This window comes from Pseudoxanthomonas mexicana (assembly GCF_014397415.1).
GTDB classification, from domain to species: Bacteria; Pseudomonadota; Gammaproteobacteria; order Xanthomonadales; family Xanthomonadaceae; genus Pseudoxanthomonas_A; species Pseudoxanthomonas_A mexicana.
Window position 1 is genome coordinate 2,570,536 of the sequence record NZ_CP060731.1, and the last position, 57,671, is coordinate 2,628,206.

At 68.1% G+C, this 57,671-nt stretch carries 45 protein-coding genes and 1 other RNA gene (2 of these 46 only partly in view); 33 read left to right on the forward strand and 13 right to left on the reverse strand.

What is annotated here, in order from left to right:
• The 9 genes from rpsF to IAE60_RS12140 form a co-directional block, all read left to right on the forward strand.
• Window positions 1–402: the 3' portion of a 30S ribosomal protein S6 gene (rpsF, locus tag IAE60_RS12100; RefSeq protein ID WP_185896030.1), read on the forward strand. Its footprint begins 27 nt before the window's first position; only the last 402 of its 429 coding nucleotides appear in the window; the start codon falls outside the window, past its left edge; its stop codon occupies window positions 400–402.
• Window positions 403–413: 11 nt separating this feature from the next.
• The gene (rpsR, locus tag IAE60_RS12105) at window positions 414–644 is read left to right on the forward strand and encodes a 30S ribosomal protein S18 (protein WP_055942998.1); all 231 of its coding nucleotides are present in this window, start codon (window positions 414–416) and stop codon (window positions 642–644) included.
• 160 nt (window positions 645–804) lie between these two features.
• The gene (rplI, locus tag IAE60_RS12110) at window positions 805–1,254 is read left to right on the forward strand and encodes a 50S ribosomal protein L9 (protein WP_162108855.1); all 450 of its coding nucleotides are present in this window, start codon (window positions 805–807) and stop codon (window positions 1,252–1,254) included.
• A gap of 202 nt (window positions 1,255–1,456) precedes the next feature.
• Window positions 1,457–2,857, forward strand: a complete 1,401-nt coding sequence (locus tag IAE60_RS12115) for a replicative DNA helicase (RefSeq protein ID WP_162108856.1) — start codon at window positions 1,457–1,459, stop codon at window positions 2,855–2,857.
• Between the two features lie 167 nt (window positions 2,858–3,024).
• Window positions 3,025–6,078 carry a sensor histidine kinase gene (locus tag IAE60_RS12120; protein WP_187572440.1) on the forward strand — a complete coding sequence of 1,018 codons (3,054 nt, stop codon included), beginning with the start codon at window positions 3,025–3,027 and terminating at the stop codon, window positions 6,076–6,078.
• 84 nt (window positions 6,079–6,162) lie between these two features.
• Entirely contained in the window at window positions 6,163–7,350 is a 1,188-nt protein-coding gene (gene alr, locus IAE60_RS12125) for an alanine racemase (RefSeq protein WP_187572441.1), read from the forward strand.
• Between the two features lie 28 nt (window positions 7,351–7,378).
• On the forward strand, window positions 7,379–8,797 hold the full coding sequence (locus tag IAE60_RS12130; RefSeq protein ID WP_187572442.1) for a cryptochrome/photolyase family protein: 1,419 nt from the start codon (window positions 7,379–7,381) through the stop codon (window positions 8,795–8,797).
• A gap of 59 nt (window positions 8,798–8,856) precedes the next feature.
• Complete coding sequence (locus tag IAE60_RS12135; RefSeq protein WP_185896034.1) at window positions 8,857–10,317, forward strand: WS/DGAT/MGAT family O-acyltransferase; 1,461 nt, start codon at window positions 8,857–8,859, stop codon at window positions 10,315–10,317.
• A 108-nt stretch (window positions 10,318–10,425) separates the two neighbouring features.
• Window positions 10,426–11,100, forward strand: coding sequence for a YiaD family glycine zipper/OmpA-like lipoprotein (locus IAE60_RS12140; protein WP_162108861.1), 675 nt, complete (start codon window positions 10,426–10,428; stop codon window positions 11,098–11,100).
• A gap of 54 nt (window positions 11,101–11,154) precedes the next feature.
• On the opposite strand, the gene pip is transcribed toward IAE60_RS12140, so the two are convergent.
• Window positions 11,155–12,099 carry a prolyl aminopeptidase gene (gene pip / locus IAE60_RS12145; RefSeq protein WP_187572443.1) on the reverse strand — a complete coding sequence of 315 codons (945 nt, stop codon included), beginning with the start codon at window positions 12,097–12,099 and terminating at the stop codon, window positions 11,155–11,157.
• A 153-nt stretch (window positions 12,100–12,252) separates the two neighbouring features.
• Here pip and IAE60_RS12150 point away from each other — a divergent pair, with 153 nt between their 5' ends.
• Window positions 12,253–14,616 (forward strand): Tex family protein, encoded by a 2,364-nt coding sequence (locus IAE60_RS12150; RefSeq protein ID WP_187572444.1) that lies wholly within the window; start codon window positions 12,253–12,255, stop codon window positions 14,614–14,616.
• A gap of 145 nt (window positions 14,617–14,761) precedes the next feature.
• Here IAE60_RS12150 and IAE60_RS12155 read toward each other — a convergent pair whose 3' ends face one another.
• Entirely contained in the window at window positions 14,762–16,822 is a 2,061-nt protein-coding gene (locus IAE60_RS12155; RefSeq protein WP_187572445.1) for a hypothetical protein, read from the reverse strand.
• 147 nt (window positions 16,823–16,969) lie between these two features.
• Here IAE60_RS12155 and IAE60_RS12160 point away from each other — a divergent pair, with 147 nt between their 5' ends.
• Complete coding sequence (locus IAE60_RS12160; protein ID WP_187572446.1) at window positions 16,970–18,244, forward strand: exo-beta-N-acetylmuramidase NamZ family protein; 1,275 nt, start codon at window positions 16,970–16,972, stop codon at window positions 18,242–18,244.
• A gap of 382 nt (window positions 18,245–18,626) precedes the next feature.
• Here IAE60_RS12160 and IAE60_RS12165 read toward each other — a convergent pair whose 3' ends face one another.
• The 7 genes from IAE60_RS12165 to smpB form a co-directional block, all read right to left on the reverse strand.
• A complete protein-coding gene (locus IAE60_RS12165; protein ID WP_187572447.1) occupies window positions 18,627–19,241 on the reverse strand; it encodes a DUF2894 domain-containing protein in 615 nt (204 codons plus the stop codon).
• Complete coding sequence (locus IAE60_RS12170) at window positions 19,231–19,878, reverse strand: OmpA family protein (RefSeq protein WP_187572448.1); 648 nt, start codon at window positions 19,876–19,878, stop codon at window positions 19,231–19,233. Before IAE60_RS12170 ends, IAE60_RS12165 begins: the two co-directional genes overlap by 11 nt.
• Window positions 19,875–21,950, reverse strand: coding sequence for a DUF802 domain-containing protein (locus IAE60_RS12175; RefSeq protein WP_187572449.1), 2,076 nt, complete (start codon window positions 21,948–21,950; stop codon window positions 19,875–19,877). The genes IAE60_RS12170 and IAE60_RS12175 overlap by 4 nt, the downstream gene beginning before the upstream one ends.
• A 16-nt stretch (window positions 21,951–21,966) precedes the next feature.
• Window positions 21,967–22,617 (reverse strand): DUF3348 family protein, encoded by a 651-nt coding sequence (locus tag IAE60_RS12180; protein WP_187572450.1) that lies wholly within the window; start codon window positions 22,615–22,617, stop codon window positions 21,967–21,969.
• 266 nt (window positions 22,618–22,883) lie between these two features.
• Complete coding sequence (locus tag IAE60_RS12185) at window positions 22,884–23,753, reverse strand: RES domain-containing protein (protein WP_187572451.1); 870 nt, start codon at window positions 23,751–23,753, stop codon at window positions 22,884–22,886.
• Between the two features lie 313 nt (window positions 23,754–24,066).
• Window positions 24,067–24,420: a transfer-messenger RNA gene (gene ssrA, locus IAE60_RS12190) on the reverse strand.
• Window positions 24,421–24,645: 225 nt separating this feature from the next.
• On the reverse strand, window positions 24,646–25,134 hold the full coding sequence (gene smpB, locus IAE60_RS12195) for an SsrA-binding protein SmpB (RefSeq protein WP_162109288.1): 489 nt from the start codon (window positions 25,132–25,134) through the stop codon (window positions 24,646–24,648).
• Between the two features lie 41 nt (window positions 25,135–25,175).
• Between smpB and IAE60_RS12200 the strand changes: the two genes are divergently transcribed.
• Both IAE60_RS12200 and IAE60_RS12205 read left to right on the forward strand, forming a co-directional pair.
• A complete protein-coding gene (locus tag IAE60_RS12200; RefSeq protein WP_185896045.1) occupies window positions 25,176–25,604 on the forward strand; it encodes a type II toxin-antitoxin system RatA family toxin in 429 nt (142 codons plus the stop codon).
• A 1-nt stretch (window position 25,605) separates the two neighbouring features.
• The gene (locus tag IAE60_RS12205; protein WP_187572452.1) at window positions 25,606–25,854 is read left to right on the forward strand and encodes an RnfH family protein; all 249 of its coding nucleotides are present in this window, start codon (window positions 25,606–25,608) and stop codon (window positions 25,852–25,854) included.
• A 15-nt stretch (window positions 25,855–25,869) separates the two neighbouring features.
• Here the strand turns inward: IAE60_RS12205 and IAE60_RS12210 are convergent, their stop codons facing one another.
• A complete protein-coding gene (locus IAE60_RS12210) occupies window positions 25,870–26,262 on the reverse strand; it encodes an outer membrane protein assembly factor BamE (protein WP_162109291.1) in 393 nt (130 codons plus the stop codon).
• A 103-nt stretch (window positions 26,263–26,365) separates the two neighbouring features.
• Here IAE60_RS12210 and fur point away from each other — a divergent pair, with 103 nt between their 5' ends.
• Window positions 26,366–26,770: a ferric iron uptake transcriptional regulator gene (fur, locus tag IAE60_RS12215; protein WP_187572453.1), complete on the forward strand. Its 405-nt coding sequence runs from the start codon at window positions 26,366–26,368 to the stop codon at window positions 26,768–26,770.
• A gap of 106 nt (window positions 26,771–26,876) precedes the next feature.
• Here fur and recN read toward each other — a convergent pair whose 3' ends face one another.
• The gene (gene recN / locus IAE60_RS12220) at window positions 26,877–28,544 is read right to left on the reverse strand and encodes a DNA repair protein RecN (protein WP_187572454.1); all 1,668 of its coding nucleotides are present in this window, start codon (window positions 28,542–28,544) and stop codon (window positions 26,877–26,879) included.
• Window positions 28,545–28,631: 87 nt separating this feature from the next.
• Between recN and hrcA the strand changes: the two genes are divergently transcribed.
• The 15 genes from hrcA to recJ all read left to right on the forward strand — a co-directional run bounded on the left by hrcA (window position 28,632) and on the right by recJ (window position 49,265).
• Entirely contained in the window at window positions 28,632–29,681 is a 1,050-nt protein-coding gene (hrcA, locus tag IAE60_RS12225; protein WP_187572455.1) for a heat-inducible transcriptional repressor HrcA, read from the forward strand.
• 41 nt (window positions 29,682–29,722) lie between these two features.
• Entirely contained in the window at window positions 29,723–30,244 is a 522-nt protein-coding gene (grpE, locus tag IAE60_RS12230; protein WP_187572456.1) for a nucleotide exchange factor GrpE, read from the forward strand.
• A gap of 110 nt (window positions 30,245–30,354) precedes the next feature.
• Window positions 30,355–32,274 (forward strand): molecular chaperone DnaK, encoded by a 1,920-nt coding sequence (gene dnaK / locus IAE60_RS12235; protein ID WP_162109296.1) that lies wholly within the window; start codon window positions 30,355–30,357, stop codon window positions 32,272–32,274.
• A 94-nt stretch (window positions 32,275–32,368) separates the two neighbouring features.
• Window positions 32,369–33,487, forward strand: coding sequence for a molecular chaperone DnaJ (gene dnaJ / locus IAE60_RS12240; RefSeq protein ID WP_162109297.1), 1,119 nt, complete (start codon window positions 32,369–32,371; stop codon window positions 33,485–33,487).
• Between the two features lie 116 nt (window positions 33,488–33,603).
• The gene (locus IAE60_RS12245) at window positions 33,604–35,484 is read left to right on the forward strand and encodes a DUF3857 domain-containing protein (protein ID WP_187572457.1); all 1,881 of its coding nucleotides are present in this window, start codon (window positions 33,604–33,606) and stop codon (window positions 35,482–35,484) included.
• A gap of 19 nt (window positions 35,485–35,503) precedes the next feature.
• Complete coding sequence (locus tag IAE60_RS12250) at window positions 35,504–36,619, forward strand: prephenate dehydrogenase (protein ID WP_187572458.1); 1,116 nt, start codon at window positions 35,504–35,506, stop codon at window positions 36,617–36,619.
• Window positions 36,616–37,326, forward strand: a complete 711-nt coding sequence (locus tag IAE60_RS12255) for an MOSC domain-containing protein (protein WP_187572459.1) — start codon at window positions 36,616–36,618, stop codon at window positions 37,324–37,326. Before IAE60_RS12250 ends, IAE60_RS12255 begins: the two co-directional genes overlap by 4 nt.
• Before the next feature lie 115 nt (window positions 37,327–37,441).
• Complete coding sequence (locus IAE60_RS12260) at window positions 37,442–38,761, forward strand: sensor domain-containing phosphodiesterase (RefSeq protein ID WP_187572460.1); 1,320 nt, start codon at window positions 37,442–37,444, stop codon at window positions 38,759–38,761.
• A 44-nt stretch (window positions 38,762–38,805) separates the two neighbouring features.
• Window positions 38,806–39,522 (forward strand): 4-hydroxy-tetrahydrodipicolinate reductase, encoded by a 717-nt coding sequence (dapB, locus tag IAE60_RS12265; protein ID WP_187572461.1) that lies wholly within the window; start codon window positions 38,806–38,808, stop codon window positions 39,520–39,522.
• 224 nt (window positions 39,523–39,746) lie between these two features.
• Window positions 39,747–40,880 carry a glutamine-hydrolyzing carbamoyl-phosphate synthase small subunit gene (gene carA, locus IAE60_RS12270; RefSeq protein ID WP_187572462.1) on the forward strand — a complete coding sequence of 378 codons (1,134 nt, stop codon included), beginning with the start codon at window positions 39,747–39,749 and terminating at the stop codon, window positions 40,878–40,880.
• Between the two features lie 73 nt (window positions 40,881–40,953).
• Entirely contained in the window at window positions 40,954–42,852 is a 1,899-nt protein-coding gene (locus tag IAE60_RS12275) for an alpha/beta hydrolase family protein (protein WP_187572463.1), read from the forward strand.
• Window positions 42,853–42,870: 18 nt separating this feature from the next.
• Window positions 42,871–46,116, forward strand: coding sequence for a carbamoyl-phosphate synthase large subunit (gene carB, locus IAE60_RS12280; protein ID WP_187572464.1), 3,246 nt, complete (start codon window positions 42,871–42,873; stop codon window positions 46,114–46,116).
• 8 nt (window positions 46,117–46,124) lie between these two features.
• Window positions 46,125–46,589 (forward strand): transcription elongation factor GreA, encoded by a 465-nt coding sequence (greA, locus tag IAE60_RS12285; protein WP_185896981.1) that lies wholly within the window; start codon window positions 46,125–46,127, stop codon window positions 46,587–46,589.
• A gap of 4 nt (window positions 46,590–46,593) precedes the next feature.
• Window positions 46,594–47,547 (forward strand): phosphoglycerate mutase, encoded by a 954-nt coding sequence (locus tag IAE60_RS12290; RefSeq protein WP_162109306.1) that lies wholly within the window; start codon window positions 46,594–46,596, stop codon window positions 47,545–47,547.
• Window positions 47,544–49,265, forward strand: a complete 1,722-nt coding sequence (gene recJ / locus IAE60_RS12295) for a single-stranded-DNA-specific exonuclease RecJ (RefSeq protein ID WP_187572465.1) — start codon at window positions 47,544–47,546, stop codon at window positions 49,263–49,265. The genes IAE60_RS12290 and recJ overlap by 4 nt, the downstream gene beginning before the upstream one ends.
• A 4-nt stretch (window positions 49,266–49,269) precedes the next feature.
• On the opposite strand, the gene IAE60_RS12300 is transcribed toward recJ, so the two are convergent.
• Window positions 49,270–50,484 (reverse strand): acyltransferase family protein, encoded by a 1,215-nt coding sequence (locus tag IAE60_RS12300; RefSeq protein WP_187572466.1) that lies wholly within the window; start codon window positions 50,482–50,484, stop codon window positions 49,270–49,272.
• Window positions 50,485–50,638: 154 nt separating this feature from the next.
• On the opposite strand from IAE60_RS12300, the gene IAE60_RS12305 reads away from it, so the two are divergent.
• Window positions 50,639–51,523: a LytTR family DNA-binding domain-containing protein gene (locus IAE60_RS12305; RefSeq protein ID WP_187572467.1), complete on the forward strand. Its 885-nt coding sequence runs from the start codon at window positions 50,639–50,641 to the stop codon at window positions 51,521–51,523.
• A 3-nt stretch (window positions 51,524–51,526) separates the two neighbouring features.
• Here the strand turns inward: IAE60_RS12305 and IAE60_RS12310 are convergent, their stop codons facing one another.
• Window positions 51,527–53,440, reverse strand: coding sequence for a tetratricopeptide repeat-containing diguanylate cyclase (locus IAE60_RS12310; RefSeq protein ID WP_187572468.1), 1,914 nt, complete (start codon window positions 53,438–53,440; stop codon window positions 51,527–51,529).
• Window positions 53,441–53,566: 126 nt separating this feature from the next.
• Here IAE60_RS12310 and prfB point away from each other — a divergent pair.
• The 3 genes from prfB to rpfG form a co-directional block, all read left to right on the forward strand.
• Window positions 53,567–54,692, forward strand: a protein-coding gene (prfB, locus tag IAE60_RS12315) for a peptide chain release factor 2 (RefSeq protein ID WP_187572469.1) whose coding sequence is annotated in 2 segments (ribosomal slippage) — window positions 53,567–53,641 and window positions 53,643–54,692 — 1,125 coding nt in all. Because the reading frame shifts where the segments join, the coding sequence is not laid out codon by codon here.
• A 103-nt stretch (window positions 54,693–54,795) separates the two neighbouring features.
• Window positions 54,796–56,316, forward strand: a complete 1,521-nt coding sequence (lysS, locus tag IAE60_RS12320; protein ID WP_187572470.1) for a lysine--tRNA ligase — start codon at window positions 54,796–54,798, stop codon at window positions 56,314–56,316.
• A 347-nt stretch (window positions 56,317–56,663) separates the two neighbouring features.
• Window positions 56,664–57,671 carry the 5' portion of a cyclic di-GMP phosphodiesterase response regulator RpfG gene (gene rpfG, locus IAE60_RS12325; RefSeq protein ID WP_162109313.1) on the forward strand. It continues 132 nt past the right edge of the window, so 1,008 of the gene's 1,140 nt are visible here — the first part of the coding sequence; it begins with the start codon at window positions 56,664–56,666; its stop codon lies beyond the right edge, outside the window.

The following is a 57,671-nucleotide window of genomic DNA, read 5'->3' on the forward strand; positions in this document are numbered from 1 at the left end:
GTCCATCCGGACCAGAGCGAGCAGGTGCCGGCCATGATCGAGCGCTACAAGGCGCTGATCGAAGGCGGCAACGGCAAGATCCACCGTCTGGAAGACTGGGGCCGCCGCCAGCTGGCGTACCCGATCCAGAACCTGGTGAAGGCCCACTACGTGCTGCTCAACATCGAGGCCGACCAGGCCGTGCTGAACGAGCTGGTCGAAAGCTTCCGTTTCAACGATGCGGTGCTGCGCAACCTGGTCATCAAGCGCGATGGCCCGGACACCGAGCAGTCCCTGATCATGAAGAACAAGGACGAGAAGGGCGACAAGCCCGAGCGTGGCGAGCGTCGTCGCCGTGACGACGAGGAAGGCGAGGCCGGCAACGCCGCTTCGACCGAATCCGACAACGCCGAAGCCGCCTGAGGAGACCACCCATGTCCAAGTTCTTCCGTCGCCGCAAGTTCTGCAAGTTCACCGCCGAAGGCGTGAAAGAGATCGACTACAAGGATCTCAACACCCTGCGCCAGTACCTGACCGAGAACGGCAAGATCGTGCCGAGCCGCGTCACCGGCACCAAGTCCCGTTACCAGCGCCAGCTGTCCACCGCGGTCAAGCGCGCCCGTTTCCTGGCGCTGATCCCGTACACGGACAACCACGACGTCTGAGGGCAAGGAGTGAGTAGCGGCTTCGCCGCGAGGAGTGAGCGATGAGGGTGTTCTTCCTCACTTCTCACTCCTCCGCACTCACTTCTGGCTTCAAATCCCGTCCATTCGGACAGCAACAGTTGCGGCCGCAAAGCGGCCGCTAACGAATCGGAGATACACGATGGAACTGATTCTTCTGCAGAAAGTGACCAACCTGGGCGTCCTGGGCGACAAGGTCAACGTCAAGCCGGGCTACGGCCGCAACTACCTGGTGCCGCAGGGCAAGGCCGTGCCGGCGACCGCCGCCAACGTGGCCGAGTTCGAAGCCAAGCGCGCCGAGTACGAAGCCAAGGCCAAGGCCGTGCATGACGAGGCCGAAGGCCGCGCCGCCAAGCTGGAAGGCGCCAGCGTCACGATCACCGCCAATGCCGCGACCGAAGGCAAGCTGTTCGGTTCGGTCGGTCCGCGCGACATCGCCGATGCCTTCACCGCCGCCGGCCTGCCGCTCGAAAAGAGCGAGGTCATCATGGGCGAAGGTGCGCTGCGCAACGTCGGTGAATACGAGATCGTCGTGAAGCTGCACGCCGACGTGCAGACGACCGTGAAGGTCGTGGTGCAGGCCGAAGCCTGATCGATCCGCGCATCGCTGCATGATGCCGACAGACGGGCGCCGCAAGGCGCCCGTTCTGTTTGGTGGGTCCGCTGCGTCGCAGACGCTGAGATGCCCACCGGTTATCCACACACTTATCTGCAACACCCAAGGGCATGGACTGCCTACCATGTCCGGCCGTGCGGCCATCGCCCCGCATGCGCCGCAGGAGCTCGTACCGCCCATGTCCGCACGCACCGGTTTCCGCCAGGATCCCCACGACGCCCGCATCGAACAACTCCGCGTGCCGCCGCACTCCATCGAGGCGGAACAGGCGGTGCTCGGCGGCCTGATGCTGGCCCCGGAAGCCTACGACCGCATCAACGACAAGCTCACCGCCAACGATTTCTATCGCCGCGACCACCAGCTGATCTACCGCGCCATCGCGGAACTGGCCGAGAAGAACCGCCCGTTCGACGCGGTGACGCTGGGCGAGTGGTTCGAGTCGCAGGGCCACATGGACCTGGTCGCCGGCGGCGCCTATCTGGTCGAACTGGCCAGCACCACGCCGTCCGCCGCCAATATCGCCGCCTACGCCGAGATCGTCCGCGACAAGGCGGTGATGCGCCAGTTGATCGAGGTGGGCACCGAGATCGTCAACGACGCATTCCAGCCCGAGGGCAAGGAAAGCGATGAGATGCTGGCGATCGCCGAGCAGAAGGTGTTCGCCATCGCCGAACAGGGCGCGCGCGGCCGCACCGACTTCGTGGCGATGAACGATGCGCTGAAGGACGCCTTCGAGGTGCTGCGCGTGCGTTCGGAGAGCGGCGGCACCGTGACCGGGCTGCCGACGGGCTACACCGAATTCGACATGATGACCGCTGGCCTGCAGCCCACCGACCTGGTGATCCTGGCCGCACGTCCGGCCATGGGCAAGACCACGTTTGCGCTGAACATCGCCGAGTACGCCGCCATCAAGTCTAAGAAGGCCGTAGCGGTGTTCTCGATGGAAATGTCGGCAGGCCAGCTGGCCATGCGCCTGATCTCCTCGGTCGGCCGCATCAACGCCACCCGCCTGCGTACCGGCCAGCTGGAAGACGAGGACTGGAGCCGCGTGACCAGCGCGATCCGCATCCTGAAGGACCAGGCCAAGGTCTTCATCGACGACACGCCCGGACTGTCGCCCGACGTGCTGCGTTCCAAGGCGCGTCGGCTGAAGCGCGAGCACGACCTGGGCCTGATCGTCATCGACTACCTGCAGCTGATGTCCGTGCCGGGCAACAACGAGAACCGCGCCACCGAGATCTCCGAGATCTCGCGCTCGCTGAAAGGCCTGGCGAAGGAACTCAACGTGCCGGTGATCGCGCTGTCGCAGCTCAACCGATCGCTGGAGACGCGCACCGACAAGCGCCCGGTGATGGCCGACCTGCGCGAATCGGGCGCCATCGAGCAGGACGCGGACATGATCGTCTTCATCTACCGCGACGACTACTACAACAAGGAAACCTCGCCCGACAAAGGTTTGGCCGAGATCATCATCGGCAAGCAGCGCTCGGGCCCCACCGGCTCGTGCAAGCTGCGGTTCTTCGGTGAGTACACGCGCTTCGACAACCTGAGCCACGACAGCATCGGCGCATTCGAGTAGGCCGTAGCCCCCAACGCGAGGCGCGGGGCGTAGTACGCTGGGCGACACGCGCGCCGCGCCCACCGGGGGATGCCGACAGGTAGGGGAGGTTGGCATCGGCTGCGGCGTGGCGCGGATAGGCCAAGGATGCCAACGGACTCGCCGCGGTCGGGCGACAACGGCGGGACATGACCGCCAGCGAACTTGAGGCAGGTAATCGGGTGGCCAGTCGGTCGGGCGAAGGCACGGGGCGTTTGCATGGTGGGCAGGTCGTACTCGTCGTGCTGTTGTGGCTTGCACTGGTGCAAGCGGCGGCCGCACTCGATGTCCACCGCCCGCTGGCCCAACTCCACCACACCGCCTGGCGGGTCCAGGATGGCGCGCCGGGCCAGATCACCGCGCTTGCGCAGACGACGGACGGATATCTCTGGCTGGCCACGCAGATCGGGCTGTACCGCTTCGACGGCGTGCAGTTCGAACGCTATGAACCTCCGGCGGGCGAGGCGCTGCCCGCCACCAGCGTCTCCGCCCTGCATGCATCGCCCGACGGAGGATTGTGGGTCGGCTTCCGCTACGGTGCGGTCAGCCGTATCGACGGGGCGCGGTTGAGCCACTACGGCCAGGCGCGGGGCCTGCCCAGCGGCACCGTCTTCAGCTTCGCCCGCGATGCGGACGGTCGTCTCTGGGCCGCCACGTTCACCGGGCTGGTCTATCTGCAGGGCGGGCGATGGCATGCGCTGGGGCCACGATGGCGATATCCGGGCCGACAGGCGCGAACCGTGTTCGTCGATGCCGAAGGCACGTTGTGGGTGGCCAGCGAGCAGGGCGTCGCCTACCTGCCGCGCGGCGGCACGCAGTTCCAGCGCGTGCAGGCGCGCGTGGGCAGGATCAGCCAGATCGCCCAGGGACCGGATGGCGCCATCTGGATCGCGGAAGCCGATGGCGCGGTGCGTGCGCTGCCCGTGCCAGGCCGGCCGACGCCCGCACGGAGGTTGCCGCTGGCCTCCGCCGGGCTGCTGTTCGATCGGGATGGCGCGCTCTGGGCCACCACGTTGGGCGACGGTCTGTACCGCTGGACCGGCGAGGCGGCCTCACCGTTCGAAGGCTTCCGTCAGCGCGAGGGACTGACGTCCGACTATGCGTTGCCGCTGCTGGAGGACAGGGAAGGCACGCTCTGGATAGGCAGCAGCCGCGGCCTGGACCGCTTCCGCCATGCGAACGTGGTGCTGGCCCCGCTGCCTGACGGTGCGCACGATTTCGCCATCGTGGCGGAAGAGGGCGCGGCCGTGCTCGTGGGCAGCCGCAACCGTCCCCTGCTGCGACTGAAGGGAGGCCGGCAGGAAACCCTGTCGCTGGCCCCGCCATTGACGGCAGCCTACCGGGACCCGACCGGCATGGTGTGGCTGGGCGGTCCGAAGGGAATCTGGACCTTGCGCGACGGAACGCTCGCTCCCGGCGTTCCCCTGCCGGTGAGCCGCTACTCGGGCGTGCAGGCCATCACCCGCACTTCCGACGGCTCCGTGTGGGTATCACTGAACACACCCGGTCTCCACCGCCTGCAGGACGGCCGCTGGACTCACCTGCGCGACCTGCCCGGCACGCGCGAGGGGGCGTCGCCGTTGACCCTGCTTCCCGGAGCAGACGGCCGTGTGTGGATGGGCTTCGCGCACAACCAGATCGCGTGCATGCGCGAGGGCAGGCTGCAGGTCTTCGGACTTCCGCAAGGCCTCGATGTGGGCAACGTGAGTGCGCTGCAGCAGGGGCGCGCAGGCCTGTGGATCGGAGGCGAGCGCGGACTGGCACGCATGCGCGGCGACCGTATCCAGACGCTGCGCGCGCAGGCCGACAGCCCCTTCCGTGGCATTTCCGGCATCGTGGAGACAGCGAACGGCGACCTGTGGCTGAACGGTGCGCGGGGCATCGTCAGGATTCCGGCCGCATCCATCGAAGCGGTGTTCGCCGGCACCTCGGCCGCTGCCTACGATCTGTTCGATTTCCTCGATGGGCTGCCTGGCGTTCCCGCGCAGTTCCGTCCCATACCGACCGCGCTCCAGGCCGGGGACGGCCGGCTCTGGTTCGCCACCACCAGCGGCGTGGTCACGATCGATCCGGACCGTATCCAGCGCAATCCGTTGCCGCCCCCCGTCAGCATCCATTCGTTGTCCGTCGATGGCCGTCCCCATCGCCTGGAAGCCGGTCCGCTGCGCCTGCCCGCCGGCGCGCGCAACCTGCAGATCGGCTACGCCGCCTTGAGCCTGGCCATCCCGGAGCGGGTGCGCTTCCGCTACCGGCTGGAGGGCTACGATCAGGGATGGCAGGAGGCCGGAACGCGCCGGGTGGCCTACTACACCAACCCGGGGCCCGGGGACTACGTGTTCCGCGTGCTGGCCGCCAACAACGACGGCGTCTGGAACGAGACGGGTGCGCGCATCGCGTTCTCGATCGCGCCGCGCTACTACCAGACGCGCTGGTTCGCGGCAGCCTGCGTGACCGTAGCGGCCTCACTGCTGTGGGTCGCCTACCTGCTGCGCCTCCGACGGGTGTCGAGGCAGATCCACGACCGCCTGCAGGAACGCCACCGTGAACGCGAGCGCATCGCCCGCGAGCTTCACGATACGCTGCTGCAGAGCGTGCAGGGGCTGATCCTCCGCTTCCACGCCGTCGCCCGTTCGCTGGGACCGGGCGCGCCTGCACGCGATGCGCTGGACGCGGTGCTGGAGCGTGCCGACGACGTGATGGTGGAGGCGCGCGACCGGGTGCTCGACCTGCGCGCCACCGCCCGCGGCGGCTGCCTCGCCGACATGTTCGCGAGGATGGCCGCCGAACTGGAGGCCGGTCCCGAGCTGTCCATCCGTGTGTCGGAGGAAGGAAACCGGATGCCGATCGACCCCATCGTGCAGGACGAACTGCTGCAGATCGGACGCGAGGCGATGCTCAACGCCTGCCGCCACGCAGGGGCCCGGCATATCGACATCGCCATCGCGCAGAACGCCGCCTACCTGGCGGTCAGCGTGCATGACGACGGCCGGGGCATCGATCCTGACGTGCTGGACCGGGGAGGCCGCGAGGGGCATTGGGGTCTGGCGGGCATGCGCGAACGCGCGGCCCGCATCGGCGCCCGCCTGGACATCGCATCCGGTCCCGGCGAGGGGACCCGCGTGGAGGTGCAGGTACCGGCTGCCGTGGCGTATCGCCCGCGGACCGCCTGGTGGCGGCGCCGGATGGGGCGGCACCGCGCTTAGGCCAGCGCGACGCAAGTCCGCTCACCTAGCATTCCGTCACCCTTCCGGCGCGGCAGAGCACACGCGCGCCGCTACAATCGCGCCATGCACGGATCCGATGCTTTCGACGCCGCCGCTTCGTTCCGCCCTGAAGCCAATGACCGGCCCACGCGCATCCGCGTCGACCTGGACGCACTGAGCCACAATTTCCACGCGCTGCAGGCGCACGCCGGTGTGCCCGTCATGGGCATCGTCAAGGCCAATGCCTACGGACATGGGCTGGTGCCGGTCGCGCGCCACCTGCAGGCGCAGGGCATCGGACAGCTGGGCGTGGCGCTGGTGGAGGAGGGCATCGCGCTGCGGCGCGCGGGCGTGACGGTGCCGATACTGGTGATGGGCGGCATCCACGCGCCGCAGGTCGGCCAGTTCCTGGCCTGCGATCTCGAAGTGACCGTCTCCTCGATCGCCAAGCTGCGCCAGGTGGAACAGGCGGCGGCATCGCTGGGACGCCAGGCGGTGATCCACCTGAAGGTCGACACCGGCATGGAACGGATCGGCGTACACAGCGAGAATGCGGGGCCCTTGATCGAAGCCGCCGTCGCCTCGCGCTGGTGCACCGTGAAAGGCATCTACTCGCACCTCGCCTGTTCGGACGATCCGGCCTCGCCGATGACGCACGAACAACGGCACCGCTTCCTCGATGCATGTCGGCACTTCGACCGCATCGGCGCCCCCATGCCGCTGCGTCACCTGGCCAATTCCGGCGGCGTGCTGCATTTCCCCGACACCTGCCTGGACATGGTCCGTCCGGGCATCGCGCTGTATGGCGTGATGCCGGACCCCGCCTCGCGCGCCACGGTGGCCCTGAAGCCGGCATTGTCGCTGGTGTCGCACGTGGTCTACTTCAAGGTGGTGAAGGCCGGTAGGACGGTCAGCTACGGGGCCACCTGGACAGCGCCGGCGGACACGCGCGTGGTCACCGTGCCGATCGGATACGGCGACGGTTACCCGCGTTCGCTTTCGTCGCGCGGCGAAGTACTGGTACGCGGCCAGCGCCGTCCCATCATCGGCCGGGTGTGCATGGACCAGTTCATGGTCGACCTGGGCCCTGGCGGAACCGCGTACAACGAGGACGAAGTGGTGCTGATCGGCGCGCAAGGCGACGACGCGATTTCTTGCGAAGCTGTCGCGCATGCGGCGGGCACGATTCCCTACGAGATCCTGACCGGTCTCAACGCGCGCATCCCCCGCGAATACGTCGGCGGTGCATCCAGCGGCGGGCCGGCTGCGTAATCGGCAACGACGTCCGAAAGCCGCGCCCATGCCCAACGCCCTTGTCTGGTTCCGCCACGATCTGCGCCTGGACGACAATCCCGCCCTGCGCGCGGCCCTGGACCAGGGATTCACCCCCATTCCCGTCTACGTGCATGCGCCGCAGGAAGAGGGCGAATGGAGCCCCGGTGCCGCTTCCCTTGCGTGGCTGCACCGGTCGCTGACGGCGCTCGATGCGGACCTGCGGTCACGCGGGTCGCGCCTGCTCCTGCGCGCGGGGCCCAGTGCGCCTGCGCTGCAGGCGCTGGTGGAGCAGACAGGTGCGGTGGCGGTGTTCTGGAACCGCAAGTACGAACCCGCCACCCAGCCGCGCGATGCCTCGCTGAAGAAGCGGCTTCGTGAGCAGGGCCTGCAGGTGGAAAGTTTTAATGGCTGCCTGCTGTTCGAACCCTGGGACCTCGCCACGCAGCAAGGTGGGCCGTACAAGGTGTTCACGCCATTCTGGCGGTCGGCGCTTGCGCAGCGGCGCGCACCGGCGACGTGGGATGCGCCCGGCGCGCTGCCCGCGTTCGAAGACGCGTTGCCGGGCGAATCGCTCGATGCCTGGCGCCTGGCACCGGCACTGGGCTGGGATGCCGGCTTCTGGAAGGTCTGGACGCCGGGCGAGGCCGGTGCGCGCGAGGCATTGGAGGTCTTCATCGATGGCGCGCTCAACGGCTACCGCACGGACCGCGACCGTCCCGACCGCACGGGCACCTCGCGCCTGTCGCCGCACCTGCATTTCGGCGAAATCGCGCCCTGGCGGATCACGGCCGAACTGGAGCGCGCGCGCACGGCCGCCAACAGCGCCGACATGGACGGCTACATCCGCGAGCTGGGCTGGCGCGAGTTCGCCTACCACCTGTTGCACCACTTCCCGCAGACCACCACGCAGAACCTCAACCCGCGCTTCGCGCATTTCGACTGGGCGAAGGTCGACCCCAAAGCCCTCGAGGCCTGGCAGCGCGGTCGCACCGGCGTCCCCATCGTCGACGCCGGCCTGCGCGAGTTGTGGGCCACCGGCTACATGCACAACCGGGTGCGCATGATCGTCGCCAGCTACCTGACCAAGCACCTGCGCTATCACTGGCTGCAGGGAGCGCGCTGGTTCTGGGACACGCTGGTGGACGCCGACCTGGCCAACAACACGTTGGGATGGCAGTGGACCGCCGGCACCGGTGCCGATGCCGCGCCCTACTTCCGAGTGTTCAATCCGGTGACGCAGGCGGAGAAGTTCGACCCGAAAGGTACGTACATCGCGCACTGGGTGCCGGAACTGGCGGCCGTACCGGTCCCGCTGCGTTTCGCGCCGTGGGAGAAGCCCGATGTGATGTCACGCATTGCCCCCGACTACCCTCGGCGGCCGCTGGTCGACCTGGCAGAAGGGCGCGAGGGTGCGCTGGCGGCCTACAGCAAGACGGGCGACTGAACTGCGTTGACGCCTTTCCGCGCCGCATGCTTCACTCGACGCGGGAGAGGAGGGCAAGCATGGCCACGAAGAAGGCGCAGGCAAAGCCGCGTCGCGAGCCGATGTCGCGGGTGGATACCGCCTGGTTGCGGATGTGTCGTCCGACCAATCCGATGATGATCACCGGCGTGCTGATGTTCGACGAGCCGATGACGCTCGACCGGTTGAAGCAGGTCATCAGGAAGCGTTTCTTAGCCTATCCCCGTTTCCTGCAGAAGGCGGTGGATACGCCGGCCGGCGCGTCATGGGTCACCGATCCGGACTTCGACCTCGACTGGCACGTGCGCCTATCCGCGCTGCCGGGGCGGCACGATCCGAAGTCCGAGAAGAAGGCGCTGGAGCGCTTCACCAGCCAGATGGCGTCCACGCCCTTGGACAAGACCAAGCCGCTGTGGCAGTTCCACCTGATCGAACGCTACGGCACCGGCTCCGCGCTGGTGGCGCGCATCCACCACAGCTATGCCGATGGCATCGCGCTGGTGCAGGTGCTGCTGTCGCTGACCGATACCAGTCGCAAGCCGGATGCCGGCAAGGACCTGCGATCGGCGTGGCTGAAAAAGGACGGGGCCGAGGTCGTCCGCCGCGTCGGCGCCATCGATCGCTACGTGCAGATCGGCGGAAAGATGCTGGGCAAGGGCATGGAGATGATGCAGGACCCCACGCTGGCCACGATGCTGGCGAAGGAGGGCGGCGAGATCGGCCGCGAGCTGCTGCACGCGCTGTCCCTGTCCGACGACCCACCCACGCTGCTGCGCGGCAAGCTGGGCGTCAGCAAGCGCGTGGCCTGGGCCGAGCCGCTGGACCTGGAAGACGTGAAGGCGGTCGGCCGCGCCTGCGACTGCACCGTCAACGACGTGCTGATGGCCGCGGCCGCCGGCGCACTGCGCAGCTACATGCTGGAGCGTGGCGAGCAGCTCGAAGGGGTGACCCTGCGCGCCACCGTGCCGGTGAACCTGCGCCCGCTGGAGCACGCGCGCAAGCTGGGCAACCACTTCGGTCTGGTGTTCCTGGACCTGCCGGTGGGCGAAGACAATCCGATCCGCCGGCTGGAGCGCGTGGCCGACTGCATGCGTGACCTGAAGAATTCGCGACAAGCCATTGTTGCATTTGGACTTCTTGCGGCACTTGGCATGGCGCCGGCGGCCGTCCAGGGCGTGGCGCTGGAGCTGTTCTCGCGCAAGGCGACTGCGGTGGCGACCAATGTGCCGGGCCCGCAGCAGCCGCTCTACATGGGCGGCAGCCGCGTGCGCGAGATGATGTTCTGGGTGCCGCAGACCGGTTCCATCGGCATCGGCGTGTCCATCCTCAGCTACAACGGGCGCGTGCATTTCGGCCTGATCGCCGACGCCAAGCTGATCCCCGATCCGGATGCCGTCATCCGGCGCTTCGGTCCGGAGTTCGACAAGCTGCTGTACCTGGCGCTGATGGGCGATTGGGAGCGGACGCTGGATGCGCCGGGGGCCGTCGCGCTGATGGCGTGATCCCCGACGCTACCTGAATGAACAGGGCTCAAATCGCATGTTGTGAACATTTTGCTGGGTAGGCTTGCGGCCGTTCCGGTGCATTCCGCGCACCGCCCAGGAGGATGTATGAATGCGATGCTGAAGACCGGCGCCCTCGCGGCGCTCACCGTGACGCTGCTCGGTGGCTGCGCCAGTTATACCGGCCAGACCAACGATCCCAATGATCCCAACCGCACCCGTACAGGCGCCCTGATCGGTGCGGGTATCGGTGCCGTGGCCGGCCTGCTCAGCGGCAGCGACGCCACCGAGCGTCGCCAGCGCGCCCTCGTGGGCGCGGGCATCGGCGGGCTGGCGGGCGGTTCCATCGGCGCCTACCAGGATCGCCAGGAAGCCGAACTGCGCCGCCAGACCGCCGGCACCGGCATCGATGTCAGCCGCGACGGCGACGTCATCAAGCTCAACCTGCCGGACGGCGTCACCTTCGACTTCGGCAAGGCCGAACTGAAGCCGCAGTTCTATCCGGCCCTCAACAACGTGGCCTCGACCCTGCGCGAGTACAACCAGACCATCGTGGAAGTCAGCGGCCACACCGACAGCATCGGCAGCGAAGCGGTGAACCAGCGCCTGTCCGAACAGCGCGCCGCGTCGGTGGGCAACTACCTGATCGGCCAGGGCCTGCAGCGCGAGCGCTTCGAGATCGTCGGCATGGGCAAGCGCTATCCGGTCGCCAGCAACGACACCGACGCCGGCCGTGCGCTCAACCGTCGCGTCGAAATCCGCGTGTTGCCGGTGCGTTCGTAAGTACCCCCGCACGCTGCACCATGGACGGGCCGCCTCGCGCGGCCCGTCTTCGTTTCAGCGGTCCGCGAACGCGTCCGTCGCCCGGATCAGTGCATCGGTGATCGCCGGCTCGGTGGCGCCGTGGCCGGCCAGCACCATCTCCAGGCGCGCCTCGGGCCAGGCCTGCGCCAGATCCCAGGCACTGCGTGGCGGGCAGATGATGTCGTAGCGGCCCTGCACGATCACGCCCGGCAGGTGGCGTATGCGGTCGATGTCGCGCAGCAACTGTCCGTGCGCGAGAAAGGCGTTGTGGCGGAAGTAATGCACCTCGATCCGCGCCTTGGCCAGGACCCTGGCGGGATCTTCGTCCGACGTGGCATCCGGCTCGTGCAGCAGCGTGGCCGCACCGTCTTCCCAGCCCAGCCACGCCTGTGCGGCGGCCATCGCGATCGCCGCATCGGGATCGTCCATGCGACGCCAGTACGCTTCGATCATCGTGCCGCGCTCGCCCGCCGGAATATGCGCCTCGTAGCGCGCCCAGCGTTCCGGAAACACCCAGCGCGCCCCGCCGTCGGCCTCGTTGAACCAGCGGTTCTCCTCCTCGCGGCCGAGGTAGACGCCGCGCACGATCACCCCGGTCGCACGCGCGGGGTGCGCCTGCGCGTAGGCCAGCGCCAGCGTCGAACCCCAAGAGCCGCCGAACACCAGCCAGCGCTCGATCCCCGCGAGCGCACGCACGGCTTCGATGTCCCCGATCAGGTGTGCGGTGGTGTTGTCGCGCAGCTCGCCGAACGGCGTCGACTGGCCGGTACCGCGCTGGTCGAACAGGACGATGCGGTAGCGCGCCGGATCGAAGAAGCGACGATGCACCGGCGACAGGCCCGCGCCCGGTCCGCCGTGCAGGAAGATCACGGGAATGCCGTCCGGATTCCCGCATTCCTCCACATGGAGCGTGTGCAGGGCATCGACGGCAAGCCGGTGCGTGCGGTACGGCGCTATCTCGGGATACAGCGTGCGCATGGGCAGGGGTCCTTGCGAGGTGTCCGAGCATAGCCAGCGACGCCCCGTCCGTCAGCCCGCATCGGACGCGCGTGTCAACCCGTTTCCCGCGCGGCCATCCGTTGCCACAATCCGGGTCCCACCCGGTGTATCGGGTTTTCCAGTACGGACGCAATGCAAGACCGCAATCCCCAGATCGCCCAGCACATCGCCGCCACCATCGCCGCCGAGATCGGCGCCCAGACCGCGCAGGCCAAGGCCGCCATCGCGCTGCTCGACGAAGGCGCCACCGTCCCCTTCATCGCCCGCTACCGCAAGGAAGTCACCGGCGGCCTGGACGACACCCAGCTGCGCAACCTCGAAACGCGCCTGACCTACCTGCGCGAACTGGAGGACCGCCGCGCCGCGGTGCTCGCCAGCATCGAGGAGCAGGGCAAGCTGACCGACGCACTGCGTGCCGAGATCGAAGCCGCCGACAGCAAGGCGCGCCTGGAAGACCTCTACCTGCCGTACAAGCCCAAACGCCGCACGCGTGCGCAGATCGCCCGCGAAGCCGGCCTCGAACCCCTGGCCGATGGGCTGCTGGCCGATCCCACCTTGGTCCCGGAAACCGCCGCTGCCGCGTACATCGATGCCGAGAAGGGCGTGGCCGATGCCAAGGCCGCGCTCGACGGTGCACGCGCCATCCTGATGGAACGCTGGGGCGAGAACGCCGCGCTGGTCGGCGAACTGCGCGAGTGGATGACCGAGGTCGGCGTGATCCGCGCCAAGGTCGCCGAAGGCAAGGAGAACGAAGGCGCGAAGTACCGCGACTACTTCGACCATGCCGAGCCGCTGGCGAAGATCCCCTCGCACCGCCTGCTCGCGCTGTTCCGCGCGCGCCGCGAAGAGATCCTGCAGCTCGACCTCGACCCGGGCATGGACGCCGACGCCGGCCATCTTTCCGCCGAGGGCCGCGTCGCCAAGCATGCCGGCGTCTCCGCGCAGGGTCGCGCCGCCGACAAGTGGCTGCTGGATGCCTGCCGCCTCACCTGGCGCGCGAAGCTGCACATGCACCTGCTGCTGGACCTGTTCAACCAGGCCCGCGAGAAGGCCGAAGCCGAAGCCATCGCCGTGTTCGGCGACAACCTGAAGGACCTGCTGCTGGCCGCGCCGGCCGGGCCGAAGGCCGTGCTGGGCCTGGACCCGGGCCTGCGCACGGGGGTGAAGGTCGCCGTCGTCGACCGCACCGGCAAGCTGGTCGACACCGCCACCATCTATCCGCACGAGCCCAAGCGCCAGTGGGATCAGTCGCTGCACGTGCTGCGTGCGCTGTGCGCGAAGCACGCCGTGGAGCTGATCGCCATCGGCAACGGCACCGCCAGCCGCGAGACCGACAAATTGGCCGGCGACCTGATCAAGCTTGCCCCCGAGCTGAAGATGCAGAAGATCGTGGTCAGCGAAGCCGGCGCCTCGGTGTACTCGGCCTCGGAATTCGCGGCCAAGGAGTTCCCCGATCTCGACGTGAGCATCCGCGGCGCCGTCTCCATCGCCCGCCGCCTGCAGGATCCGCTGGCGGAGCTGGTGAAGATCGAACCCAAGGCCATTGGCGTGGGCCAGTACCAGCACGACGTGGACCAGTTCCGCCTGGCGCGCGCGCTGGATGCGCGCGTGGAGGACTGCGTGAACGCCGTCGGCGTCGACGTGAATACCGCCTCGGCCGCATTGCTGACGCGCGTGTCCGGCCTGTCGTCGACGGTGGCCGAGAACATCGTGCGTTTCCGCGACGAACACGGCGCGTTCCGCACGCGCAAGGCGCTGCTGGGCGTGCCGCGCCTGGGCGAGAAGACCTTCGAGCAGTGCGCCGGGTTCCTGCGCATCGCCGACGGTGACGAACCGCTGGATGCCTCGTCCGTGCATCCGGAAGCCTATCCGGTGGTGGAGCGCATCCTGGCCGGCAGCGGCCGGCAGGTGAAGCAGATCGTCGGCGACATCGTGTTCCTGCGCGGGGTGAAGCCGGAGCAGTACACCGACGAAAAGTTCGGCGTGCCGACCATCCGCGACATCCTGAAGGAACTGGAGAAGCTCGGCCGCGATCCGCGCCCCGAGTTCAAGGCCGCGCGCTTCGCCGACGGCGTGGAGGACATCAAGGACCTGCGCGAAGGCATGATCCTGGAAGGCGTGGTCAGCAACGTGGCCGCATTCGGCGCCTTCGTCGACATCGGCGTGCACCAGGACGGCCTGATCCACATCTCCGCGCTGTCCGACCGCTACGTGAAGGATCCGCGCGAGGTGGTGAAAGCCGGCGACATCGTCAAGGTGAAGGTGCTGGAAGTGGACGTGGCCCGCAAGCGCATCGCCCTCACGCGCCGCCTGGACGACGCGCCGGCACCGCAGGCCCCGCGCGACGCGCGGGCGAACGATCCGCGTCCGCCGCGCGGCCCCGACCGCGGCCCCCCGCGCGATCAGCGTCGTGGTCCCGCAGCGGCGAAGTCCGGCGCGCCGCCGGCCGACAATGCGCTGGCGGCGGCGTTCGCCCGGGCGAAGGGCCAGGGCTGAACCAGCGCCGCGCTCAGGGGAACACGTGGGAGCGACGTGAGTCGCTATCGCACTGCAAGGGAAGCGCTCGCGCGCTGCTTCGGGAACGCCCGCCCTCGGCAGGGCGTTCGCGACTTGGGCTGCGCTCCCGCAGGGGCGCAGCGGATCAGCGGCCGGGAGCTCCGGTCGCCGTTGCGTAGGGTGCCAGGTAGCGGCTCAGTCCGCCGGCGCGCAGCTGCGTGACTGCGGCATTCCAGTCGATGGGCCTGTCGGCCTTGAGCGCGTCCAGCACGGCCACCACGGACAGCTCCACTTCCGGCAGGCCGCTCGCGCCCGGTGCGCTGCGGCGCTGCTCGATGGCCTCGAACAGCACCGCATTGGCCTCGGCGTAGGTCAGCGGTGCGGTGCTGCCGCGCGCCGTGCGCCACGCCGGCGTCTCCAGCACGGCATTGACGTGGGAGAGGATCAGCCAGGTCGCGCGGCCGATCAGCTTCAGGTTGCCCGGCTGCACGCTGGTCATCGTGTTGCCGACCACGCGCCCGCGCTTGGCCATCACGCCGGTGGAATGCGCGTTGAGCAGCATCTTCAGGGCGATCGTCTGGTTGAGTTCGAACGCATCACGCTGCGGCACCGTCACCGCGATCACCGGCACCGGCCGTGGCAGGGCGGCCACGTCGGCCAGCGCGTCGCTGGCGAGGGGGCGCGCCGAGACGGACACCAGCACCGGCTCCGCACCGGCGGCAGCGAACGCCTGCAGCCACCGGCGATTGGCATCGGCATGCGCTTCGTCGCCCAACAGGATCAGCGCGCCGGTGTCGCCGGCCTGCGGGCCGCTGCGCTGCAGGTTGGCGTCGGAGAACGACAGGTCGTACAGCGCCTGCTGTTCGTCGCCGGCGTTGGACAGGCCACGCAGCGCCGCTTCGCGCAGGTAGGGGTCGTCGATGCCGTTCTCGAACGGCGGCAGGTACAGCGCCTTGTCCAGGCCGTGGAATGGCCGGTGCAGCAGGGCCTGCCAGGCCTGTGCGCCATCGGCGGCCGGCGTCCACACCTGGATCCATGAGCGACGTTCGGCCGCGTCCACGGGGTCCAGCGGGCTGAGGCGGAAGGTCGGTGCGCGCTCGGTCACGTCGACGAACACCGGCATCAGCGCCCGCGTGGCCAGATAGGTGGCATGGCGGCCGGCGGCATAACTGGCGGCTTCGCGGTCGGTCCACGCGGCCAGTTTCTGCGCGGCCGCGGCGGTCGTGCGCTGGATCGCGGCGAAGCCGCGCAGGCGCTCGGCGATGCCGGCATCGTTGAAGCCCAACGCGGCCAGTTCATCGCCGGTCAGCACCTCGCGCAGCAGCGCATGCGTCGCGTCTTCCAGCACCACGCCCAGCACGTACAGGCTGGTGGTGGTGGCCTGCATGCGGGTGGAGCCGGTGATCGCCTGCGGCCCTGTGGGCAAGGGGATCTTGGTGATGCGCGCATCGTCCAGCACGCGGCGGCTGCGTTCGAACGGGCGCAGCACCTCATCGGGATTGTTGTAGACGAACCACGTGCGGCGTGCGTCCGCGCCGGCCTGGTCGGCCGCGGCCAGCGCCGTGCCGATCACCGCGGAGGTCTCGCCACCTTCGGTGACGGCGAACACCAGGTCCTGCGGCCGGATGCCGTTGTCCTGCAGTTGCAGGCGGCCGATCTCGGGAATGTCCTCGAAGCCTTCCAGCGAGGCGATCAGCGCGCGGTCGCCGCCGGTGATCTCGCCGCGCACGCGTTCGCCCAGGCCGGGGAAGCGCGCCTCGATCTTCGCCATCGCGGGGGATGCCGCGGTGCGCTGCCAGAACGGGCGCCACAGCCCGCTTTCGATGGTCTCGGCCAGGCGTCCGGTGGAGCCGGTGCCGTAGAAATACAGGCGGTGGCCCTCGCGCAGGGCGCGGGTGATCTCGCGGCTGGCGTGTTCCAGCGCCGCCAGCCGCGCAGGATCGTCGGCGACGCCCTGCAGCGCGGCCGAGATGTCCTCATCCACCGACAGCAGCGCGGCCAGCCCGTCCGCGGTGTCGGCGGCGATGCGCGTGCTCAGGTCGAAGCTGCGCGGATGACGCTGCTCGGTCAGCAGGCTGTGCAGCTGGAACTGCTGCTTGTTCGCCACGAAGTCCCGGGACTGCGCCGACGGCGTGACGCCCAGGCGGTTCGGTACGGGCTGCGCGCCCAGGGGCAGGGTGGCGCCGGCCATGACAAGGAAGGACATGCTGCGCATGATGCGTTTCGCCATACGGGACATCGGGTTCCCCACTGACAACGGAAGAATGCGGCGTGTCCGGCAGCGTTTTCGCCTGCCCGACGCCGCACGCAGGCTGCTATCGTCATGACAACGATAGCAAACGGTCGTGACACTATGCCCCGGTTCCCCCGTCCGCTGCATGCTGCACTGCGCCCCCTGGGTCTGGGACTGCTGCTGTTGCTGGGTCTTGGCCTTGCGCCCTCCGGCGTTGCTGCCCCGGGCTGCGACTGCACGGGCGTGGCGCCGAAGCTGGGCATCGAGGTACTGCTGGAGCAGCGTCTGGACCTGTTGCGCGGCAGGCGCGTGGGGCTGGTGACCAATGCCACCGGCCTGGACAGCGAGCTGCGCAGTGATGTCGACCGCTTCGCCGCGCATCCGGATTTCACCCTGGTCGCGCTGTTCGGTCCCGAACACGGCGTGCGCGGTGACGTGCAGGCCGGCGATCACGTCGCCTCCGCGCGCGATGCGGCCACCGGCCTGCCCGTGCACAGCCTGTACGGTGAACACCGCGAACCCACGCCCGCGATGCTCGATGGCATCGACGTGCTGGTGTTCGACATCCAGGACGCGGGCACCCGCTTCTACACCTATCCGTACACGCTGGCCGGGGTGATGCGCGCGGCGAAACGCGCCGGCATTCCCGTCGTGGTGGCCGACCGTCCCGATCCGCTGGGCGGCGTGCGGGTGGAAGGACCGGTGCTGGATCCGGCGCTGGCCTCGTTCGTCGGGCAGTTCCCCATTCCCATCCGCCACGGCATGACGCTGGGCGAACTGGCCACCCTGTTCAACACGGCGTTCGGCATCGGCGCCGACCTGCACGTGGTGGCGATGCAGGGCTGGCGGCGCGGCGACGAACCATTGCGCGGCGCGTTGTCGTGGGTGCCGCCGTCGCCGAACATGCCGACCCCCGACACCGCGCTGGTCTATCCGGGCATGGGGCTGCTGGAAGGCACCAACGTATCCGAGGGCCGCGGCACCACGCGCCCGTTCGAGACCGTGGGTGCGCCCTGGGTGGATGCGCCCGCGCTGGCCGCGCGACTCAACGCGATGGGCCTGCCGGGCGTGCGCTTCCGGCCCACGTGGTTTACGCCGACATTCTCCAAGCATGCCGGCCAGGCCTGTGCCGGCGTACAGCTGCACGTGACCGACCGCAACGCTTTCCGCCCGGTACGCACCGGCCTGGCCGTGCTGAAGGCCTTGCACGACCAGCACCCGAAGGACTTCGCCTTCCTGCCGGGCGAGCCGCCGTTCTTCGACCGGCTGGCAGGCGTGGGCGACCTGCGTGCCGCCATCGAACGCGGCGACACGCTGGAGGCCATCGAAGCGCGTTGGCAGCCGGGGCTGTCGGCGTTCGAGGCGCTGCGCAGGCAGCATCTGCTGTATCCCTGAGCTGGACCGGCGAAGCCGTGGGGGCGGCGTCTGTCGTGATGAGGCGTTAAAGCTTCTCGCCCATTGCCCCATCCTGTAGGAGCACCCCTTGGGCGCGATGCTTTTTCATTCGATGAGGCGAAAGCATCGCGGGCATGGCCCGCTCCTACAGACGCGCCGCGCGGTCGCGGTAACGCCTTATCGCGACTGACGTCGCTCCCACAGCTCCAAACAGGCGCCAGCGTGGCCTGTTGTGGCCCGCGTGGAACGGGTTGCGCGGTGGGATCGGGGCGCCTCAGGCCTCGTGGGAGCGACGTGAGTCGCGACGAGGCACCGGTACGCTTCATCGCGACTGACGTCGCTCCCACACCCTCGCCGACGCCAATGGTCGGCAATTCGCGCGTCAGGTCGCGACAGGTTTCCGTTTGCGCGGTGCGCGCCTGGCGGGGCGCGGCGTGTCGGTGGCCGTGATCAGCGGCGCCACCGCCTGCTGGAGCTGCTCCAGCGATGACAGCGTGTCGGCATAGGCGATGAAGTGCTGCAGGTAGCCCGGCGACGCGGCGCGCATCAGATGGAGGGCGCGATGCACCAGCATGCCGGAGTTGAGCGGACCGGCGTCGGCGGGCACATCGTGCAGCGACGCGCGCAACTGACTGTCGATGCGCACCTGCGCCCAGACCTCTCGCGCCTCGGTGAGCGCGGACGGCGCCACCGGCGACGGACCGGGCGCGGGGGCATCGCCGTGGCGCGCCTGCAGTGCGGCGACCAGGCCCCGCAGTCCGCTGTCGCGTGCCGGGGCGGGCGCGGCGGGCGTGGGCCTGCGTGCCAGGCCCTCGGCATAGGCGCGCATCAGGCCGGCCAGTCGCGCTTCCAGCAGGCGGCGGGCTTCGCCCTCGTGCGTGCCGACCCGCGCGGCCAAGGCCTGCAGGATGTCGAAGCGTGCCGGCGCCGCGCGGTCCAGGCCCTGCGCGCGCCACGCCTGCAGCTGCGCCAGCGGTGGCAGCGCGTCACCGTCCATCGTTACCGCGGCGCTTGGCGGGGCGGGGAATGGGCGCGATCTCGACGCGGCGGTTGCGCGCGCGGCCTTCCTCGCTGGTGTTGGCGCTCACCGGCTGCTCGGCGCCGAACGCGGCGGCGAACACCGAGGAGGACGGCACGCCTTCGGCGATCAGGGTGCGGGTGACGGTGAGGGCGCGTTGCGCGGACAGATCCCAGTTGTCGTCGAACTGGCGGTTGCTGCCGCTGACCTGGCGGTCGTCGGTGAAGCCTCTGACCATCAGGATTTCCTCGCGCGTGCGCAGGTAGCCCGCCAGCGGCGCGGCCAGGCTCTTCAGCAGGTCGCGACCCTCCGGCTGCAACTGGTCGGAGTTCAGCGCGAACAGCACGTTGCCGCGGATGCCGATGCGGCCGTCCACCAGCGTCACCCGACCCTCGGCCAGCGGCGCGGCCAGCGCGTCCTCCAGTGCCTTGCGCTGTTGCGCTTCCTGTTCGCGCCGGCGGGTTTCCTCGTCCAGGCGCTGGGCCAGCTGCGCCTGCACGGCGATCACGCCCACCAGCACCAGCACGAACGCGCCCAGCAGCACCGACATCAGGTCGCCGAAGCTGGCCCAGACGGGGGCGCCCAGGTCGGCGTCGTCTCCGGTTTCCACGCTCATGCGGCGTCGGCCCCGGCCAGGCGCTGCAGGTCGACGGTGATCTGGCGCTGTGCGGACAGGCTGAGGTCGACCACTTCGCGCGCCTGCGCCACGTAGTAGGCCAGTTGCTCATCGCTGCGCACCAGCGAGCGCTCCAGTGCGCCTTCGATGGCCTGCAGGCGTTCCAGCAGCGCGTCGTTGGTCTGGCCGAAGCGTTCCACCACGCTGCCCAGCGCATCGCCCAGGCCGGCGACTTCGGTGGCGCCGGCGGCCACCTGCGCGGCGACGTGTTCCAGCTTGCCGGTCTCGGCCTGCACGTGGTCGGTGAAGCGGGTGCTGACTCGCTCCAGCAGGTCGGCGGACGTCGCCACCAGCGCATCGATGGCGGTGCGCTGTTCGGTGGAGGCGTGGTTCACCGCATCCAGCAGTGTCTGCAGCGTACCCATCATCTGGGTGCGTTCTTCCAGCAGGGCGGTGTCGCGCACCATGCTGTCGGAGAGCTTCTGACGCAGTTCGGCCACCACGTCGGCCGCAGCGCGCGGTGCTTCCGAGGCCACCTGCACCAGCTGCGAGATCTCGGCGATGGTCTGCTGCGCGTGGGTCTGTGCCTGCGCGGTGATGTCGTTCGCGCTGCGGGCCAGGGCGTCGCAGATGTCCTGCTGCAGGCGCGCGGCTTCGGCGGCAGTGCGCTCCCAGTCGCCCCGCAGCGTGGCGCTCATCGTGGCCAACTGCTCGGCCCAAGCGGCCAGGCGGGCATCGTCCTGTTCGGCCAGCGTACGCTGCAGCGCGGCATGCGAGGCGTCGACCGCTTCGACGAGGGCGTTGGCCTGCGTGCGGAAATCGGCGCCGACCGCGGACAGGGCGTCCGCGTGGCGCGTGGCGATGCCGTCGGCGGTGCTGGCCTGCTGGCTGAGCGCCTGCGACCAGCCCTCCGCCAGCGTGGTCGCGGTGTGTTCGAGCTGGCCGGCCGCCGCATCGAGCCAGGCCTGCGAGCGCTGGTCGAACTGGGTCGCCTGGCGCTGGGCGTGGTCTTCCAGGCGCGCGACCAGCGCGTCGTGGGCGTCCTGCTGGCGTGCGAGGGCGGCCTGCCATGCTGCGGACGCCGCCGTGGTCGCGGTGCCGAAGCCGGCCGTCAGTGCCTCCAACTGCTGCTGCACGGCGGTGCCGACGGTCTGCTGCAGGGCGCCGGTCTCGCGCGCCACGCCTGCCAGCGTGGCCTCCACTACAGGTTGCAGCGCCGCGCTGACCGCGCGTGCGCTGCTGTCCACGCCGGCCTGCATCGTGGCCACCAGCGTGGAGGCGAGCTGGGCCTGCGCCGCTTCGGTGCGGGCGTGGAAGCTTTCCTGGCGCGCGGCCTGTTGCGCGGCGGCGTCGGTGGTCTGGCGTTCGATGCCGGCGACCATGGCCTGCAGGCGTTCCACCAGTTCCGGCATCAGCGCGGCCTGCTGCTGCAGCAGGCGGAACGATTCCTCACGCTGGAACGACTGCGAATGCACGTGCAGCGAGGTGGCGATCGCATCGTCCAGCCGCTGCGCGACCAGCACGCGCTCGCGCCGGCTGAGCGCGGACAGCAGGCCGAGGATGGCCGACGCGGCCACGCCCGCGATCGAGGTGCCGAAAGCGAAGCCCAGCCCCTTGACCGGCGCGGCCAGCGAGCCGCGGATCGCGTCGATGTCGGTGGCGCCTTCCAGCGCCAGGCCGGTGCCGCGCAGGGTCACCATCATGCCCAGCAGCGTGCCCAGCATGCCCAGCAGCACCAGCAGGCCGACCAGGTACGGCGTGAGCGAAGGGGCGGGCAGGGCGACGCGTTCGCCTTCCACGCGCAGGCGCACGGCCTGGCGCAGGCTGGGATGCAGCGGTGCCAGCCAGGCCTGCAGGCCGTTGCCCGCGGGCGCGGTGTCGTCCAGCGCGTGGGCGAGTGTTGCGGTGGCCTGGCGATACCGCTGCAGTTCCACGACACCGACCACGTAGCACGCGCCGATTACCAGGGTGACCACCACGCCCAATGCGTGCGTGCCGACGTAGCCGACGCCGATCCAGCCGACGATGGCCAGGCCGGCGAGGAAGAGGGCGGTGGAGAAGGGCTGTTTCATCAAAGGCATCCAGGCATCACGGGGTACGAAGCGCGGCGAGCAGCGCGTCGATGGGGTGGAAACGCAGGTCGAGTTCGGCCAGCAGGGCGTCCTGCAGGTCGCGGCGGAACAGCGCCCGCCACGCGCTGTCGGGGCTGCCGTCCGCGGCGGCGCGCAGGCGTTCGAAGTGCAGGCCGAGCAGGGTGGGGGTGTGGGCCAGCAGGGTCTGTTCGCGCGGGCTGAGGGTCATTTCCATCACGGCGTCGACCTCGGCCAGGCGGGCCAGGTCGCCGCCGCGCTGGACCAGGGCATCGCGCAGGCGTCCGCGCAGGGGGCCGGTGCCGGTGAGCATGGCGCGCTGGCGTTCCAGGCAGTAGCGGCGGAAGGGTGCGAAGTCGTCGCCGTCCGCGTCGGCGGGGGCGCCACGCTGGATCGCGTCCGTCAGCGAGGTACGGACCCGGGCGATGGCCTCGGCATGCGCGTCGATACCCGGCGCGGCGCCAGCCGCAGGCGCAACGGCGCCATCGAGCGCCCGCGACAGCGAGACCGCACGGTTCCAGTCGATCCATTGGCCCAGCCGCTCGGACAGCACCGGGCCGGCATCGGGCAGGTCGGCCCCGCCCAGGCGGGCGAGGAGACGGACGAAGGCGGGGGCCGCCGTGGGCGTCCGGTACTGCACAGTGGTCACACAGTGGCTCAAAAGAGCAGAGATTTTACAGGAAGGGGCTGGGTGATGAGCCGTTTCACGGAACTGGCGAGCGGATAGGCTGGGGACTTTTGGGGCCTGGCCATTGGTTGAAGGATCAAGGCTGGCACGCTCGATTGAGGCGATTGTCACCGGCCGGGCTACATCCGAGGGCTCCGAAGGTAGACCATGCTGGTGGAGAGGGAGCCGGTAGCGGGGTGGCCTCGGGCATCAGGCAATTGTTTGGATCTGCTCCTCATCACGTGAGATCACTCGGCGAACATCACTTTGAGTTCTTCTTCAGTGACTCCAAAGCTACGGGGTTCGTACCGGCTGCCTCCCTCGTCATACACAAGAAGGCCCTCGGCATTAATGCCGACGACGTGGCGCAATACTGTGAACTCGTAGAGGCTGAAGTCGCGCCGCGCATTTACTTCAATGACTCTGCTGGAGATCGGCTGCATGACTTGATCACAGGCAGCCGCCGTAATCGCAATGTTTGCCGCCCCGGCATTGCGAACGCTCGGATACAGCATCCCACTGCATACGTTCTTGCCGTAGATTTTCGCGACGAGCAGTCGCGTTTTAAGGTAGTCATTCTCCCGCGCTTCGGGGCTAGCAAGTACTTCCGATAAGAGCGAGTCGGCGAAGACCAGCATCTGCCGGTCCAGCGGCTTTCGCTGATTCAGAAGCCGCGCAATGGTATGGCCTGGATCAGGCCCGATCATCGGGAGGTGGCCATTCTTGTAGCAGCCTGTGAACTGCCCAAGGGATGTTAGACGAAGCTCTCTGCCGGGTTTAATGGCAAAAGCTGTCAATTGCACCAGATCCCCGTTGCATGCGCCTATCTCCGAGAGTGAGGTTTCCTCCCGAAGCGCTGCGTACAGATTGGGGACCTGAGGGTCGCTTAGCCGCTGAGGGCCCGCAAACTGTTTGGGGGGATAGGACAGATCGGATGCCGCTTTTAGTCGATCACCCGAGTTGATTTTCCTTGCTCGATAGTAAAGAGAGCCGGAGGTTATGCCAAAGGTGATTAGGGAACAGTAGCCAATGACACGGTCCAGAGCTTGATCCAGTGCTTCCAAGTCGTGTGAGTTCCGAATGGTCTCGGCGTCAGCCTCTAGCTGGGTGAAGTCCATGGTTCGCCCGTCTGCGGTGTTTGAAGGTAGTCGCTCGATGTTTGCATCATTTCCCACCGCCCGGCCAAGTGATGGGTTTTGTCGTAGGCGCGCGCGTTCTGATCTCTTACGGGGGTGCGCTTGCTATTCACTGCGGTCGGGAAAGAGGCCGAAACACCATTCTTGGTCGTCGGGCACCGCCGAGCGCGGGGCAACACGTATGGGACGCTCTGGGCCTCCAGCTGCGCTGGGCAGCCAGAAACAAAAAAAAGACCGGGAAGCTTTGATTTCTCTAGGCTTTCCAGTCTTTTTTGTACGTCCTGAGACGCTTGAATGGTGGAGGTGGGCGGAATTGAACCGCCGTCCGAAGGCACTCCATCCCCGGTACTACATGCTTATCCCGCCGTTGAGTCTCGTCCTGCAGCAGCACGGTGGGCCAAGCGCACCGCAGAACCAGCCTGTTTTAGGTTAACCGGGTGCTGACAGGCAACCACTCCCGGCGATTCCGTGATGATGACCTTACGCTGCGAGCACGGACACAAGCAGTTTCAGGGCTTAGGCCTTAAGCGGCCAGAGCGTAGTTGTCGTCGTTGGCAACTAGAGTTTTGCCGCTGGATTTACGAGGAAAGCTGCCCCCTCGGCATGCACCAGGAAACTTTGCAACCCCCGTCGAAGCCAGTGCACCCCCGGGAGTCAGAAACTTCCTGACAAGGGCCAGTGTAGGGGCGGGCACCCCGCTTCACAAGGCGCCGCTGCCAGCGCGTTCAGGCTTGAGGTCCGCAGAGCAGTCCTGACATGCCCCCTTGGTAAGGGGGCGAATTCGCACGTCAGCGCGAATGGGGGATCGGCAACGCGCGTCGGGGCCCGAGATTTGCGAAGCAAATCTTGGGGGCTTCATCGCGAAGCGATGGAGCTACGCGTCCTTGTTGTGCTGGCGCATGACGCGCGACTTCTCGCGGGCCCAGTCGCGGTCCTTCTCGCTGGCGCGCTTGTCATGGGTCTGCTTGCCCTTGGCCAGCGCCAGCTCGGCCTTCACCTTGTTGCCCTTCCAGTACAGCGACGTGGGCACCAGCGTGTAGCCGTCGCGCTCGACCTTGCCGATCAGGCTGTCGATCTCGTTCCGGTGCAGCAGCAGCTTGCGCGTGCGGCGGTCGTCGGCCACCACGTGCGTGGAGGCCTGGATCAGCGGCGTGATCTGCGCGCCGAACAGGAACAGCTCGCCATGCCGGATCACCGCGTAGGCCTCGGTGATGTTGGCGCGGCCGGCACGGATGGCCTTCAGCTCCCAGCCCTGCAGGGCGATGCCCGCTTCGTATCGCTGCTCAAGGTGGTACTCGTGCCGGGCGCGCTTGTTCAGCGCGATCGTGCCTGTTGCTTTATTCTTGTCGGGTTTCTTTGCCATCCGTCCTATTGTCGCCGAAGGCGGAACCCCACGCGAGCCACATGCATACGATCCGCCGCAGCGCCCTGGTCGAACACTCGGCCACCCGGATGTTCGACCTGGTCAACGACGTGGCCGCGTACCCGCGCCGCTTCGACTGGTGCAGCGCCGCCGAGCTGATCGAACAGGGGGAAGCGCGGCTGGTGGCGCGCCTGGATCTGGGCCTGGGCTCGCTGCGTACCTGGTTCACCACCGAAAACGCCCTGGACCGGCCCCACCGGATCGACATGAACCTGGTCGACGGCCCGTTCCGCAAGCTGCATGGGCGCTGGGATTTCCATGCCCTGGACGAATCGGCCTGCAAGGTGACCCTGACCCTGGAGTTCGAGCCCTCCAGCCGCCTGCTGGGTCCGGCGATGGCCCTGGGCTTCCAGGGATTGGCCGACCGGATGGTGGACGACTTCGTGCGCGCCGCCGATCGCGGGGAATGACGTGCGGGTGGACGTGATCCGTGCCTGGCCCCACAGGTTCGAATCGGTGGGGCTGGATCTGCCGGAGGGGGCCACCGTCGGCGACGCGCTGGCGGCCAGCGGTTTCGTCGATGCCGGCCATCCGGCGGTGGCGGTCCATGGCGTCATCGCCACGCCGGACACGCCATTAAACGAAAACGACCGCGTGGAAGTGCTGCGGCCGTTGTTTATCGATCCGAAGGAGGCGCGCCGGCGGCGCGCGCTCAGGTAAGAGAAGAGCCGCGCCTCAGCGGCGGCGACCCTTCTTCTTTTCCTTGGCCAGGTTGGGGCCGAACTTGCGCACGTCGCGCGACAGCTGCAGGTCGGCTTCGGGGAAGTATTCGCCTTCCCAGCTGGCCAGCGTGTCGCCGTTGAACACCAGCGTGAGGTTCTTGATCTCGGTGGTGCCGCGCCGGTTGGTGCGGTTGCTGGCGGTGTAGTCCCAGCGGTCCGCATGGAACGGATCGGCGATCGACGGGCTGCCCAGCAGCGACTGCACCTGCTGCTTGCTCTGGCCCACCTGCAGCTGGTCCACGGCCGTCTTCTCGATCAGGTTGCCCTGGTAGATCGGCTGCTTGTAGAGGATGCCGCAGCCAGCGGTGGCGGAAGCGAGGACGGCAACCAGCAGGAATTTGCGCATTGGGACAGGTACGGTGGGAAACCGGGCCGATGATACACTTCCGCGGACCGCCGCAACCGAGCTTCAGGCAGCTGGCGCTAAACCGAGAGTGAACGGAGACGCCATGGAATCGCAGGATCTACGCAAAGTCGGCCTCAAGGTCACCCACCCGCGGATGCGCATCCTGGAGCTGCTGGAGCAGAAGAGCGCCCAGCACCACCTGAGCGCGGAAGACATCTACCGGCAGCTGCTGGACCATGGCGACGAGATCGGACTGGCGACGGTCTATCGCGTGCTGACCCAGTTCGAGGCGGCTGGGCTGGTGCTCAAGCACAACTTCGAAGGCGGCCAGGCGGTCTACGAGCTGGACCGTGGCGGCCACCACGACCACATGGTGGACGTGGACACCGGCAAGATCATCGAGTTCGAGAGCAGCGAGATCGAGAAGCTGCAGCGCGAGATCGCCGCCAAGCACGGCTACGAGCTGGAAGAACACTCGCTGGTGCTGTACGTGCGCAAGAAGCGCTGAGGACCGGCAGTTCGCCGTTCAAGGACGTGGGAGCGACGTCAGTCGCGAAGCCGCACCGGTAGAGCCTCATCGCGACTGACGTCGCTCCCGCGGCGGCAGCAGTGAGTCAGACCGCGTTGGCGAGCAGCCGCTTCGCGGCCGCGTGGGCTTCCTTGCTGACTTCCACGCCGCCCAGCATGCGGGCCAGTTCCTCTTCCCGCTGCTTCGCGCCGAGCTTCTCGACCGCGCTCTGGGTCATCCCCTCGACCGGCGCCTTGCTGACCCGGTAGTGCGCGTGCCCCTGTGCGGCGACCTGGGGCAGATGGGTGACGCACAGCACCTGCCGCTGGGTGCCCAGGGCGCGCAGCTTCTGGCCGACGATCTCGGCCACGGCGCCGCCGATGCCGGTGTCCACTTCGTCGAACACCATGGTGGGCACCGCGTCCAGCCCCAGCGCCGCCACCTCGATGGCCAGCGAAATGCGCGCCAGCTCGCCGCCGGACGCCACCTTGCGCAGCGCGCGCGGCGGCTGGCCCGCGTTGGCCGACACCAGGAACTCGACGCGTTCGGCCCCTGTCGGGTCGGGGCGCTCGCCGTCCTGCGGCTCCAGCGCGATCTCGAAACGCCCGCCGCCCATGCCCAGCTCGGCGATCAGGGCGGTGGTGGTATCGCCCAGGGCGCGGGCGGCACGCTGGCGGGTGCGGCTGAGCGCGCCCGCCGCATCGCGCCATTGCTGGCGGGCGGCGCCGATCTCGTCGCTGAGCTTCAGCAGGCGTTCGCCGGCGCCACGCAGACCGTCCAGTTCGGCGGCCAATCGGTCGTGCTGCTCCTGCAGGCCCTCCAGCGGCACCCGGTGCTTGCGCGCCAGGTCGTGCACTCGGGCGAGCTTGCGCTCCAGGGCGTCGAACTGCAGGGGCTCGCCGTCCAGGTCGTCGCGGACCTGGCCCAAGAGGGACAGGGCTTCCTCGATCTGGATGGCGGCGCCGTCGAGCAGGCCGTCGACATCGCGCAGGCGCGGTTCGTGCTCGGCCTGGCGGGCAAGATCGGCCCGCACCTGCTGCAGCTGGCGGGTCAGGGACGGCGTGTCGTCGCCGGCGAGCTGCCCCAGTGCGGCGTCGCAGGCCTGGATCAGGCCGGTGGCATGGGCCTGGCGGCGGTGGCTGGCCACCAGTTGTTCGAGCGCGGCGGGCGACAGGTCCTCGCGCTGCAGCTCCGCCAGCTGGTGTTCCAGATAGTTGATGCGGTCGGAGACGTCGCCCTGGCCCGACAGCTGCTCGCGCTCCTGGAGCAGGGCCGACCACGCGCGGGCCGCGTCGCGCACCCGGGCGCGTTCGGCGTCGTTGCGGGCGAATGCATCCAGCAGATCGAGCTGGCTGTTGCGTGCCAGCAGCGCTTGGTGCTCGTGCTGCCCGTGGATCTCCACCAGGCGGCCGGCCAGGTCGGCCAGCTGCGACAGCGTCACGCTGCGCCCGTTGATCCAGGCGCGGGACCCGCCGTCGGCACGGATGACGCGGCGCAGCTGGCACTGGCCCTCGTCGTCCAGTTCGTTGTCGGCCAGCCAGGCCTGGGCGGGCGAGCCCGAGGGGGCGGAAAACTCGGCCGACAGTTCCGCGCGCTCGGCGCCATGGCGGACCACGCCGCTGTCGGCGCGCAGACCCGACAGGAAACCCAGGGCATCGACGAGCAGCGACTTGCCGGCGCCGGTTTCACCCGAGATGACCGTCATGCCCTCGCCGAACTCCAGTTCGGCGGCACGGACGACGGCGAAGTCCTTGATGGCGAGATGTCTGAGCATGCGGCGGATTGTAAGCGGAGCCGGCGCAAGTTCTGAGACGGACGGGCATGGCTTGCAAAGCCGCGGGGACGACGTTATCTAGCGGGCATGAAATCCCCGTCGCCCTCGCTGGACCCCCGTGCCCGCCAGTTGCTGCGCACGCTGATCTCGCGCTACATCCGCGACGGCGAACCGGTGGGTTCGCAGACCCTGGCCCGCCATGCCGGGCTGGAAGTCAGTCCGGCCACCATCCGCAACATCCTGTCGGAACTGGAAGAGGTGGGGCTGCTCAGTTCCCCGCATACCTCAGCCGGGCGCATTCCCACCGCCCAGGGTTACCGGGTGTTCGTCGACAGTCTGGTGCAGGTGAAGTCGCTGGGCGAGGGCGAAGTGGCGCGCCTGCGCGCCGAGCTTCCCAGCGGTGCGGGAACCCAGGCCCTGCTGGGCAATGCGTCCGAGCTGCTGTCGGCGATGACCCATTTCGTGGGCGTGGTCAGCGTGCCGCGACGCGAGCAGTTCGCCTTCCGCTACATCGATTTCGTGCCGCTCGACGGCCAGCGGGTGATGGCCATCCTGGTGTTCGCCGACAACGACGTGCAGAACCGGGTCATCGAGACCCGCCGTCCGTACGAGCGCGCCGAACTGGAGCGCATCGCCAACTACCTCAACGCCCAGTTCGCCGGCCGATCGCTGGCGGACATCCGTGCCAGCCTGCTGCGCGACCTGCGCCGGGCGCAGACCGAGATGGAGGGCCTGCTGGCCGAATCCATCGAACTGGCGGAGCAGGCGCTGACGCCGCCCAACGACGATCTGGTGCTGGCTGGGCAGACCCGGCTGATGGGCGTGCAGGAGCTGGCCGACCTGGAGCGGTTGCGCGACCTCTTCGAAGCCTTCGCCCGCAAGCGCGAGATCCTGCAGCTGCTGGAACGCACGATCCGCGCGCCCGGCGTACGCATCTTCATCGGTGAGGACACCGGCTTGGCGCCGCACGACGGGGTGTCGGTGGTGACCGCGCCCTACATGGCGGCGGGGCAGGTGCTGGGTGTGCTGGGCGTCATCGGGCCCACGCGGATGGCGTACGACCGGGTCATTCCGGTGGTGCAGGCGGCGGCCGATGTGCTGGGCGCGGCCTTGAATCCCGACGCGCCGGCCCCATAGGTTCCCGGTTGGGCGGCAGGAGCCGCCGCCAGGGAACCGAAATGAACGAACAGCACGAACACGATGCCACCCCGGGCCAGGCGCCCGAATCCCCCGACACCGACGCCGCCCTGCTGGCCGAGCTGGAAACCCTGCGCAACGAGCTGGACCAGCTGCGGGCGACCACGCTGCTGGAGCGCGCCGACCTGGAGAACCAGCGCAAGCGCGTGGCGCGCGACATCGAGCAGGCCCGCAAGTTCGCCAACGAGCGCCTGCTGGGCGACCTGCTGCCGGTGTTCGACAGCCTGGACGCCGGCCTGGCCGCCGCCGGCAGCGAGCCCAGCCCCCTGCGGGACGGACTTGAGCTGACCTTCAAGCAATTGTTGAAGGTGGCCGGCGACAACGGCCTGAGCCTGCTCGACCCGGCCGGCGAGGCCTTCAACCCCGAGCATCACCAGGCCATCAGCCAGGCCGATGCGCCCGATGCGGCGCCGGGCAGCGTGGTGCAGGTGTTCCAGAAGGGCTACGTGCTCAACGGCCGCCTGCTGCGTCCCGCCCTGGTGGTGGTGGCCAAGCACGACTGAACGACACGCGGGTGGCGCTTGAACGGCGCCATCGCATCCCTATATCGGGACCATCCACCCGGCCGATCGCCGGGTCCAACATCAGAATTTGCTAGGGAGCGAAATCCATCATGGGCAAGATCATCGGCATCGACCTGGGCACGACCAATTCGTGCGTGGCGATCATGGACGGCGGCAAGGCCCGCGTCATCGAGAACTCGGAAGGCGACCGCACCACCCCCTCCATCGTGGCCTACACGAAGGACGGTGAAGTGCTGGTCGGCGCCTCGGCCAAGCGCCAGGCCGTCACCAATCCCAAGAACACCTTCTACGCGGTGAAGCGCCTGATCGGCCGCAAGTTCACCGACGCCGAAGTGAAGAAGGACCTGGACCTGGTGCCCTACGGCATCATCGCGCACGACAATGGCGATGCCTGGGTGCAGACCAGCGACGGCAAGAAGATGGCGCCGCAGGAAATCTCCGCGCGCGTGCTGGAAAAGATGAAGAAGACGGCCGAAGCCTTCCTGGGCGAGACCGTCACCGAAGCCGTCATCACCGTGCCGGCCTACTTCAACGACAGCCAGCGCCAGGCCACCAAGGATGCCGGCAAGATCGCAGGCCTGGACGTCAAGCGCATCATCAACGAGCCGACCGCGGCCGCGCTGGCTTACGGGCTGGACAAGGGTGACGGCGGCGCCGACCGCAAGATCGTCGTCTACGACCTGGGCGGCGGCACGTTCGACGTATCCATCATCGAGATCGCCAACGTCGATGGCGAGAAGCAGTTCGAGGTGCTGGCCACCAATGGCGACACCTTCCTGGGCGGCGAGGACTTCGACAAGCGCGTCATCGACTACCTCGTCGAGGAGTTCCAGAAGGACCAGGGCATCGACCTGCGCAAGGACCCGCTGGCCCTGCAGCGTCTGAAGGACGCCGCCGAGCGCGCCAAGATCGAGCTGTCCAGCTCGCAGCAGACCGAAGTGAACCTGCCGTACGTCACCGCCGACGCCTCGGGCCCAAAGCACCTCAACATCAAACTGACCCGCGCCAAGCTGGAAGCGCTGGTGGAAGACTTGGTGAAGAAGACCATCGAGCCGTGCCGTATCGCGCTGAACGACGCCGGCCTGCGCGCCAGCGACATCGGCGAAGTCATCCTCGTCGGCGGCCAGACCCGCATGCCGAAGGTGCAGCAGGCGGTGGCCGAGTTCTTCGGCAAGGAACCGCGTAAGGACGTCAACCCCGATGAGGCCGTGGCGCTGGGCGCAGCGATCCAGGGCGGCGTGCTGGCCGGCGACGTCAAGGACGTGCTGCTGCTCGACGTGACCCCGCTGAGCCTGGGCATCGAGACCCTGGGCGGCGTGTTCACCAAGATCATCGAGAAGAACACCACCATCCCGACCAAGGCCTCGCAGACCTTCTCCACCGCCGAGGACAACCAGTCCGCGGTGACGGTGCACGTGCTGCAGGGCGAGCGCGAACAGGCCCGCTTCAACAAGTCGCTGGCCAAGTTCGACCTGGCGGGCATCGAGCCGGCGCCGCGCGGCATGCCGCAGGTGGAGGTGTCCTTCGACATCGACGCCAACGGCATCCTGCACGTGTCGGCCAAGGACAAGAAGACCAACAAGGAACAGAAGGTCGAGATCAAGGCCGGTTCGGGCCTGTCCGAGGACGAGATCAACCGGATGGTCGCCGATGCCGAGGCGCACCGCGAGGAAGACAAGAAGTTCCAGGAGCTGGTGCAGGCGCGCAACCACGCCGACGGCCTGATCCACGCCACCCGCAGCGCCATCACCGAGCACGGCAGCAAGGTGCCGGGCGACGTGATCGGCCGCGTCGAATCGGCCATCGCGGATCTGGAAACCGCGATGAAGGGCGACGAGAAGGCGCAGATCGAGGCCAAGGCCAAGGCGCTGGAGGAGGCCGGGCAGTCCCTGTATGCGGCGGCCGCGTCGGGCGACCAGTCCGGTGCGGGTCCGGCGGGCGGTGGTGCGGCCCCGGCCGACGACGTCGTCGACGCCGAGTTCACCGAAGTCAAGGACGACAAGAAGTAATCCCGGCCCACGGGATGCGGCGAACGGGAGACGTGGCCTGCCACGGCCTCCCGTTTTGCCATCCGGCGACCCTGCCAGACCAGCCTGACGACACATGAGCAAGCGCGATTACTACGAAGTCCTGGGCGTGGCCCGCGACGCCAGCGAAGAAGACCTGAAGAAGGCCTATCGGCGCTGCGCGATGAAGCACCATCCCGACCGCAATCCCGGCGATGCCGCCGCCGAGGCGGCGTTCAAGGAGTGCAAGGAAGCCTACGAGGTGCTGTCGGACGGGGCCAAGCGCCGCGCCTACGATGCGCACGGCCATGCCGCGTTCGAGCACGGGATGGGCGGTGGCGGTCCCGGCGGCCCGGACATGGGCGACATCTTCGGCGACATCTTCGGCAACATCTTCGGCGGCGGGGGCGCACGCGCGGCACGCCGTGGCGCCGATGTCGGCTACGTGATGGAACTGGACCTGGAAGAAGCCGTCGCCGGCATCGAGAAACGCATCGAGATCCCCACACTGGTGGCCTGTGACCCCTGCAAGGGCACGGGCTCGGCCGACGGCCGCGTCGAGACCTGCGGCACCTGCGGCGGTCGCGGCAACGTGCGCATGCAGCGCGGCATCTTCGCCATGCAGCAGGCGTGCCCGGCCTGTGGCGGCCGCGGCCAGACCATCAGGAATCCCTGCACCGAGTGCCATGGCGCCGGCCGCGTGGAGGAAGAGAAGGTGCTGTCGGTCAAGATCCCGGCCGGCGTGGACAACGGCGACCGCATCCGCCTGACCGGCGAAGGCGAGGCAGGCCCGCCCGGCACGCCCCCGGGCGACCTGTACGTGGAAGTGCGCGTGCGTGAGCACGACATCTTCCAGCGCGATGGCGACGACCTGCACTGCGAGGTGCCGATCCGCATCTCGCAGGCCGCGCTGGGCGACACGGTGCGCGTGCCGACGCTGAAGGGCGAGGCGGAGATCCGCATCCCGGCCGAGACGCAGACCGGCAAGCTGTTCCGCCTGCGCGGCAAGGGCGTGAAGTCCGTGCGCAGCCGCAGCGAAGGCGACCTGTACTGCCGCGTGGTGGTGGAAACACCGGTGAACCTGACCCCGGAACAGCGGGAGCTGCTGGAGAAGTTCGAGGCCACCTTCATCGGAGAGGAAGCGCGCAAGCATTCGCCGAAGTCGGCCACGTTCCTGGACGGCGTCAAGGGGTTCTGGGACCGCATGACCTCCTGACCCCCTGTGACATCCCGCCGCCCGCGGACGTGAGCGGCTTGTGGCATCCTGCGACGGCCCCGGCGACCCCGGGGCCGTTTTCATTCACGTCCACGAAGAAGGGAGTTCGCGTGCGCATGAACAAGGGGAAGAGGTGGGGATGGTGGGCGTTGCTCGTGATGGCGCCCGCATGGGCGGCCGATGACCGGCCCCTGCAGGTCGAGCGCGAGTCCACGCGCTTCGTGCTCAATGCCGACGGCAGTTTCGTGCAGGAACAGGAAACCGCGATCAAGGTGCTGAAAGACAGCGCGCTGGAAGCGGCCAAGGATGCATCGGTCAGCTACAGCACCAGCATCCAGAAGGCCGAGGTGATCGAAGCCTACACGTTGAAGCCCGACGGCCGCCGCGTCGATGTGCCCAAGGGCAACTACCAGGTCAGCAGCAGTTCGGGACGGGAGGGCGATTCGCCCATCTACTCCGACCAGACGACGCTTACTGTCGTGTTCCCCGAGTTGGCCGTCGGCGACACCACGGTGTTTACCTATCGGGTGACGGCGACGCAGCCGATGTTCCCGGGCCACTTCTCGGTGATCCGCAACTATAGCCCGGCCGCGTACTACGGCGACGTGCAGGTGACCATCGATGCGCCCGAGGCGATGCAGGCCGCGTGGCGCAACTGGCAGATGACGCAGCCCGCCGTCGAAACCCGCGACGGGCGCCGGATCGTGCGCTGGCGCTGGAGCAACCGCCAGCCAGTCGGCCGCGAAAGCTTGCGCGATACGGTCTTCACCGCCGATCGCTATCCGGGCTACGCGTTCTCCACCTTCGCCAGCTACGCCGACATCGCGGCGGCCTACGGGGGACCGGCCAACGCCAAGGCCACGCTGACGCCCAGGTTGCGCACGCTCGCCGCGGAGATCGCGGGCAAGAGCACGGACCCGCGCGAGACGGCGAAGAAGCTTTACGAATGGGTTTCCACCAAGATCACCTATGCCGGCAACTGCATCGGCCTGGGCGCAGTGGTCCCGCGCGACCTGGACGTGGTGCTCGACAACCGCATGGGCGACTGCAAGGACCACGCGACCCTGCTGCAGGCGTTGCTGAAAGCCCGCGGCATCGACAGTACCCAGGCGCTCATCAACGCGGGCGGTACCTATACGCTGCCGGATATCCCGGTCGCGTCTGTGGTCAACCACGTGATCAACTACATCCCCGGCCTGGATCTTTACGTGGACTCGACCGCGGCCACGGTGCCCTTCGGCAGTCTGCCGGACGGGGCGGCAGGCAAACCCGTGCTGCTGGTGGATGGTCATCGCGACGGCACCACCACGCCGGTGACGCAGGTCGGTTCGGAATGGCAGAAGCTGCGCACGACGCTTCGCATCCAGCCGGACGGTTCGATCAAGGGCGCGCAGCAGGTCGAACTGAGCGGACGCATGGCGGTGGCGGCACGCGCACAGTTCCGCAACGTCGGCGCCAGCGATGCGGACAAGCTGGTGCGCAATTACTTCCGGGGAAGCGCACTGAGCGCAAGTGGCAAAGTGAAGTACGACGATCCCGTGCCGATGCTGGAGACCTTCAACATGGAGGCGGATTTCGAAGTCGAACGGATGCTCCCGACGAGCGGAGGCTTCCAGGTGCAACCCTGGTTTCTGAGCTTCACCCCGGTCGCCATGCTGGTGGCTTCCCAAATCGGCGATCCGGACCAGCCCGCGGGCGAGAGCAGCTGTGGTGCGTACCATTCGGACGAGGAGTACACCTTCGAGTTCCCGGCGTCGATGCGGATCGTCGCCGTGCCGAAGGACGTCAGCGTACGCGAGGGCACGCTCAGCTACGTCTCGACGTTCCGGCAGGACGGCGCGCGCCTGCACGTGCGCCGCACGCTGGACGACCGCACACCCGGCCCGGTGTGTTCGCCGGAATACAACGACGGCTTTGCCCGGGTCATGCGCAAGATCATGCCCGACCTGCGCGCGCAGGTGGTCTACCTGACAGGGGAAGGTGCGGTGCAGCAGTGAGTACCGGCCGGTGCAGCGCGTGACGCCCAACCCATCTCCCCTGATCGGCATCGTCGGCAGCGCGGGCGCCTATGGCCGCTGGCTGCAGCACTTCTTCCAGGAACGGATGGGCCTGGAGGTCATCGGCCACGACCCCGCCGACCCCGCATCGAGAGACGAAGCCGAGCTCGTGCAGCGGGCGGACGTACTGGTTTTCTCGGCCCCGATCCGCCGCACCGGGGCGCTGATCGCGCGCTATGCGGAGCTTGCCGCCGGTGGCGAAGCCGGGCGCTTGTGGCTGGACGTCACTTCGATCAAGGCCGCGCCGGTGGCGGCGATGCTGGCCTCACGCGCCGAGGTCGTGGGCTTGCATCCGATGACCGCCCCGCCCAAGGCGCCGACTCTGAAGGGCAGGGTGATGGTGGTCTGCGAAGCGCGCCTCGATGCATGGCGACCTTGGATGGCGTCGCTGCTCGCCGCGCTCGAGGCCGAGTGTGTGCAGGCCACGCCCGAGCAGCACGATCGCGTGATGGCGCTGGTGCAGGCGATGGTCCATGCCGCCCATCTGGCCCAGGCGGGTGTGCTGCGCAGCGAAGCGGCGCGCGCAGGCCCGCTGGACGCGCTGATGCCGTTCCGTTCCGCATCGTTCGAGATGGATGCGGCCATCATCGCGCGCATCCTGTCGCTCAATCCGGCGATCTACGAAGACATCCAGTTCGGCAATCCCCATGCCAGCGATGTGCTGCAGGCGCTGGCGCGGCAGATCCAGCGCATGGCGAACCTGGTGGGTGAGGGCACGGATGCGGCCCGCGCCGCGTTCCGGCGCGAGTTCCTGCATGACAACCACGCCGCCATCGGTCCGGACATGCTGGCCCAGGGCAACTACAGTTACGAACGGATCGGCTACCTGCTGGCCGACCTCGCCGGCCGTGAGGCGATCAGCGTGCACCTGCCGGAGGATCGCCCCGGCTCGTTGCGGGCGTTGCTGCACGTGTTCGAACGGCATGGCATCAGCCTGTCGTCGATCCACTCCTCGCGAACGCCGGAAGGCGACGTGCACTTCAGGATCGGATTCGACGCGGACGTGGATGCCGCGGTACTGGCGCGCGCCGCGGAAGAGATCGACGCGAGCGGACTGGGAAGAGTGCTGGCATGAGCGTGGCCGAGCGATCCAGGATCGTCGTCGACGTCGTACTGACCGGCAAGGCGGTGCCTTTCACGCGTGCGGGCAGCGTCAGCGCCATCGCCAAGACCGCTGTATCCGGCCCACAGCGCGTCACTCGGCTGGGTATCGCCGACGACGAGCAGGGTGACCTGCGTGTCCACGGTGGGCCCGACAAGGCCATCCATCACTATCCGCGCGACCATTATCGCGCCTGGCACGCCGACATCGGGCTCCACCCCCTGCTTGAGCAACCCGGTGCGTTCGGCGAGAACATCAGCACGAACGGCATGCTGGAGCACACCGTGTGCCTGGGAGACTGCTACCGCATGGGCACGGCGCTGGTGGAAGTCTCGCAGTCGCGCCAGCAGTGCTGGAAGCTGTCCGATCGCTTCGCCATTCCCGACATGGCGCGTCGTGTGCAGGACACCGGTCGAACGGGCTGGTACTACCGGGTGATCGAGGAGGGGCATGTGCAGCAGGGCGATGCACTGGTGCTCGCAGACCGTCCCCACCCGGCATGGCCCCTGTCCCGCCTCATCGCGCTGTTGTATCAGCGGGCCATCGACCTGGGCGTGCTGCATGACGTACTGGAACTGCCGCTGGTCCCTTCGTGGCGGGTACTGTTCCAGCGGCGCCTCGAGCGCGGCGCGGTGGAGGACTGGAGCAAGCGTCTGACAGGCGTCGCGACGGACGGGTGACGCGCAAGACCTCATAAACGCGTTTACTCGACATCGCCCCGCGTACCGCCCTAGCATCACGGCGTGGATGCAGGGGGGTATGCATCATGTTCATCATCCGCAAGGAGTGTCGGAGATGAGTCGGGATCGAAAAGTGACGTCCCTGTCGTCGGTCCGTCCGCCAGCGCCCACGTCGGGCGAGGGCGCGTCCGCCGACGCCGTCGCCCTGCTGAGGCGTATCGTGGCGGCGCAGGGCGAGATTGCCGCCGCCGGCCCCGACCCGCAGGACGTGGTGGATGCCATCACGTCCCGCGCGCAGGCGCTGACCCGCTCCGCCGGGGCGGTACTCGAGATCCGCGACGGCGACCTGATGCGCTACTGGTCGGCCAGCGGCATCGCGCAGGGCCAGGTCGGTCTCGCGTTGCCTGTCGAAGGCAGCCTGTCGGGGCGCTGCATCCGCGAGGCCCGCGTGCTGCGCTGCGACGACAGTGAGGACGATCCCCGCGTCAATCGCGAAGCCTGCCGCACGGTGGGCCTGCGCTCGATGCTGGTGGCGCCGTTGCGCTTCCGCGACCAGGTGGTCGGTGTGCTGAAGGTGCTGTCCGCCTCGCCCGGGGCCTACGACGACACCGATTGCAGCACGCTGGAACAGTTGAGCACGCTGGTGGCCGCCAGCATGTACATGGCCATCGAGCATGCGCAGATGCGCGCGACGCTCCAGGCTCGCATGGGGCAGGGCGAGCGCGAACGCAGGGATCTGCGCGATGTCCGGGAGCGCCTCCTGCAGGTGCTGGAACACGGGCGGATCGTGATCGCCCTGCAGCCGATCGTCAGGCTGGCCGATGGTGTCGTCGTCGGCCATGAAGCGTTGGCGCGGTTTCCGCTGGAGTACGACCTGTCGACGGGGCGCTGGTTCGAGGATGCCGCGCGCACCGGACTCAGCGTGGAGCTGGAACTCGCCGCCGCCGCCGCCGCGCTGGCGCGGTTCGCATCGCTGCCCCCGGAGACGTTTCTTTCGGTCAACGTGTCGCCGGAAACCGCGTGCAGCGACCGCCTGCGCCAGCTCATCGCCGGGCATGACCTTCGGCGGCTGGTACTGGAGGTTACCGAGCACACGCCGGTGGACGACTACGGACGCCTGAACCAGCGACTGTCGGCGCTGCAGGAGGAGGGGGTACGCATCGCCGTGGACGATACCGGCGCGGGCTTCGCCAGCCTGCGCCATGTGCTGCGGCTGGCGCCGGACATCATCAAGCTCGACATCACCCTGGTCCGCGAAGTCGATCAGCGCCCGCGCATGCAGACGCTGATCGCCGCGCTGCTGACCTTCGCACAGGGCACGGGTGCCGACCTCATCGCCGAGGGTGTGGAAAACGCGCGCCAGCTGGAAACTCTGAAGCAGCTCGGTGTGCCGTTGGGACAGGGGTTCCATCTTGGTCATCCGCATGGCACCTGAACGCCGGGCTTCGCCACGCGGCACCCGGCCGTTACCATGACCGGATGGACACCTCTCCGACCCGTTTGCTGATCCACGGTGCCTCCGGCCGGATGGGCCAGGCTCTGCTCCGCCTGGCCGCCGAGCAGCCCGCATGCACCGTGGTCGCCGCCGTGACACGCCGTGCCCCCGCGCAGCGTGTCGTCGATGGCGTGCCGCATTTCGCCGCCACCGAGCTGGGCGGCGTTCCGGCCTTCGACGCGGCCGTCGACTTCAGCCTGCCCGAAGGCTTCGATGCCGTTCTGGCCCTGTGCGTGGACCGTGGGTGTCCGCTGGTGTCCGGGACCACGGGCATCGATGCGGCACAGCAGGACGCACTGGCCACGGCGGCGACCCGCATCCCCGTGGTCTGGGCGAGCAACTTCAGCCTGGGCGTGGCCGTCCTGGCCGAACTGGTGGAGCGCGCCGCGGCGGCGTTGCCGGGCTGGGACGTCGATATCGTCGAATCGCACCACGTGCACAAGAAGGACGCGCCGTCCGGCACGGCACTGACCCTGGGACAGGCGGCGGGCAGCGCGGGGCAGGCGGTGCGCTATGCCAGCCTGCGGGCCGGCGACATCGTGGGTGAGCACATGGTGCAGTTCACCGGGCTGGGGGAACGGATCGAGCTGACCCATCGGGCGACCCATCGCGACATCTTCGCCCGCGGTGCGCTGCATGTGGCGCGGTCGCTGGTGGGGCGCCCACCCGGGGCCTATCGCGTACGCGATCTTCTGGATTGATACGCGCCCATTCATCATGCCGGCGTTTGGAATCTGAATGCGCGGCGCCCTTGTCCGGTGCGGCCCGCAGCAGAACGCAAAAAACGGTGGCGCTGAACAGGGCTTCTCCGTACAATTCCCGCTCGCCTGTTACCCATCGCCACGGACCGGATGAACGCCGCGTCCGCGGTTTCTTGCAGCCGCAAGCCGGTGGGACAGGGTTCCTCCACCCCAAGGCGAACCCCGTGACTCGACCCGCACTCCTCGTACTCGAAGACGGCACCGTATTCGAGGGCGAATCCGTAGGCGCAGACGGCCTTTCGGTCGGCGAAGTGGTGTTCAACACCGCGATGACCGGCTACCAGGAGGTCCTGACCGACCCGTCCTACGCCCGCCAGCTCGTCACCCTGACGTACCCCCATATCGGCAACACCGGCTGCACCGACCAGGACGATGAAGCGTCCAGGGTCTGGTGCGCTGGCTTGATCGTGCGTGACGTGCCGCGCCGCCCCAGCAGCTGGCGCAACCAGCAGGCGCTCCCCGAATGGCTGCAGACCCGCGGCATCGTGGCCATCGCCGGCATCGACACGCGCAAGCTGACCCGCATCCTGCGCGAGCGCGGCGCCCAGAACGGGGCGCTGATGGCCGGCGACGGCATCGATGTCGAGAAGGCGCTGGAAGCGGCACGCAAGTTCCCTGGCCTGAAGGGCATGGACCTGGCCAAGGTCGTCACCACCGACAAGGCCTACCCGTGGCGCGATGGCCAGCTGGACCTGGACCGCAATGCCTTCGTTCAGGTGCCGGCGAAGTACAAGGTGGTGGCCTACGACTTCGGCGTGAAACACAACATCCTGCGCATGCTGGCCGAACGCGGCTGCGACGTGACCGTGGTGCCTGCGCAGACCAGCGCCGCCGACGTGCTGGCGCTGCAGCCCGATGGCGTGTTCCTGTCCAACGGCCCGGGCGATCCGGCGCCGTGCGACTACGCCATCACCGCCATCCGCGAGTTCATCGCGAAGAAGACTCCGACCTTCGGGATCTGTCTGGGCCACCAGCTGTTGGCGCTCGCGGCCGGCGCACAGACCATGAAGATGGGCCACGGCCACCACGGTGCCAACCATCCGGTCCAGGACCTCGACACCGGCCGGGTGATGATCACCTCGCAGAACCATGGCTTCGCGGTCGACGAGACCACGCTGCCGGCCAACGTGCGCGTGATCCACCGTTCGCTGTTCGACGGCACCAACCAGGGCATCGAACTGACCGACGCCCCGGCGTTCTCGTTCCAGGGCCACCCGGAAGCATCGCCGGGGCCGCATGATGTCGCACCGTTGTTCGACCGGTTCGTCGCCTGCATGGAGCAGGCACGGTCATCGTGAGGGGGATGGCTCCGTGCCATCGATTGTCCGTACGGGGTGGCGGGGGTCGCCGCCCCATCTCAGGGAGTGGAAGATGAAAGTGTTGGTCCGTCTGCTGTTGCTGCTGGCCTTGTTGCCGCTGCAGGTTCTTGCGCGTGAGGTGCCGATCCAGGATTTCTTCAAGGATCCGGAATTCACCTCGATCAGCGTGTCCCCTGACGGCAAGCACATGGCCGTCACCGTTCCGCAGGCCGACCGTACGGTGCTGGCGGTGTTGCGTGTCGCCGATCAGGGCGTCGTGGGCAAGTGGGACTACGGCGAGGACCGTCATTTCCGTCAAGTCTACTGGGCCAACAACAACCGCCTGTTGTTCTTCGTGACGTTCAAGACCGGTCGATTCGATTTCGAGACCGCGAAGGGCGACCTGTACGCGTCGAACATCGACGGCACGGGCCGTATCGACATCCCGAATGGCAACTACTACAACATCGTCGATCTCACCCCGGAAGATCCTGACACCATCCTGGTCGAGCGCTCGATCGAAACCTCGTTCCTGTTCAAGCTGAACATCAACAACGGCCGGACGACGACGGTCGCTTCGGCACCGGTGGAGCAGGGCAGCTTCCTCGTGGACCATGACCGGAAGGTGCGCTTCGTCGCCGGTGCGATGAACGATGGTCGCAACGTGACCTACCGTCGCGACGGCGACAGATGGACGCTGGTCCACGAGAGCGAGCGCAATGGCGCCACGTACTTCCCCCTCGGGTTCGACGCGGAGAACAAGCGCGTGTACATGGCCAAGGGGGAGCAGGGCAAGCCGGAGACCATCGTCCTGCTGGACCTGGACACGCGCGAGGAGACACCCTTATCCAGCAATGGCACGGTCAGTCCGTCTGGCTACCTGTGGAGCAGCGACGAGAAGACCCTGCTCGGCGTGTGGTACGAGGACGGCATCCCGTACTGGGACTGGGTCGCGCCGGACCACCCGGAGACCAAGGTCTACGCGGGCCTGGTGAAAGCGTTCCCCGGCAAGGCCGTGCGCTTCCTCCGACCGTCACAGGACGGGCGCTACTTCGCGATGCGGGTCTTCGCCGACACGATGCCCTCCGAGGCCTATCTGTTCGACCGCGAATCAGGCAAGGCCAAGTTCCTGGCGGCCAGCATGGACTGGATCAAGCCCGAGGAAATGTCGCCGATGAAGCCCATCGTGGTGAAGGCACGTGATGGTCTGCCGCTGCACGGCTACATCACCATCCCGAAGAACAGCGACGGCAAGAAGCTGCCGCTGATCATCAATCCGCACGGCGGCCCGCACGGTCCGCGCGACGAATGGGGCTTCAATCCCGAAGTCCAGCTGTTCGCGAATCGTGGCTATGCCGTCCTGCAGATCAACTACCGTGGGTCGGGTGGCTACGGCAATGCGTTCGAAGGCATGGGCTACCGCAAATGGGGTACGACCATGCAGGACGACCTGACCGACTCGGTGAAGTGGGCGATCGCGCAGGGCATTGCGGACCCGGATCGTGTCTGCATCTATGGCGCGTCCTATGGCGGCTACGCGGCGCTGATGAGCGTGGTGCGCGAGCCGGACCTGTACCGCTGCACCGTCGGCTACGTGGGCGTCTACGATCTGGATGCGCAGCGCGATGCCGACTTCATGGGGCACGAGAGCGGCCGCAACTACCTGAAGGACGTGTATCCGCCCACCGCCGCCGAGCGCATGGCGCAGTCGCCGGCCTACGGTGTCGAGCGCATCAAGGTGCCGATCCTGCTGGTTCACGGCGAGAAGGACGTGCGCGTGCCGATCAAGAACATGCATTTCCTGATCTCGCAGCTGGCCAAGGTCGGCAAGAAGCCGGATGACGTGATCGTGGAAAAGAAGGAAGCGCACGGATTCCGCGACCTGCAGAACAACGTCAACCTCTACACCAAGATGCTGGCGTTCTTTGACAAGTACATCGGGCCGAACGCGAAGACCGCCTCGGCCCCGTAACCCTGGAAGCAGTCCCCCATGCCCAAGCGCAACGACCTAAAAACCATCCTGATCATCGGCGCAGGCCCGATCGTCATCGGCCAGGCCTGCGAGTTCGACTATTCCGGCGCCCAGGCGTGCAAGGCGTTGCGCGAGGAGGGGTATCGGGTGGTGCTGGTCAACAGCAACCCCGCGACCATCATGACCGACCCGGAGATGGCGGACGCGGTCTACATCGAGCCGATCAACTGGCAGACGGTCGAGAAGATCATCGCCAAGGAAAAGCCCGATGCGCTGCTGCCCACCATGGGTGGGCAGACGGCGTTGAACTGTGCGCTGGACCTGGCCGACAACGGGGTGCTGGAGAAGTACGGCGTCGAGCTGATCGGCGCCAAGCGCGATGCCATCCGCATGGCCGAGGACCGCGAACTGTTTCGCGTGGCCATGCAGGAAATCGGGCTGGAATGCCCGAAGGCCGCGGTCGCGCACACGCTTGAGGAAGCGCTGGAGATCCAGACCCGCGTCGGCTACCCCACCATCATCCGCCCCAGCTTCACGCTGGGCGGCAGTGGCGGCGGTATCGCCTACAACCGCGAGGAACTGGTCGACATCGTGACGCGCGGCCTGGAACTGTCGCCGACCACCGAGGTGCTGGTGGAGGAGTCGGTATTGGGCTGGAAGGAGTTCGAGATGGAGGTGGTCCGCGACACTGCGGACAACTGCATCATCGTCTGTTCCATCGAGAACCTGGACCCGATGGGCGTGCACACCGGCGACAGCATCACCGTCGCTCCGGCGCAGACCCTGACCGACAAGGAATACCAGCGCCTGCGCGATGCCTCCATCGCGGTGCTGCGCAAGATCGGCGTGGATACCGGTGGTTCGAACGTGCAGTTCGGCATCAATGCGCAGACCGGCCGCGTCGTCGTCATCGAGATGAATCCGCGCGTGTCGCGTTCGTCGGCGCTGGCATCCAAGGCCACCGGCTTCCCGATCGCCAAGGTCGCCGCCAAGCTGGCCGTGGGCTACACGCTGGATGAACTGAAGAACGAGATCACCGGCGGCAAGACCCCGGCCTCGTTCGAGCCGGCGATCGATTACGTGGTCACCAAGATCCCGCGCTTCGCGTTCGAGAAGTTCCCGCAGGCCGACGCCCGCCTGACCACCCAGATGAAGTCGGTGGGCGAGGTGATGGCGATGGGCCGTACCTTCCAGGAGTCGCTGCAGAAGGCGCTGCGCGGCCTGGAAACCGGCAAGGTCGGCCTCGACCCGACCGGCCTGGATCTGGCGAGCGAAGACGACCTGACCACGCTGCGCCGCGAGTTGAAGGCGCCGGGCCCGGAGCGCCTGTTCTACGTGGCCGATGCGTTCCGCGCCGGCATGAGCGTCGAGCAGGTGCACGCGCTGTCCTTCATCGACCCCTGGTTCCTCGACCAGATGGAAGAAATCATCGCGGCCGAGCAGCAGTTCGCTACCGATGGCCTGGGGTCGCTGGACAAAACGCGCATGCGCCGCCTGAAGCGGATGGGCTTCTCCGACGCGCGCCTGGCCCAGCTGGCCGGCACCGACGAAGCCGCCGTGCGCGTGCTGCGCAAGGCGCTGGGCGTGAAGCCGGTGTACAAGCGCGTGGATTCCTGCGCGGCCGAGTTCGCCACCAGCACGGCGTACCTGTATTCGACCTATGAGGACGAGTGCGAGGCGCAGCCCACCAGTCGCGACAAGATCATGATCCTCGGCGGCGGTCCCAACCGCATCGGCCAGGGCATCGAGTTCGACTACTGCTGCGTGCATGCGGCGCTGGCGCTGCGCGAGGACGGGTTCGAGACCATCATGGTCAACTGCAACCCCGAGACCGTCTCGACCGACTACGACACCTCCGACCGCCTGTACTTCGAGCCGCTGACGCTGGAAGACGTGCTGGAGATCGTCGAGCTGGAGCAGCCCAAGGGCGTCATCGTCCAGTACGGTGGCCAGACCCCGCTGAAGCTGGCACGGGCGCTGGAAGCCAATGGCGTGCCGGTGATCGGTACCAGCCCGGACTCCATCGACCTGGCCGAGGACCGCGAACGCTTCCAGCAGCTGGTCGATTCGTTGGGCCTGAAGCAGCCGCCGAACCGCATCGCCCGCAACGACCAGGAAGCCCTGCTGCTGGCGCGCGAGATCGGCTATCCGCTGGTCGTGCGTCCGTCCTACGTGCTGGGCGGCCGTGCGATGGAAATCGTGTACGGCGAATCCGACCTGGCCCGCTACGTGCGCGACGCGGTCAAGGTCTCCAACGACTCGCCGGTGCTGCTGGACCGCTTCCTCGACAACGCGGTCGAAGTCGATGTGGACATCATCGCCGACGCCGAAGGCCACGTGCTGATCGGCGGCGTGATGGAGCACATCGAGGAAGCCGGCGTGCACTCGGGCGACTCCTCATGCTCGTTGCCGCCGTATTCGCTGTCGGCGAAGACGCAGGACGAACTGCGCCGCCAGGTGGTCGAACTGGCGAAGGCACTGAAGGTCGTGGGCCTGATGAATACCCAGTTCGCCATCCAGGCGAGCGAGGACGGCAGCGACGACATCGTCTACCTGCTGGAAGTGAACCCGCGCGCCTCGCGCACGGTGCCATTCGTCTCCAAGGCCACCGGCATGCCGCTGGCGAAGATCGCGGCCCGCTGCATGGCCGGCAAGACGCTGGCCGGGCAGGGCGCCACGAAGGAAATCGTGCCGGACTACTACTCGGTCAAGGAAGCGATCTTCCCGTTCGCCAAGTTCCAGGGCGTGGATCCGATCCTCGGACCGGAAATGCGCTCCACCGGCGAGGTGATGGGCGTGGGCCGCAGCTTCGGCGCGGCCATGGCGCGCGCGCAGGAGGCCGGCGGCATCAAGGCGCCACCGGTGGGCAAGGTGTTCATCTCGGTACGCGATCCGGACAAGAAGCGCGTGCTGCCGGTAGCGCAGGAACTGGTCGGCCGCGGCTACTCCATCGTCGCGACCGCCGGCACCGCCGCGTGGCTGCGTGAGCACGGCATCGACTGCACCCAGATCAACAAGGTGCTGGAAGGCCGTCCGCATGTGGTGGACCTGATCAAGAACGGCGAAATCGTGTATATCGTCAACACCACGGAAGGACGCCAGGCCATCGCCGACTCCTTCTCGATCCGGCGCGAGGCCCTGCAGCACCGCGTCACCTATTCAACCACCGTTGCCGGCGCCAAGGCGCTGGTGCATTCGCTGGAATACCGCGGCACGGGCCCGGTGCTGGCATTGCAGGAACTGCACAAGGAGCTTCAAGGGTGAGAGCCCCATTGACCATGCAGGGCGCGCAGCGCCTGCGCCAGGAACTGGACCTTCTGAAGACGGTCAAGCGTCCCGAGGTGATCACTGCCATCGCCGAGGCGCGTGCGCACGGCGACCTGAAGGAGAACGCCGAGTACCACGCCGCCCGCGAGCAGCAGGGCTTCATCGAAGGCCGCATCAAGCAGCTGGAGAGCGAGTTGTCGCACTCCGAGATCATCGACGTCAGCAAGCTCAATGCCGGCTCGCGCATCGTGTTCGGCGCCAAGGTGGTGCTGGCCGACGTGGATACCGATGAAGAGAAGCGCTACCAGATCGTCGGCGACCTCGAGGCGGACATCAAACTGGGCCTGATCGCGATCTCCTCGCCGCTGGCCCGCGCCCTGATCGGCAAGCACGAGGGCGACAGCGTCACCATCGATGCCCCGGCCGGCCAGCGCGAGTACGAAATCGTCAGCGTTTCCTACGCCGACTGAGTCCATGGCCCAGGCCACACTGCTGCTGCCTGCGCGCACCCGCCTGGTCGGGCTGGCGCTGCCCGACGACGTGGCGCGGGCGCTGGGCCGCAGCGACCGCAGCGACACGGATGCCGGCGAGCGCGCGCAGCTGCGGCGGCAGTTCCAGCTGGTGCCCGACCATTGGCCCATCGCCGCGCTTACCCGCCAGCGTGATGCGGGCGATGCCGCCGGTGCCCGCTGGCTGCGTGCGGATCCGGTGCGGGTGTCGCCGGACATGACCGGGGCGCGCATGCTCGCCCACGGCGAATCGCTGGGCCTGTCTGCGGAGGACGCGGCGAATCTTCTGCCCGCGCTCAAGCCCCTGTTCGGCGATGCCGGCATGCCGCTGGATGCACCGCACCCGGCGCGCTGGTATCTGCGCCTCCCGCTGGAAGCGCAGCTGCCCGAGTTCGCGCCGGTGGACGATGTGCTGGGCGACGATCTGTTCGCGCACCTGCCGCACGGCGATGCCGGCCGCCGCTGGCGGGCCCTGCTCAGCGAGGCCCAGGTGCTGCTGCACAACCACCCCTGGAATGCGCAGCGGGTGTCGCAGGGCAAACCACCGGTCAATTCGCTGTGGTTCTGGGGCGCGGGTGCGCTGCCGGACTTCGTCCGCACCGGCTTCCGCCAGGTCAAGGGCAACGATGTGCTGCTGCAGGCCCTGGCGCAGGCGGCGGGCGTGGACGCGAGCCATGCCGGCGGCGAGGGCGGTGTGGACGCGCTGATCGACCTGCGTCACCTGCGCAATCTGGACCTGCTGTGCCGCGATGCGCTGCGCCCGCTGCTGGAGGCCCTGAAAAAGGGCGAACTGGACACGCTCACGCTCGACTTCGAGGATGGCGGCCTGTTCGCGCTGCGTCGCGAGCAGCGCTGGCGGTTCTGGCGCAGGCCCCTGCCGCGCCTGGATGCAGGCCGGCCCGATCACGTGCCGGCATGACGCCGGCGGCCCGGATCCGCCGACGCGAGGCGGGCGCGGCCGGTACATGGCCTGCCCATGTGCCCATGCTGCTGCAACGCGTCTACGAAGCCCGGGGGGCCGGTTCGATGGAGCAGGCCCAGCCTAGGCTCGCCCAGCTGCTTCCCCCCGACCTGCTCGGCGGCATCGATGAAGCGACGACGCTGCTCGCCGATGCCATCGCGGCCAACCGCCATATCGTGATCGTCGGCGATTTCGACTGCGACGGCGCCACCGCGTGCGCCGTCGGCGTGCGTGGGCTTTGCCTGCTGGGCGCACGGCGTGTCACGCCAGCGGTGCCCAACCGCATGGTCCATGGCTACGGACTGTCGCCTTCGCTGGTGGAGGAACTGGGCGCACTGGCGCCCGAGCTGCTGGTCACGGTGGACCACGGGATTGCCTGTCATGCCGGGATCGCGGCGGCCAAGGCGCGCGGCTGGCAAGTCCTGGTCACGGATCATCACTTGCCCGGTGACGTGCTGCCGCCCGCCGATGCGATCGTCAATCCCAACCTGCGCGGCGATCCGTTCCCCAGCAAGATGCTGGCGGGCGTGGGCGTGATGTTCTACGTGCTGCTCGCGCTGCGACGCGTGCTGCGGGAACGGGGGGCTTTCGATGGCCCCGAACCCGACCTTTCGTCCTTGCTGGATCTTGTCGCGGTGGGCACGGTCGCCGATCTCGTCCCGCTGGACGCCAACAACCGCGCCCTCGTCGGCGCGGGCCTGCGTCGCCTGCGCGCAGGCCAGGCCTGTGCGGGCCTGCAGGCGCTGGTGCGCGTGGCGGGGCGTGACCCGGCACGGCTCACGGCCGCGGACATCGGCTTTGCGGTCGCCCCGCGCCTGAATGCCGCGGGCCGGTTGGAGGACATGGCGCTGGGCATCGCGTGCCTGCTGACCGACGACGCCAGCCAAGCCGATGAGATGGCGCACGTGCTCGACGGCATCAACGCCGAACGCCGCGGCGTGCAGCAGCAGATGGTGGACGAAGCGCAGGCGGCGCTGGCGCGTGTCGACGTCGAGGGCGCCGTGCCGCTGGCGCCGTGTCTGTTCGATCCGGAGTGGCATCCGGGCGTGGTCGGCCTGGTAGCCTCGAAGATCAAGGAACGCCTGCATCGCCCGGTGATCGCGTTCGCGCCCGCCGAGCCGGGCAGCATGGTGTTGCGAGGTTCCGCACGCTCCATTCCCGGTTTCCACATCCGGGATGCGCTGGCGGCGATCGATGCGGCGAACCCCGGTCTGATGCAGCGTTTCGGCGGTCATGCGATGGCGGCCGGCCTGTCGCTGGACGAGAGCGCACTGTCTGCCTTCCGTGAAGCCTTCCACGAGCAGGCCTCGAAGCTGCTCGATGAGGCGATGTTGCAGGAAGTGCTGTTGAGCGACGGCGAGTTGCGGTCGGACGAACTGGATCGCGCCCATGCCGAAGCGCTGCGCGGCGCCGGGCCGTGGGGACAGGGCTTCCCCGAGCCCATGTTCGATGGCCGTTTCGATGTGCTGGATTGGCGCGTGATCGGCGAGAAGCACCTGAAGTTTTCGTTGCGTCTGCCGGGTCATGCCGCAGCGCTCAATGCGATCCACTTCAATGGCTGGCAGGACCAGGCCCCACCTGCCCGTATCCATGCGGCCTACCAGCTGGACACCGACGACTGGCAGAACCGCCGCGGCATCCAGTTGCTGATCCGTTACTGGCAGGCCGCGGAGTGAGTGCTCACGACTCGGTGGAGCCGGCCATCGCCGGCGAGCCGTCGGTTCGCGCGCCGGGCAGACGCTTCAGTCCGAACAGCGGTCGCAGCCAAGCGACCCGGCGCACGACTTCATAGCCAGCGAAGCAGGCGGCGAAGGTGACCATCACCAGCAGGATGCCTTCCACCAGCGGCGGGATCGCGAGTGGTTTCAGGTGGTGGGCGAGGACGACGGTGACGGTCTGGTGCAGGATGTAGACCGGGAACACCGCCGGCACCAGGTACCGGAGCGCGCGACTGTCGCCGGGATTCCAGTGGCGGGCGAAGCCGAGTACCGCCACGATCGCGCACCACTGGTCCAGTCCCCAGACCATGCGCATGGCGGTCCGCAGCAGCTCGGGCGGCTGCCCATCGGCGAAGCGGACGAAGTAGGCGATCAGGCCCGCCCAGGTGGCCAGCCACAGCAGCAGGGCGACCCAGCGCGCCCGGACCATCGCCGCCCAGACCCCCTCGCTGCGTGCGATCAGGAAGCCCAGCAGGAACACGCCGAAGTACTGGGCATGGTTGTACCAGTCGTCGACCAGCGCATGGGTCTGTTCGAAGCGACCGACCAGCAGGATGCGCACCAGGCCCAGGAACAAGGTGGGCCACACCACGATGCCGATTCCGGCCAGCGCCCTGTCGAGACCACGCCCCGCGGCGATCAGGGCGCGCGGCGCCATGCGCCAGAGCAGCCACAGCACCATGGTGTAGACCCATAGGTAAGCAACGAACCAGAGATGGTTCCAGGTGGGCATGTCCAGGCAGCCGTCTGCATCGCAGAAACCGTCGTAGCCGGTCAGGTAGCGGCCATAGAAGGCCAGGTACCCATCGTGATAGCCCCCCGGGAGCTGCTCGACCACTTCGTAGTAGGACTGCGGAGGCACGATCACCAGCATGCCGAACACCAGCGGCACCAACAGGCGCCAGGACCGGCTGGCGAGGAACCCCGGCCGGCGGCGGGCCACCTCGGCACTGCGTCGCTGCCGTTCCAGCAGGAATGCCGTGGCGGCCCCCGATACGAGGAACAGCAGCGCCAGCCGCCACGGTGAACTGAGCAGCATGAAGGGCTCCAGCGCATCGCTGGCCGCTGGACTCTTCACGTGCCAGTCCCAGGTCACGTAGTACATGCCCACGTGGTACAGCACCAGCAGCCCGAAGGCGCAAACACGGACCCAGTCCAGATCGTGGCGGCGTTGCATGGGGGTTTCCTCGTCCTGTGAAGGCGCCAGCGTGTCGGGTCCGCTCGCCAGCACCCACCACGAAGGGACATGTCGGGGCGGGCAGGGGGCCAACGGCCGGCATGCGGGGACGAATCGCGAAGGGCGCAGGACCGCCGAGGGCTAGAATGCGCGCATGACCGAACGCGCCGTGCTGTCCTACGAACGCTACCAGCCCTGGAAACGCGTGATCGAGGCCGGCTTCTGGATCGCGGTGACCGGGGTCAACTGCGTCGCCAACAGCATCACCACGCTGATGGAACTGCGACGCGGCGATTCGTCCATCCAGGCCTGGGAGCCGGCCGTCTGGGAAACCAGCAGCGCGGTGATGTGGCTGCTGGTGGTGTTGCCGGCGATGGCCTGGTTCACTCGGCGCTATCCCTTCCAGTGGGGCGACTGGCGGCGACAGCTCGCTAGGTATGCCGGGGCCAGCATCGTCGTCTGCCTCGTGCACGTGGTGGGCATGGTGGGGTTGCGGGTGCTCGCCTACCGGACCCAGGGCATGACCTACGACTTCGGCCCCTGGCCGCGCGAACTGGTCTATGAATACCTGAAGGATGTCCGCAGTTTCGCCTCCATCGTGCTGACGATGGAGGCCTACCGCCTGCTGCTGCGCCGTTGGCAGGGCGAGGCCAGCCTGCTGGCGGAGCCGGACGAGGGCCCGCCGCTGGAACCGGTGGACCGGCCCGAACGGTTCCTGATCCGCAAACTGGGGCGCGAATTCCTGGTCGCGGCGAACGACATCGAGTGGCTGCAGGCGGCAGGCAACTACGTCAACCTGCGGGTGCGCGGGCATGACTATCCGTTGCGCAGCACCATCGCCGGCATCGAATCCCGCCTGGACCCGCGCCGTTTCGCCCGCATCCATCGCAGTTACGTGGTGGCGCTGGACCACGTCGCATCCATCGAGCCGCTGGATTCCGGCGACGCGCGCGTCCATCTGCGCGACGGTACGGTGCTGCCCTGCAGTCGACGCTACCGCCAGGACCTGAGGACGCGCACCGGCGCCGAGCCGGGTTAGTTCTCAGGCCGCCCGCAGGGCCGCTTTCGGCAAGCGTTCGATGGCGTAGCTCGCCATCAGGTCGACGTTGCCGCTGCGCACGGCGTTTTCTGGTTCTTCCAGAACGCCGGCCGCACTGGCGCCTTCCGGCAGGGTACGGCCCCACAGGCCGGCCCACGCGTTGCGACGGTCCTTGGCGGCGTAGAGCGCACGGTCGGCCAGGCGGATGGCGTACTCCCACCCTTCGCGTCCCTCCTCGAAGAACGGGAACGGCGCGAAGCCCAGCGACACCGTGAGATCCCAGGCCCGCCCCGGCGCCAGCTCGCGGGCGCCGCCCAACCGCTCGTGCAGGCGCGCGGCGACCGTGCATGCCTGCGCCGCCGTGAGATCGGGGCAGGCCATCAGGAATTCCTCGCCGCCCCACCGTGCGATCACGTCGCCAGGCCGGCACAGGGTGCGCAGCGCGTCGGCGATGTCCACCAGCACGTCGTCGCCGGCATGGTGGCCGAACCCGTCGTTGACCTGCTTGAAGTGGTCGATGTCGATCAGGAACAGCACATGACGCATGCCGGGCGTGGCGCGTTGCGTTGACATCGCCTGCAGCGCGGTACCGGCCGCGCGGCGGTTGCGCAGGCCGGTGAGAGGATCGGTCGCGCTGACGGTGCGCAATTGCTGGTTCTTGCGCCGCTGGAGCAGGCCGAAGCCGACCCCCGCCATCACCAGCAGGATCATCGCCGCGACGCCGGCGTTACGCAGCAGGCGTGTTCTCTCCTCGTTGAGGGACTGGATCTGGGCCTTGTGCCGCATGGCCTGCAGTTCGCGCTGCGCGGCGGCGCTCTCGCTGCGCGCCTGCAGCTCGGCCAGCGATGCGAGCCGTTGCGCCTTGAGCGTCTCCATTTCCAGTGCGTGCAGGCGTGCGCCGACCGCCATGACGCCGTCCGCCTGGCCAAGCGCGGCATGCGCGGCCATCCAGGCGCGCAGCACCTCGCGCTGCTTCTGCGGCTGCGGCGTGCCGTCCACGTGCGACCAGGCCAAGCGTACCGTGGCCAGCGCGGCCGTGGGGTCGCCGGCGATGCGCTGCAGGGTCGACAGCTTGGCCAGCGAGCCGGCCAATCCCGGCGTGTCCGCACTCGTCTGCTGCGCCCGGATAACGGATGTGAGCACCTGCTGCGCCGGCCCCAGGCGCCCCTGCGTGATCCATATTCCCGCACGCTCTGCGCGCAGGCGTTCCACCACCGCCAATGCCTGCCTGCGGTGCGCCATGGCCTCGCCCTGGTCGATGACGGCCAGGGCCTCCGCCGTTCGGCCCAACCTGACCAGGTTGAGCACGTGGTTATGCAGGATCGCCGGATCTTCCAGCCCGACGGACGCGGCGATGGCCAATGCCTTGCGATGGAAGCCGTCGGCCACTTCCGGCGAGTCCAGGTAATCGGCGTGGATCAATCCGATGTTGCTGAGGGTGGTGGCCTGGAACAGGGCGGCCTCGTCGGCGGGCAACTGCCTGGCCAGGTCCTGCACGCGCAGGTAGGCCGCCTCGGCGCGATGGATCTGGCCGGCACCGTGGAAGACCGATCCTGCCTGCGAATAGGCGCGGGCGCGGAACGCCAGGGCCATTTCGGGATGCGCCAGCACGAGGCGCTCCATGCGGGCGCCGGCCTCCACCGCGCGTTTCCGGTCGCCGGACAGGCCGGCGGCGATGCCCAGGCAACTGAGGGTCTTCAGCTCGTCCTCGACGGTCAGGTCGGCCTCGCGCAGCAGCGATTCGGCCAGCGCGGCCGCCACGGGGGGCGCATCGCGGCGCAGCTTCAGGCAGCGGGCCACCTGGCTGGCCCGCTCGGTGCCGGCCGCAACCGTGCCCTGGGCCCGCGAGGAGGGCAGGCCCAGCAGCACCAGGCCCAGCAGGCAGGGCAACAGGCGGGCGGTGAAGGGGGTCGGCATGAGCGGTCGGCTCTCGGACAGGGGCGCGCATATCGAATGCAAATCCCGTTCCATGCCGGCGCAGGACGGGTAGCTGCACGCCTCTGGTATCCTTGCCGACCGATTCCATTCCCCCGTCACAACCCCATGATCGAGCTCAATCCCATCCGCCAGCGCATCGCCGACCTGCAGGACAGGCTGGCCTCGCTCCGGGGGTATCTTTGACTACGATGCCAAGCGCGAACGCCTGGAAGAAGTAAACCGCGAGCTGGAAAACCCGGACATCTGGAACAACGCCGAGTACGCGCAGCAACTGGGCCGCGAGCGTTCCCTGCTGGACAAGACGGTCAACGGCATCCGTGACATCGAGGAAGGCCTGACCGGCGCCAGCGAGCTGCTGGAGCTGGCGGAAATGGAGAACGACGAGGATACCGCGCACGCCGTGGTGGCCGACGTCGAACGTTATGCCGCGCACGTGGACAAGCTGGAGTTCCAGCGCATGTTCTCCGGCAAGATGGACAGCGCCAACGCCTTCGTCGACATCCAGGCCGGCGCCGGCGGCACCGAGGCGCAGGACTGGGCGGAAATCCTGCTGCGGATGTACCTGCGATGGTGCGAATCGCGCGGCTGGAAGACCGAGCTGATGGAAGCCAGCGGCGGCGACGTGGCCGGCATCAAGTCGGCGACGCTGCGCGTGGAGGGCGACTTCGCCTACGGCTGGCTGAAGACCGAGACCGGCGTGCACCGCCTGGTGCGCAAGTCGCCGTTCGATTCGGACAACCGCCGCCATACCAGCTTCACCTCGGTGTTCGTGTCGCCGGAAGTCGACGACAACATCGACATCGACATCAATCCGGCCGACCTGAAGACCGACGTGTACCGCTCCTCCGGCGCCGGCGGCCAGCACGTCAACAAGACCGAATCGGCCGTGCGCATCACCCACGTGCCCACCGGGATTGTGGTGGCCTGCCAGACCGGCCGCAGCCAGCACCAGAACCGCGACAACGCGATGAAGATGCTGGCCGCCAAGCTGTACGAGCTGGAAATCCAGAAGCGCAACGCGGAGCGCGATGCGGTGGAAGCCACCAAGTCCGACATCGGTTGGGGCAGCCAGATCCGCAACTACGTGCTGGACCAGAGCCGCATCAAGGACCTGCGCACCGGCGTGGAGCGTTCGGATACCCAGAAGGTGCTGGACGGCGACCTGGACGAGTTCGTCGAGGCCAGCCTGAAATCCGGCCTGGAAGCGGGCGCCAAACGCATCGACGCTTGAAAGCAGGAGTCAGGGGAGAGGAGTGAGGAGTGAGCGTCAGGTTCGCTCCTCATTCCGGCCCCCCTCACTTCTCACTCCTCCCCACTCACTCCTCGCCTACGCCATGACCGACCAGACCAGCGCAACGCCTCCCGCCGACGAGAACAGCCTCATCGCCGAGCGCCGCGCCAAACTGACGGCCCTGCGCGGGCAGGGCATCGCGTTCCCCAACGATTTCCGTCGTGGCGACTACGCCGGCGACCTGCAGGCCCAGTACGGCGATGCCGAGCTGTGGACTGTCGAAGCGCTGGAAGGTGCCGGCCGCCGCGTGAAGCTGGCCGGCCGCCTGATGGCCAAGCGGGTGATGGGCAAGGCCAGCTTCGTGCAGATCCAGGACGAATCCGGCCGCATCCAGCTGTTCCTGCAGTCGAACACGCTGGGCGAGACCTACGACGCCTTCAAGGGCTGGGACATCGGCGACATCGTCGGCGTCGAGGGCAGCCTGACCCGGACCCGCACCGGGGAACTGTCGGTCAAGGCCGACGTCCTTCGCCTGCTGACCAAGTCGCTGCGCCCGCTGCCGGACAAGTGGCATGGCCTGTCCGACGTCGAGCAGCGCTATCGCCAGCGCTACGTGGACCTGATCGTCACGCCGGAAGCGCGGGACGTGTTCATCAAGCGCTCGCGCATCATCCGTGCGATCCGCGAGTGGCTGGATGCCCGGCGTTTCCTGGAAGTCGAGACGCCGATGATGCATTACATCCCCGGCGGCGCCGCGGCCAAGCCGTTCACCACGCACCACAACGCGCTGGACCTGGACCTGTACCTGCGCGTGGCGCCGGAGTTGTACCTGAAGCGCCTGGTCGTCGGCGGACTGGAGCGGGTCTACGAGATCAACCGCAACTTCCGCAACGAAGGCGTCAGCACGCGGCACAACCCCGAGTTCACGATGCTCGAGCTGTACGAGGCCTACGCCACGTACACCGAGATCATGGACCTCACCGAGGGGGTCATCCGCGATGTCGCCCACGAGGTCCTGGGCACCGGCCAGGTCACCTGGGACGGTCAGGACATCGACCTGGAGCCGGCGTTCCGCCGCTGGCGCATGGATGAGGCGGTACGCCACCACAACCCCGAGATCAGCCTTGCCGACTGCACGGACCGCGAGGCGCTAGTACGCCATTGCGAGCGGCTGAAGATCCATGTGAAGCCGTCCTACGGCTGGGGCAAGCTGCTGCTGGAGATCTTCGAGAAGACCGTGGAACACACGCTGATCCAGCCCACCTTCATCACCGACCACCCGGTTGAGGTGTCGCCGCTGGCCCGCGCCAACGACAAGGACCCCGGCTACACCGACCGCTTCGAGCTGTTCATCAACGGCAAGGAGCTGGCCAACGGCTTCTCCGAACTCAACGACCCCGAGGACCAGGCCGCGCGCTTCATGGCCCAGGTCCAGGCGAAGGAGGGCGGTGATGACGAAGCCATGCATTTCGACGCCGACTACATCCGCGCCCTGGAGGTCGGGCTGCCGCCGACCGGCGGCCTGGGCATCGGCATCGATCGGCTGGTCATGCTGTTGACCGGCTCCGATTCGATCCGGGACGTGCTGCTGTTCCCCTACATGCGTCCGGAAGCCCAGGGGTGACCCACGGTCCCCGTGAGCGTCAAAAGAGTGACGCTGCGCGGCAGAATGGGCACATGATGGCATGACGCGACGGGACCACACTGGCGGGGCCCCAGCCCGCGGGCGGCGGACCCCGGGTGGACACGGGACCGGACATGCCGAAATATGTGACGAACATCAACGTGCGGAACCCTGAAACACCCTGGAGGCGGCTGGCACGCTTCCTGCGTGGATTTCCACGCAGGTCGGTCAATTCTTCGCCGCCCGCGCCGATAGAGATCAGGGGAGGGGGCTCCGTGATCGGCATCGGTTCCCTTCGTGGATCTCGGTCCCAGCCTGGGGCCGGGCCGCCGAACAGGACTGCCACCATGCTGGATGCGAGCGTCGCCACCGCCGGAGTATCCTTGCCCGACAGCCACGTCACGTGGCCACAAGGGGTGGGGCACGCATTGAACATCGTCATCGTCGACGATCAGACGTCCGCGCGTACCATGCTGCGCCATGTCATCGAGGACATCGCGTCCGAGCTGGCCGTCCACGATTTCGGCGATCCCCTGGCGGCCCTGGAATGGTGCGAGAAGAACCGCACCGACCTGCTGCTGCTCGACTACCGCATGCCGGGCATGGACGGGCTGGAGTTCGCCCGCCGGTTCCGCCGACTGCCGATGCACCGCGACATCGCCATCATCCTGATCACCGTGGTCGGCGATGAACCCATCCGTCAGGCCGCGCTGGAAGCGGGTGTCATCGACTTCCTGGTCAAGCCGGTGCGTCCGCGCGAGCTGCGTGCCCGCTGCCGCAATCTGCTCCAGCTGCGCCAGCAGTCCGAGAACGTCAAGCAGCGCGCCCTGTCGCTGGAGCAGCGCCTGCTGTCCAGCATGCACGAGGTGGAAGAGCGCGAGCGCGAAACGCTATCGCGCCTGGCCCGCGCCATCGAGTACCGCGACAGCGGCACCAGCGCCTACCTCGAGCGCATGGCCCACGTGGCGGGACTGATCGCCGAGCAGCTCGGCCTGCCCGAGGACGAGGTGCGGACCATCGAGATGGCCGCGCCGCTGCATGACATGGGCAAGATCGCCATTCCCGATTCGGTGCTGATGAAGGCGGGCCCGCTGACCGCGGACGAGACCGATGTCATGCGCCGTCATCCGAAGATCGGGCACCAGTTGCTCTCCGGCAGCCAGAACCGCTTCATCCAGGCGGGCGCCGTGATCGCGCTGCGGCACCATGAGCGCTACGACGGCAGCGGTTATCCCGATGGCCTCGTGGGCGAGGAAATCCCGTTGGAAGCCAGGATCGTGGCGGTGGCGGACGTATTCGACGCCCTCATCTCGCCGCGCCCCTACAAGAAGGCGTGGGACAAGGACGCGGCGCTG

Bases quoted from the DNA above. Each gene is read 5' to 3' on its own strand.
- recN (WP_187572454.1), bottom strand. From the start codon at position 28,544: ATGCTCAGACATCTCGCCATCAAGGACTTCGCCGTCGTCCGTGCCGCC.
- dapB (WP_187572461.1), top strand. From the start codon at position 38,806: ATGGACACCTCTCCGACCCGTTTGCTGATCCACGGTGCCTCCGGCCGG.
- IAE60_RS12260 (WP_187572460.1), top strand. From the start codon at position 37,442: ATGAGTCGGGATCGAAAAGTGACGTCCCTGTCGTCGGTCCGTCCGCCA.
- IAE60_RS12300 (WP_187572466.1), bottom strand. From the start codon at position 50,484: ATGCAACGCCGCCACGATCTGGACTGGGTCCGTGTTTGCGCCTTCGGG.
- IAE60_RS12275 (WP_187572463.1), top strand. From the start codon at position 40,954: ATGAAAGTGTTGGTCCGTCTGCTGTTGCTGCTGGCCTTGTTGCCGCTG.
- pip (WP_187572443.1), bottom strand. From the start codon at position 12,099: ATGCGCACGCTGTATCCCGAGATAGCGCCGTACCGCACGCACCGGCTT.
- IAE60_RS12210 (WP_162109291.1), bottom strand. From the start codon at position 26,262: ATGCGCAAATTCCTGCTGGTTGCCGTCCTCGCTTCCGCCACCGCTGGC.
- lysS (WP_187572470.1), top strand. From the start codon at position 54,796: ATGACCGACCAGACCAGCGCAACGCCTCCCGCCGACGAGAACAGCCTC.
- IAE60_RS12185 (WP_187572451.1), bottom strand. From the start codon at position 23,753: ATGGACTTCACCCAGCTAGAGGCTGACGCCGAGACCATTCGGAACTCA.
- alr (WP_187572441.1), top strand. From the start codon at position 6,163: ATGCACGGATCCGATGCTTTCGACGCCGCCGCTTCGTTCCGCCCTGAA.
- smpB (WP_162109288.1), bottom strand. From the start codon at position 25,134: ATGGCAAAGAAACCCGACAAGAATAAAGCAACAGGCACGATCGCGCTG.
- IAE60_RS12135 (WP_185896034.1), top strand. From the start codon at position 8,857: ATGGCCACGAAGAAGGCGCAGGCAAAGCCGCGTCGCGAGCCGATGTCG.
- IAE60_RS12155 (WP_187572445.1), bottom strand. From the start codon at position 16,822: ATGTCCTTCCTTGTCATGGCCGGCGCCACCCTGCCCCTGGGCGCGCAG.
- IAE60_RS12150 (WP_187572444.1), top strand. From the start codon at position 12,253: ATGCAAGACCGCAATCCCCAGATCGCCCAGCACATCGCCGCCACCATC.
- IAE60_RS12175 (WP_187572449.1), bottom strand. From the start codon at position 21,950: ATGAAACAGCCCTTCTCCACCGCCCTCTTCCTCGCCGGCCTGGCCATC.
- IAE60_RS12200 (WP_185896045.1), top strand. From the start codon at position 25,176: ATGCATACGATCCGCCGCAGCGCCCTGGTCGAACACTCGGCCACCCGG.
- recJ (WP_187572465.1), top strand. From the start codon at position 47,544: ATGACGCCGGCGGCCCGGATCCGCCGACGCGAGGCGGGCGCGGCCGGT.
- IAE60_RS12310 (WP_187572468.1), bottom strand. From the start codon at position 53,440: ATGCCGACCCCCTTCACCGCCCGCCTGTTGCCCTGCCTGCTGGGCCTG.
- IAE60_RS12165 (WP_187572447.1), bottom strand. From the start codon at position 19,241: ATGGACGGTGACGCGCTGCCACCGCTGGCGCAGCTGCAGGCGTGGCGC.
- IAE60_RS12120 (WP_187572440.1), top strand. From the start codon at position 3,025: ATGACCGCCAGCGAACTTGAGGCAGGTAATCGGGTGGCCAGTCGGTCG.
- grpE (WP_187572456.1), top strand. From the start codon at position 29,723: ATGAACGAACAGCACGAACACGATGCCACCCCGGGCCAGGCGCCCGAA.
- rplI (WP_162108855.1), top strand. From the start codon at position 805: ATGGAACTGATTCTTCTGCAGAAAGTGACCAACCTGGGCGTCCTGGGC.
- IAE60_RS12130 (WP_187572442.1), top strand. From the start codon at position 7,379: ATGCCCAACGCCCTTGTCTGGTTCCGCCACGATCTGCGCCTGGACGAC.
- IAE60_RS12290 (WP_162109306.1), top strand. From the start codon at position 46,594: ATGGCCCAGGCCACACTGCTGCTGCCTGCGCGCACCCGCCTGGTCGGG.
- IAE60_RS12255 (WP_187572459.1), top strand. From the start codon at position 36,616: ATGAGCGTGGCCGAGCGATCCAGGATCGTCGTCGACGTCGTACTGACC.
- IAE60_RS12245 (WP_187572457.1), top strand. From the start codon at position 33,604: ATGAACAAGGGGAAGAGGTGGGGATGGTGGGCGTTGCTCGTGATGGCG.
- IAE60_RS12140 (WP_162108861.1), top strand. From the start codon at position 10,426: ATGAATGCGATGCTGAAGACCGGCGCCCTCGCGGCGCTCACCGTGACG.
- IAE60_RS12305 (WP_187572467.1), top strand. From the start codon at position 50,639: ATGACCGAACGCGCCGTGCTGTCCTACGAACGCTACCAGCCCTGGAAA.
- hrcA (WP_187572455.1), top strand. From the start codon at position 28,632: ATGAAATCCCCGTCGCCCTCGCTGGACCCCCGTGCCCGCCAGTTGCTG.
- IAE60_RS12115 (WP_162108856.1), top strand. From the start codon at position 1,457: ATGTCCGCACGCACCGGTTTCCGCCAGGATCCCCACGACGCCCGCATC.
- carB (WP_187572464.1), top strand. From the start codon at position 42,871: ATGCCCAAGCGCAACGACCTAAAAACCATCCTGATCATCGGCGCAGGC.
- dnaJ (WP_162109297.1), top strand. From the start codon at position 32,369: ATGAGCAAGCGCGATTACTACGAAGTCCTGGGCGTGGCCCGCGACGCC.
- IAE60_RS12170 (WP_187572448.1), bottom strand. From the start codon at position 19,878: ATGAGCGTGGAAACCGGAGACGACGCCGACCTGGGCGCCCCCGTCTGG.
- rpsR (WP_055942998.1), top strand. From the start codon at position 414: ATGTCCAAGTTCTTCCGTCGCCGCAAGTTCTGCAAGTTCACCGCCGAA.
- IAE60_RS12160 (WP_187572446.1), top strand. From the start codon at position 16,970: ATGCCCCGGTTCCCCCGTCCGCTGCATGCTGCACTGCGCCCCCTGGGT.
- dnaK (WP_162109296.1), top strand. From the start codon at position 30,355: ATGGGCAAGATCATCGGCATCGACCTGGGCACGACCAATTCGTGCGTG.
- fur (WP_187572453.1), top strand. From the start codon at position 26,366: ATGGAATCGCAGGATCTACGCAAAGTCGGCCTCAAGGTCACCCACCCG.